Genomic DNA, 55521 nt, shown 5'->3' on the forward strand with positions numbered 1-55521 from the left:
CGGCCATTTGCGCGATGCGGAATTCGCCGAAGTGGTCGGCAGGCTCGGCGTCGATGCCGAACTGCGCGCCACCTGGCAGACCTACCACCTCGTGGGCGACGTGTTGCGTTCCGGTGGTCACGCGGTCTGCAGCGACACCTCGGCCTTCGTGGCGCGTTTCCAGAGCCGCCTGGCTGCCGAGCCCGTGCCGATGCCGGCTGCGATCCCGGTCGCGGTTTCCGCGCCGGAAGTCCGGCATGTGCCGCAGCGCGTCGAGGCCGCCAACGAACCGGTGTTCCGCTGGAAGCTCGTGGCCGGCGCCGCCTCGCTGGCCGCCGCCGCGGCCATCGGCTGGAACTGGGTCGGTGTCGCCGATTCGCGCGCAGCCGGCGCCCAGCTCGCGCAACAGCAGCAAACCGCACCGGCCGTGGTGGCCGCGGCCGATGCACCGAAGCCGGCCGCGCCCGCTCTGTCGGCCACGCGCGTGATCATCGGCAACGGCAATCCGCAGGTCATGCTGCGCGATCCGCGCCTCGACCAGCTGCTCGAGGCCCATCAGCAGGCCGGCGGCGCATCGCAGATGCCGTCGGGCTTCCTGCGCAACGCGACCTTCGACCGGCCGTCCCGCTGATCCGTTCGGGCAGCCGCAATGTCTTCCTCTTCTCCGATGCCGATCTCCGCGCGTGGCTTCCTGTTGCTGGCGGCCGCGATGTGCGTGGCGCCCATGGTCCTGGGCCAGACCCGCAGCGCTGCGCCGCAGCCCGCGGGCCCCGCGTCCGCAAGCGGCAATGAGACCATGGGGCTGGTGGAATGGCTGCAGCGCATGCATGCGGCAGCGCGCCAGCGCAGCTACGTGGGCACCTTCGTGGTGTCGGCGCCAGCGGGCAACCTGTCGAGCGCGCGCATCTGGCACGTGTGCGAAGGCGACCTGCAGATGGAGCGCATCGAGGCGCTCTCGGGTCCGCAGCGCTCGACCTTCCGGCGCAACGACCAGGTCGTGACCTTCCTGCCCGATTCGAAGGTCGTCAAGCACGAGACGCGCGAGAACCTCGAACTGTTTCCCAACCTGCTCGGCACGCCCGACTCCTCGATCGCCAATTCGTACGGGCTGCGCGTGATCGGCAAGGACCGCGTCGCGGGCTTCGATGCCGACGTGGTGCAGATCGAGCCGCACGATGCGCTTCGCTTCGGCTACCGGGCCTGGAGCGAGCGCCGCTCGGGACTGGTCATCAAGCTGCAGACCATCGATCGCGACAACAAGGTGATCGAGCAGTCGGCGTTTTCCGAGCTGCAACTCGACGCGCCCGTGAAGATGCATGCGCTCAAGCAGATGATGGGCAGCACCGCGGGCTACCGGGTCGAGAAGTCCGAGCTCGAGCGCACGACGGCGCAGCGCGAGGGCTGGCAGCTCAAGAAACCCGTGCCGGGCTTCCGCCCCGTGAGCTCGTTCCGCCGCCCGTCGGGCGTGGAAGGGCAGGGCCATACGATGCAGTGGACCTTCTCGGACGGCCTCGCGACGGTCTCGCTCTTCATCGAATCCTACGATGCGCAGCGCAAGCCCGAAGAAGTGCTGATGGCACTGGGCGCCACCCACACGCTGACCCGGCGTCTCACGGACAAGGACGGCGACTGGTGGCTGACCGCGGTCGGCGAGGTTCCCCCGCAGACCCTCGATGCCTTCGCGCAGAACCTGGTCCGTTCGCGCTAGTCGTTTTTGTCGCCACCGTCTCTCCAACGAAAGAAACCGATGATGCTCAAGATCAAGGGGAACACCGTTCGCTCGTCCCTGATGGCCTGCGCGATGGCGCTGGGCTCGACCGCGGCGATGCTGCCCGTCACGCCGGTGCATGCCCAGGCCCGCGTTCTGCCCGACTTCACCGACCTGGTCGACCAGGTCGGGCCGGCGGTGGTCAACATCCGCACCATCGAGAAGACGGCGCAGGCCGGCGGCGCCGCCGGGGAGCCCGACGAGGAGATGCAGGAATTCTTCCGCCGCTTCTTCGGCCAGCCGATGCCCGGCGCGCCGCGCCAGGGCCCGCGCGCCGCTCCGAACCGTCCACAGGCGCCCGACGAGGAGCGTCCGCGCGGCGTCGGCTCGGGCTTCATCCTTTCGCCCGACGGCTACGTCATGACCAATGCGCATGTGGTGGATGGCGCGTCCGAAGTGCTCGTGACGCTGCCCGACAAGCGCGAGTTCAAGGCCCGCATCGTCGGCGCCGACAAGCGCACCGACGTGGCGGTCGTGAAGATCGACGCCACGGGCCTGCCCTCGGTCAAGGTCGGTGACATCGGCAAGCTGCGCGTCGGCGAATGGGTGATGGCGATCGGCTCGCCGTTCGGGCTCGAGAACACGGTCACGGCCGGCATCGTGAGCGCCAAGCAGCGCGACACCGGCGACTACCTGCCCTTCATCCAGACCGACGTGGCGATCAATCCCGGCAATTCGGGCGGCCCGCTGATCAACATGCGCGGCGAGGTGGTGGGCATCAACAGCCAGATCTATTCGCGCTCGGGCGGCTTCATGGGCATCTCGTTCTCGATCCCGATCGACGAGGCGATCCGCGTCAGCGACCAGCTGCGCACCTCGGGCCGCGTCTCGCGCGGGCGCATCGGCGTGCAGATCGACCAGGTCACGAAGGACGTGGCCGAATCCATCGGACTCGGCAAGGCGCAGGGCGCCCTGGTGCGCGGTGTCGAATCGGGCTCGCCGGGCGACAAGGCCGGCATCGAGCCGGGCGACATCATCACCAAGTTCGACGGCAAGGCGATCGACAAGCCGAGCGACCTGCCGCGGCTGGTTGGCAACACCAAGCCCGGGACCAAGAGTTCGGTCACCGTCTTCCGCCGCGGCAGCACGCGCGACATCAACGTGATCATCGCGGAGATCGAGCCCGACAAGCCCACCAAGGTGGCGGAACGCGACGAACCCGCGGCCAAGCCGTCGGGCTCGGCGGCCGCGAAGTCGATGGGCCTCACGCTCAGCGATCTCACCGACGCGCAGAAGAAGGAGCTCAAGCTCAAGGGCGGCGTGCGGGTCGACACCGCCACCGACGCGGCGGCGCGTGCCGGCCTGCGCGAGGGCGACGTGGTGCTGGGCGTCAGCAATGTCGAGGTCTCGAACCTCAAGGAATTCGAGGCTGCGCTGGCCAAGGCCGACAAGTCCAAGTCGATCAGCCTGCTGTTCCGCCGTGGCGACTGGGCGCAATACGCGCTGCTGCGGCCGGCGCGCTGAAGTCGGCCGGCGCGTCAAGTGGCCCCACCCCGCAGTCGGGTTTGGGGCCCATTTTTCGTCCTTGTCGCGTCCGGGCCGCATCGCCCAGGAATTTTTTTTGGGGCGCCGGAAGCGGCTTTTTGGTTGGCATTCACTAACTTAAGGCGAGTCTAAGGACGAATTTCGGTAGAATAGAGGGCCTCCCGAGCCCAATCGATGCATAAGCGCTGACGCCGGCTTCACCATGCGAGATTCAAGTTGTTCGTCCACCGACGCTCCACAGTTCGCCCACAAGTTGTTAAGCGATTGCTCCACCGACCCTGTTGATAAGTTGTTTATAAGTAGCATGTTGCTGACCTGCAACGACCCCTCCCGGGCCTTGGCCCGGCTGTACGCGCCCCCCTTTTTGCCTACAATGAAGTTCCAACTACTGCAGTTGCCATTGCTTGTTGGTTCAGGGCGCGTCTCTAGAGGACGCGCCCTTTTTTCTTGCCTGTCGCGTTCTGCGTCCGAGCCAATTCAAGTACTTAAGCGTTCCCGTTGATGAATCACATCAGAAATTTTTCGATCATTGCGCACATCGATCACGGCAAGTCGACACTCGCCGATCGCTTGATCCAGCGCTGCGGCGGACTCGCGGAACGCGAGATGGAAGCACAGGTTCTCGACTCGATGGACATCGAGAAAGAGCGTGGGATAACCATCAAGGCGCAGACCGCCGCGCTGCACTACAAGGCCCTCGACGGCAAGGTCTACAACCTCAATCTGATCGACACGCCGGGCCATGTCGACTTCTCCTATGAAGTGAGTCGCTCGTTGTCGGCGTGCGAAGGCGCGCTGCTGGTCGTCGATGCATCGCAAGGCGTCGAAGCGCAGACGGTGGCCAACTGCTACACCGCGCTGGACCTCGGCGTCGAGGTGGTGCCGGTGCTCAACAAGATGGACCTGCCGAACGCAGACCCCGACAACGCGCGCTCGGAAATCGAAGACGTGATCGGCATCGACGCCACCGATGCGATCCCGTGCTCCGCGAAGACCGGCATGGGCATCGACGAGATCCTCGAGGCCGTCGTGAAGAAGATGCCGGCGCCGCGCGGCAATCCCGACGGCCCGCTGCGCGCGATGATCATCGACAGCTGGTTCGACCCCTACGTCGGCGTCGTGATGCTGGTGCGCGTGGTCGACGGCCGGCTGGCGAAGGGCGAGCGCATCAAGATGATGGCCTCGGGCGCCACCTACAACGCCGACAACATCGGCGTCTTCACGCCGGCCAACGAGCCGCGCGCCTCGCTCGAGGCCGGCGAGGTCGGCTACATCATCGCCGGCATCAAGGAACTGCAGGCTGCCAAGGTCGGCGACACCGTGACGCTGATCCGGCCCGGCACCGGCGGTGCGGCGGCCACGGCCACCGAGGCGCTGCCCGGCTTCAAGGAGATCCAGCCGCAGGTGTTCGCGGGCCTCTACCCGACCGAGGCCAGCGAATACGACTCGCTGCGCGACGCGCTCGAGAAGCTCAAGCTCAACGATTCCTCGCTGCGCTACGAGCCCGAGGTGAGCCAGGCGCTGGGCTTCGGCTTTCGCTGCGGCTTCCTGGGCCTGCTGCACATGGAGATCGTGCAGGAGCGCCTCGAGCGCGAGTTCGACCAGGACCTGATCACGACCGCGCCGAGCGTGGTCTACCAGGTCATGAAGAACGACGGCGAGGTGATCATGGTCGAGAACCCGTCGAAGATGCCCGATGTCGGCAAGATGGCCGAGATCCGCGAGCCCATCGTCACGGTCCATCTCTACATGCCCCAGGAGTACGTGGGCTCGGTCATGACGCTAGCCAACCAGAAGCGCGGCGTTCAGATGAACATGGCCTACCACGGCCGCCAGGTCATGCTGACCTACGAGATGCCGCTGGGCGAGATCGTGCTCGACTTCTTCGACAAGCTCAAATCGGTGAGCCGCGGCTACGCGTCGATGGACTACGAGTTCAAGGAGTACCGGGCCTCCGACGTGGTGAAGGTCGACATCCTGCTCAACGGCGAGAAGGTCGATGCGCTGTCCATCATCGTGCACCGCACCCAGTCGCAGTACCGTGGCCGGGCCGTGGTGTCCAAGATGCGCGAGATCATTTCGCGCCAGATGTTCGACGTCGCGATCCAGGCCGCGATCGGGGTCAACATCATCGCGCGTGAGACAATCAAGGCGCTGCGCAAGAACGTGCTCGCCAAGTGCTACGGCGGCGACATCACCCGCAAGAAGAAGCTTCTCGAGAAGCAGAAGGCGGGCAAGAAAAGAATGAAGCAGATCGGCTCGGTCGAGGTCCCGCAAGAGGCCTTCCTCGCCATCCTGCAAGTCGAAGACTAAGAAGCCCGAAGCGGCCCCCCAGATGGCATTCCTCACCTCCCTGATCCTCGCGGCCTTCGCCGGCTACATCGGTGCCTGGTACTTCGGCGCGGTCGAAGGCAACTTCGCGCTGCTCCTGTTCCTCGCTACCGTCGTCACTGGCGTGTACTGGCTGGCCGAGCGCTTCTATTTCCTGCCGCGGCGCCGGCGCGCGGCCGATGCGCTCGACGCATCCCTCGTGCAACGGCGCGAGGAACTCGCGCGCCAGGGCATCACACAGGTCGACACGGTCGACGCCAAGGCGCGCGAGCGCCTGATCATGCAGCCGTGGTGGCTCGACTGGACCGCCGGGCTGTTCCCCGTGATCCTGGCCGTGTTCCTGCTGCGCTCCTTCCTGTTCGAGCCGTTCAAGATCCCCTCCGGCTCGATGATGCCGACGCTGCTCACGGGCGACCTGATCCTCGTGAACAAGTTCGTCTACGGCCTGCGGCTGCCGGTGATCAACACGAAGATCACCGAGGGCAAGGCGCCCGAGCGCGGCGACGTCATGGTGTTCCGCTACCCGCCCAAGCCCAGCATGGACTACATCAAGCGGGTGGTCGGCGTGCCCGGCGACGAGGTCGCCTACCTGAACAAGAAGCTCACGATCAACGGCCAGCCGGTCAGCAAGACCGCGATTCCCGACTACTTCGACGAGGAGACGATGCGCTACCTCAAGCAGTACCAGGAAGACCTCGGCGGCAAGAGCCACAAGCTGCTCAACGACGAAACGCGCCGGGCCGGACTCTCGGAAGCCGAGATCATGCAGTTCCCGAATCAGGAAAATTGTCGTTACAGTGTCGAGGGCGTGGTGTGCAAGGTGCCCGCCGGTCACTATTTCGTGATGGGCGACAACCGCGACAACTCGCTCGATTCGCGCTATTGGGGCTTCGTTCCGGACCAGAACATCGTCGGCAAGGCGTTCCTGGTCTGGATGAACTTCGGCAATCTCAAGCGCATCGGCACATTCGAATAGAGCATCGTCATTGAGGGGAAGAGGGCATGAAGGTTAGTCAGACCAGAAGACAACAGCGCGGCATCTCGTTCATCGGCCTGCTGTTCGTGGCCGTCGTGCTGGCCTGCGTCGGCGTGGTGGTGGCGCAGGTCATTCCGACGCTGATCGAATACCAGGCGATCACCAAGGCCGCCAACAAGGCAGCCGAAGGCTCGACGGTGCCCGAAGTGCGCGCCATCTTCGATCGCGCACAGGCCATCGACGACTTCCATTCGGTCAGCGGCAAGGACCTGGACGTGCGCAAGGAGGGCGACAAGGTGGTCGTCTCCTTCGCCTACGAGCGCGAGATTCCCCTCTTCGGCCCGGCCTACCTGACGCTGAAGTACAAGGGCCAGTCCCGTTGACGACCTGCTCGTGACCGACGGCGGACTCGTCGCGCTCCAGGGGCGCCTTCAGCACCCGTTTGCCGACCCGCGGCTGTTGCAGCTCGCGCTGACCCACCGAAGCTTTTCCGCCGACCACAACGAGCGGCTCGAATTCCTCGGCGATTCGGTGCTGAACCTGGCGGTCTCGCACCTGCTCTACGAGCGCCTGGCCACGCTGCCCGAAGGCGATCTGTCGCGCGTGCGGGCCAACTTGGTCAAGCAGGACACGCTGCACCAGCTCGCGCTCAAGCTTTCCCTTTCCCCGCTGCTGCGGCTCGGCGAGGGCGAATCGCGTTCCGGGGGCCAGAACCGGCCGTCGATCCTGGCCGACGCGCTCGAGGCGGTGATCGGCGCCGTCTATCTCGACGCCGGCTATGCGGCAGCGCAGGCGCTGGTGCGCCGGCTCTACGAGGCGGTGGAGATCAGCCCCCGCATGGAGGCGGCCTCGAAGGACCCGAAGACCGAATTGCAGGAATGGCTGCAGGGTCACAAAATGAAGCTGCCCGCCTACCGCGTCGTCGGAACGCTGGGGGCGGCGCACAAGCAGACTTTCGATGTCGAATGCGAGGTGCCCGATCTGGACCTGCGCGAACGCGGCATCGGCGGCTCGCGCCGCGCCGGTGAGCAGGCCGCCGCGGCGGCCATGTTGATCCGGCTCAAGGCGCGAGGCGCAAAGGCAACCCCATGAACGAAGCGAACGAATCCATCCTCCCCGCCGACGACGAGGGCGCCGACGAGGTTGCCGGGACCGACGCGCCGCATCGCTGCGGCCTGGTGGCGATCGTCGGCAAGCCCAACGTGGGCAAGTCGACGCTGCTCAACGCCCTGGTGGGGCAGAAGATCAGCATCACCTCGCGCAAGGCCCAGACCACGCGCCACCGCATCACGGGCATGCGCACCCTGGGCCCGACCCAGTTCGTGTTCGTCGACACGCCGGGCTTCCAGACGCTGCATGCCAATGCGCTCAACAAGTCGCTCAACAAGACCGTGCAAGGCGCGGTCGGCGACGTCGACCTGATCCTGTTCGTGGTCGAGGCCGGCAGCTTCACGCCGGCCGACGAGCGCGTGCTCAAGCTGCTCGGCAAGGGCATCCCGACCGTGCTGCTGGCCAACAAGCTCGACAACGTGCACCGCCGTGGCGACATCGCGCCCTGGCTGCAGACGATGCAGGCAAAGCACAGCTTCGCCGAGTTCGTGCCGATGTCGGCCAAGAACCCGAAGGACGTCGAACGCCTGTTCGGCATCTGCGAGAAGTACCTGCCCGAGCAGGACTGGTTCTACGCCGAGGACGAGCTCACCGACCGCAGCGAGAAGTTCCTGGCCGGCGAACTGGTGCGCGAGAAGCTCTTCCGCCTGACCGGCGACGAGCTGCCCTACACCTCGACCGTCATCATCGACAAGTTCGAGGAAGAGCCGCCGCAGAAGAAGGGCCAGAAGCGCCTTTTGCGCATCGCCGCGACGATCGTGGTCGAGCGCGACGGCCACAAGGCGATGGTGATCGGCGACAAGGGCGAGCGCATCAAGCGCATCGGCATGGAGACGCGGGTCGAGCTCGAGAAGCTGGCCGATGCCAAGGTCTTCCTCGAGCTCTGGGTCAAGGTGCGCTCGGGCTGGGCCGACGACGAGGCCCGCGTGCGTTCCTTCGGCTATGAATAGGCTCGTGCGCGAGCGCTGAATGGCCACGCGCCGAACCTCGCACGAACCGGCCTATGTGCTCCATCGCTACGACTGGAGCGAGTCGAGCCTGATCCTCGAGACCTTCACTCGCCACCTGGGCCGCATTGCGCTGGTGGCCAAGGGGGCCAAGCGGCCGAGCTCCAACTTCCGTCCGGTGCTGCTGCCGCTGCAGCCGCTGCAGGTGAGCTTCAGCGGCGAAGCCGAGATCCGCACGCTCAAGGGCGCCGAGTGGATGGGCGGCCACGTGATGCCGACCGGCGAGGCGCTGCTGTCGGGCTACTACGTCAACGAGCTGCTGCTGCGGCTGCTCGCGCGCGACGATCCGCACGAGGCGCTGTTCGATGCCTACGCAGCCGTGGTGCAGGTGCTCGCGGGAGACCACGCCGGCGCCCAGGCCGCCACCCAGTCGGCCGCGCTGCGGACCTTCGAGCTGCTGCTGCTGCGCGAGGTCGGCCTGCTGCCCGCGCTCGATGCCGAGACGCTGACGCTCGCGCCGCTCTTGCCCACAGGCCGCTACACGCTGGTCGCCGAGGCCGGCCTGCGCCAGGCGGCCGACGAAGAGACGGCGCTTGCCGGTGCCGACTGGCGCGCGCTGCAGGCGGCGCTGGACGACCGGGCGCCGTTCGCGGCCACGCTGCGGGTCTGCGCGGGCCGCGACGGTGCCCTGCGCAACCAGTTGCGGGCGCTGCTCAACTACCATTGCGGCGTTGCAACCCTGCGCACGCGGCAGATGATGCGGGACCTCCAAGCGCTATGAGCACTTCCTATTTCACGGCCCTCTCGGTCAACCTCAACAAGGTCGCACTGGTGCGCAACACGCGCCCCCTCGGCATTCCCAGCGTGCTGTTCGCGGCCGCGCTGTGCCTGGATGCGGGCGCCCACGGCATCACGGTCCATCCGCGGCCCGACGAGCGCCACATCCGGCCGCAGGACGTGCGCGACCTGTCGCTGCTGCTGCACCGCGACTGGCCGGCCGCCGAGTTCAACATCGAGGGCAACCCCTTCCACAACCTGATGGACTTCGTGCGCGAGCTGCGCCCGCACCAGGCCACCTTCGTGCCCGACACCGAGACCCAGTCGACCAGCGACCACGGCTGGAGCTTTCCCGAGGATGCCGAGCGCCTGCGGCCGCTGATCGCGGAAGCCCATGCGCTCGGCGTGCGCGTGAGCCTGTTCATGGACCCCGATCCCGAGATGATGGCGGCGGCCAAGGCAGTCGGCGCCGACCGCGTGGAGCTCTACACCGAGGGCTACGCGGCCTCGCGCGACACCTCGCGCGCCCAGCAGGTGCTGGCGCTCTACGTCGAGGCGGCGCGTGCGGCGCAGGAAGCCGGCCTCGAGGTCAACGCCGGGCACGACCTGAGCCGCGAGAATCTCGGCGATTTCCTGCGCGCCGTGCCCGGCGTGCGCGAGGTCTCCATCGGCCATGCCTTCGTCTCGGACGCGCTCGAGCTGGGCTACGCGGCCGCCACGCGCGACTACCTGCAGCGCATCGAAGAAGCGCGTTGAAGACGGCGCCCACGTGATCTACGGCATCGGCACCGACATCTGCGATATCCGGCGCATCGCCGCCACCTTCGAGCGGCAGGGCGAGCGCTTCGCCCGCAAGGTGCTGAGCGATGCGGAATTCGCGGTCTGGCAGGCGCGCAGCGCGCGGTGGCCGAAGCGCGGCCTGCGCTATCTCGCGACCCGCTTCTCGGCCAAGGAAGCCTTCAGCAAGGCGGTCGGCATGGGCATGCGCATGCCCATGAGCTGGCGCCTGTGCGAGATCGCGAACCAGAAGAGCGGCAAGCCCGTGATCGTGCTGCACGGCCCGCTCAAGGAGTGGTTCGAGGCCCGGGGCCTCAGCGCCCACGTGAGCGTGACCGACGAGACCGACTACGCGGCGAGCTTCGTGGTGGTCGAACGCAAAGAAGAATGACCGAAAACTCCCTGCATGCCCCGCTGATCATCGACGTCGCGGGCGTCGAACTCACGGCCGCCGACCTGCGCCGGCTGGCCGATCCCCGGGTCGGCGGCGTGATCCATTTCGCCCGCAACTGGCAGGACCGCGATCGCATGTGCGCGCTCAATGCCGAGATCAAGGCGCTGCGGCCCGATCTGCTGATCTGCGTCGACCACGAAGGCGGCCGGGTGCAGCGATTCCGCACCGACGGCTTCACGCGGCTGCCGTCGATGCGCGCGCTCGGCACGCTGTGGATGAGCGATCCGCTGCGCGCCACCCAGGCCGCCGTGGGCTGCGGGCGGGTGCTGGCCGGCGAGTTGCGGGCCTGCGGTGTCGACTTCAGCTTCGCGCCGGTGCTCGACCTGGACTACGGCGAGAGCAGCGTGATCGGCGACCGCAGCTTCCACCGCGATCCGCGCGTGGTGGCGCTGCTGGCGCGCAGCGTCATGCACGGCCTGCTGCAGGCCGGCATGGCCAACTGCGGCAAGCACTTTCCGGGGCACGGCTTCGTCAAGGCCGATTCGCACGTGGCAGTTCCGGTCGACCGCCGCAGCCTCAAGGCCATCCTGGGCGAGGATGCCCGGCCCTACGACTGGCTCGACGGCACGCTGGCTGCCGTGATGCCCGCGCACGTGATCTACCCGAAGGTGGATGCGCGGCCGGCCGGCTTCTCGTCCAGGTGGCTGCAGGCGATCCTGCGCGGCCGGCTCGGCTTCGATGGCGCGGTGTTCAGCGACGACCTCAGCATGGAGGCGGCACGCCGGATCGACGGCCGGCTGCTGAGCTACACCGATGCGGCCCTGGCGGCCCTCGATGCGGGCTGCGACCTCGCGCTGCTGTGCAACCAGAGCGTGGGCGATGGCGCCGTGCTCGACGAGTTGCTGGCGGGCTTCGAGGATGCGCACCGCAGCGGCCGCTGGCAGCCCAGTGCCGATGGCGAGCGGCGGCGCCGCAGCCTGCTGCCGCGCGGACCGGCGCTCGACTGGACTGCGCTGCAGGCCTCGAATGCGCATCGCCGGGCGCTGGCGTTGCTCGAGCGCCTCTAGAAGACGCCGGACGCCCGGCGGGCGATCAGGTCGCCCCGGGCTCGACCTGCACCTGCGGCGCCCAGAGCCGCGCGCCGCCGGCATCGAGGTGCGTCAGGTACAGCCGCAGATCGAATTCGAGCTGGTGGTAGTCGGGCTCCATGTGGGCGCACAGCTGGTAGAAGGCCTTGTCATGGTCGCGCTCCTTCATGTGAGCCAGCTCGTGAACCACGATCATGCGCAGCCATTCGATCGGCACCTCCTTGAACAGGCTGGCGACGCGGATCTCGCGCTTGGCCTTGAGCTTGCCGCCCTGGACCCGCGAGATCGTCGTGTGCGTGCCCAGCGCATTGCGGATCACGTGCAGCTTGTTGTCGAAGGCCACTTTCGAGAGCGGCGCGGCATTGCGCAGGAAGTCGGCCTTGAGTTCGCTCACGTAGTCGTACAGGGCGCGGTCGGTGCGGATGTCGTGCGCCTTTGCGTAGCGCTTCTGCAGGAAGTCGCCGAGCCGGCCCGCCGAGACCAGCGGCTCGACCTGGGCGCGCAGCGCCGCGGGGTAGGCGGCGAGGTATTTCACGCCGGATCGGCGATGCGCGTGCCGGCGGCTGCGTAGGCCAGCCCGGCCGCGACGCCGCCGAACAGATCGCCTTCGACCAGCTCGACGCCCGGGAAGGCCTCGCGCAGCGCCTGCTGGAAGGGCTGCAGCGCCGAAGAACCGCCCGTGAGGTAGATGGCGTCGAGCGCGGTGGGGCGCAGGCCGGCCCGCTCGACGCATTCGCGCGCGCAGTCGACCACGCGCCCGAGCAGCGCCTGCAGGTGCTCGGCAAGCCCGGCGCCGGTCAGGACTGCCTGCAGGCCACGCTCCGCGCAGGAGAGATCGATCGCGACCTCGGCGTCGCCGCCCGAGCTGCGGATCTTGGCGGCCTCGACCTCGCTCGCGATCCGGTGCCCTTCGCGGTTGACCAGCACGTTCATGAGCCGGTCGTGCAACCGCGTGTCGAGATAGCTTCCGCGCAGATCCTGCACCTGGCGGATCGACTTCGGCGTCTGCAGCCAGTTGATCAGGTGCCAGGTCGAGAGATCGAAGAAGGTGCGGCTCGGCACCTCGCGGCCCTGGGGCCCGTGATGGCGGAAGCCCAGCTGCGGCATCGCGCAGGCCAGGCTCAGGCGCTGGTCGTAATCGGTGCCGCCGATGTGGACACCGGTGGTGGCGAGCACGTCGTCCGCGCGGTCGGGGTTGTCGACGCGGTCCGGGCCCAGGCGCACCACGGTGAAGTCGGAAGTACCGCCACCGATGTCGACGATCAGCACCAGCGACTCGCGCGAGACGCGGCGCTCGAAGTCGAAGGCGGCCGCGATCGGCTCGTACTGGAAGCTGACCTCGCCGAGGCCGGCGTTCGACGCCGCGCGGCGCAGCGAATCCTCGGCCTGGCTGTCGCGCTTCTCGTCGTCGTCGACGAAGCGGATCGGCCGCCCCAGCACGACGCGCCCGGGCCGGGTGCCGAGCTGCCGGCACGCACGCTCGCCGATCTCGGACAGGAACAGCGAGATGATGTCCTCGAAGCTGACGAGCCGGTTGTCGACCTCGGTCGGCTCCTGCATGAGGGCGCTGCCCAGGATGCTCTTGAGCGAACGCATCAGCCGGCCTTCGGTGCTGGCCAGGTAGAGGCCCATCGCCTCGCGGCCGAAATGGGTGCTGCGGTCTTCCGAGTTGAAGAAGATCGCGGTGGGCAGCGCGCTCGCCGGGCCCTCGAGCAGCAGCGCCCGCGCGCGGCCGTCCGGGCCCACGCAGGCGGCGGCGGAATTCGACGTGCCGAAGTCGATCCCGATCGCGGGCGCGCGCGTGCTCAAGATTCGCGCCTGAGCGCGGGGAACAGGATCACGTCGCGGATGCTCGGCGAATCGGTCAGCAGCATCATGAGGCGGTCGATGCCGATGCCGCAGCCGCCGGTCGGCGGCATGCCGTACTCGAGCGCGCGCACGAAGTCGTGGTCGTAGAACATGGCTTCGTCATCCCCGCTGTCCTTGGCGGCCACCTGGGCATTGAAGCGCGCGGCCTGGTCCTCGGCGTCGTTGAGCTCGCTGAAGCCGTTGCCGAATTCGCGGCCCGTGATGTAGAGCTCGAAGCGCTCGGTGACCTCGGGGCGCTCGTCGTTGGCGCGCGCCAGCGGCGAGATCTCGGTCGGGTGCTCCATGATGAAGGTCGGCTGCCAGAGCTTCTCTTCGACGGTCTCCTCGAAGTACATCACCTGCAGGCTGGCCAGGCTGCGCTGCGAGAGCTTGTCCTTTTCCTCGCTGAGGCCGATCTTGCGCAGCGCGTTGACCAGCCACGCCGGGTCGTCCACGCCGGCACCGGCCTCGGTGTGCTTGAGGATCGCCTCGCGGATCGTGAGCCGCTCGAAGGGCTGGGCGAGGTCGACCGGCTTGCCCTGGTAGCTGAGCTGCTGCGTGCCCACGGCCTTGTCGGCGATGGTGCGGATCAGCGTCTCGGTGAAGTCCATCAGGTCGCGGTAGTTCCAGTACGCCGCGTAGAACTCCATCATCGTGAACTCGGGGTTGTGCCGGACCGAGATGCCTTCGTTGCGGTAGCTGCGGTTGATCTCGAACACGCGCTCGAAGCCGCCCACGATCAGCCGCTTGAGGTAGAGCTCGGGCGCGATGCGCAGGAACATCTCCTGGTCGAGCGCGTTGTGGTGCGTCTTGAAGGGTTTGGCGTTGGCGCCGCCCGGGATCGGATGCAGCATCGGCGTCTCGACCTCGAGGAAGTCGTGGCCCACCATGAAATCGCGCAGCGCGCTCACGGCCTTGCTGCGCGCGGTGAAGCGCTCGCGTGCGGTGGCGTCGGTGATCAGGTCGACGTAGCGCTGGCGGTACTTCTGCTCCTGGTCGGCCATGCCGTGGAACTTGTCGGGCAGCGGCCGCAGGCTCTTGGTGAGCAGGCGCAGCTTCGTCACCTTGACCGACAGCTCGCCGGTCTTGGTCTTCATGAGCGAGCCCTCGGCGCCGACGATGTCGCCCAGGTCCCAGCGCTTGAAGTCGGCGTAGGCCTCTTCGCCGATGCCGTCGCGCGTGACGTAGAGCTGCAGGCGGCCGGTGGCGTCCTGCAGGGTGGCGAAGCTGGCCTTGCCCATCACGCGCTTGAGCATCATGCGGCCGGCCAGGCTGACTGCGACCGGCGCCGCATCGAGCGCTTCGGCTGCCGTCTCGCGATGGGCCGCGATCAGCGCAGCGGCGCGGTCGGCAGGCTTGAAGTCGTTAGGGAAGGCAACGCCCTTGCCCTCGGCCTGGGCCGTGCGCAGCCCCTTGAGCTTCTCGCGCCGTTCGGCGATCAGCTGGTTGTCGTCGACCGCAGGGGCGGCGGCGGGCGCGTCGGGCGCGGGAACGGAAGGAGTCAGGTGGTCGGACATGGGGGCTGGAGTAGGTGCGCGGCAAAAACGCGCGCAACCCGCCATTTTAACGGGCCGCGCTAGGTCGCGATGCCGGCGCGGGCCAGCAGGTCGCTGGCCAGCTCGAGGCGCATCAGCGGGCTGTCGAGCGCCATCAGCCGCTGCCGCAGCTCGAGCGGCATCGGCAGCAGCTCGCACCAGCGGTTGGCGACCCAGCCGCAGTCCTCGAAGCGATAGGGCGCGGTGATCGGCAGCCGCGTTCCGCCGCCTTCCGCGCGCTGGCGCTCCTCGAGCGTGCGCACCAGGCGCTGCAGCGCGTCGCTCGTGTGCTGCAGGTCGTCCGGTACCGCGACCGACTGGTCGTCGGCCACGGCATCGACCTCGGCGGTCCACAGGCCGTGCTTCTGCAGTTCGCTCGTGCGCACGTTGAAGCGCTGGGTGCCCACGCATTCGATCTGCATGAGGCCGGCCTGGGGCGAATCGAACTCGCGGATGACCGCGAGCGTGCCGGTGGCGGCGAAGGCCTCGGCGCCGGCGCCCGCGCGGCGCACCTCGGCGCCCTGCGTGAGCGTGACCACGCCGAAGGGTGCGCCGGCCTTGTGGCAGCGGCCGATCATGTCGAGGTAGCGGACCTCGAAGATGCGCAGTGGCAGCAGGCCGCCCGGGAACAGCACGGTGCCCAGCGGGAACAAAGGGAGCGATCGCAGCAGGGGAGGGGTCGTCATCGTTGAACCTTGCGTGGCTATCATGGCATTCCGCTCACGACCACGCGCCATGTTCTATCAGATTCCCTCGTTCCTGCTCGACGTGATCGTCGGCCTCCTGGGCGGCGCCTGCCTGCTGCGTCTGTACATGCAGTTCCACCGCGTGCCCTTCGGCAATCCGCTCGGACGCTTCGTGTTCGCGGTGAGCGACTGGATCGTGCTGCCGCTGCGCCGCATCGTGCCATCGGTCAAGCGCTGGGATCTCGCAAGCCTGGTGGCCGCCTGGCTGCTGGTGCTGGCCAAGTTCCTGCTGCTCTGGCTGCTGATGGGCGGCGCCGGCCGCTGGGAGGTGCTGCCGCTGGTGTCGTTCATCGGCCTGCTGCAGCTGGCCGTCTCGGGGCTCACGGCGCTGCTGGTGGTCTACGCGGTGCTGTCGTGGGTGCCGAACGCGTCGTCGATGCTGCAGGACCTGATCGAGCGGCTCGCCCTGCCGCTGGTGCGGCCGTTTCGGCGTTTCATTCCGCTCGTGGGCGGCGTCGACCTTTCGGCGCTGGCCGCGATCGTGCTGCTGCAGGTGGTGGCGATCGTGCTCGGCAACGTGATGGCAGGCGCCTTCACGCTCGGGCGCTGAGGCTCAGTCCACTGCGTCGGCGGGCTGGCGCAGCAGCATGGCGAGCGTGCTCGCGACGGTCTTGCGCAGCTCGCGGCGGTCGCAGATGAAGTCGATCGCGCCCTTGGTCTGCAGGAACTCGGCGCGCTGGAAGCCTTCGGGCAGCGTGACGCGCACGGTGGATTCGATCACGCGCGGGCCGGCAAAGCCGATCAGCGCCTTGGGTTCGGCGATGACCACGTCGCCCACGAAGGCAAAGCCGGCGCTCACGCCGCCCATGGTCGGATCGGTCAGCACGCTGATGTAGGGCAGGCCCTTCTTGGCCAGCCGGGTCAGCGAGGCATTGGTCTTGGCCATTTGCATCAGCGACAGCAGGCCCTCCTGCATGCGCGCGCCGCCGGTGGCCGTGAAGCAGATGAAGGGCACCTTCTGCTCGATGGCGGTCTCGACCCCGCGCACGAAGCGTTCGCCGACCACGCTGCCCATGCTGCCGCCCATGAAATCGAACTCGAAGCAGGCGACGACCACGTTGATGCTGTGCACCGAGCCGCCGACCACCACCAGGGCATCGGTCTCGCCGGTGTTCTCGAGCGCTTCCTTGAGCCGCTCCGGGTACTTGCGGCTGTCCTTGAATTTCAGCGCGTCGACCGGCAGCACCTCCTGGCCGATCTCGTAGCGGCCTTCGGCGTCGAGAAAGGTGTCCAGGCGCGCACGGGCACCGATGCGGTGATGGTGGCCGCAGCTCGGGCAGACGTTCTGGTTGTGCTCGAGATCGGTCTTGTAGAGCACCGTCTCGCAGCTCGGGCATTTGATCCAGAGGCCTTCGGGCATCTGGCGCCGCTCGCTCGGGTCGGACGGCGTGATCTTCGATGGCAGCAGTTTTTCAAGCCAGCTCATGGTGCTCCTTGTTTGGCGGTGGATTATCCGCCAGCCGCGGACCGGGCCGTGGCGGGCGGGAGCGCGTCGAGCGCCTGGCGGATGCCGGCCAGGAATTCGCGCACCAGCGGCACCACGGCGTCGCGCGGCTGGCCCTCGATCAGCTGGATGATGCGGGTGCCGATCACGACGGCATCGGCCGCGGCGCCGACCGCCTGCGCGGTGGCGGCGTCGCGGATGCCGAAGCCGACGCCGACCGGCACGCTCACGTGCCGGCGGATGCGCGGGATCATGCGGCCGACCGCCTCGGTGTCGAGGTGGCCGGCGCCGGTCACGCCCTTGAGCGAGACGTAGTAGACGTAGCCGGTCGCCACGCGGCCGACCTGCGCCATGCGCTCGTCGGTGCTCGTCGGCGCGAGCAGGAAGATCAGGTCGATGTTCTTGGCTTTCAGCGCGGCGGCGAAGTCCTCGCATTCCTCGGGCGGGTAGTCGACCACCAGCAGGCCGTCGACACCGGCGGCGGCGGCGTCGCGGATGAACGCGCCCTTGCCGTGCACGCCGTCGTAGCGTTCCACGGGGTTGGCGTAGCCCATCAGCACGACCGGCGTGCGGTCGTCATTCCGGCGGAACTCGGCCACGATCGCGAGCACCTGCTTCATGCCGACGCCGAGCGCGAGCGCTGCCTCGCCGGCGCGCTGGATCACCGGGCCGTCGGCCATCGGGTCGGAGAAGGGCACGCCCAGCTCGATCACGTCGGCGCCGGCCTCGACCATGCCGTGCATCAGCGCGGGCGTGATGTCGGCGTAGGGAAAGCCGGCCGTGACGTAGGGCACCAGCGCGCGGCGGCCTGCCTGTTGCAGGGCCTCGAATGCGGCAGCGATCCGGCTCATCACTTGCCTCCCTTCACGCTCAGGCCGCGCATCGACGGCCGGTCGTAGAAGTCGACGCCCGAGAGATCGGCCACGGTGCCGATGTCCTTGTCGCCGCGACCCGAGAGGTTCACGAGGATGGACTGATCGGGACGCATGGTCTTCGCGAGCTTCATCGCATAGGCGAAGGCATGGCTCGATTCGAGCGCCGGGATGATGCCTTCGGTGCGGCACAGGTAGTGGAAGGCCTCCAGCGCCTCGGCGTCGGTGATGCCGACGTATTCGGCGCGGCCGATGTCGGCCAGGTAGGAATGCTCGGGTCCGACGCCGGGGTAGTCGAGGCCGGCGCTGATGCTGTGGGTCTCGGTCACCTGGCCGTCCTCGTTCTGCAGCAGGTAGGTGCGGTTGCCGTGCAGCACGCCCGGACTGCCGCGCAGGATCGAGGCCGAATGCTTGCCGCTGTCGAGGCCTTCGCCCGCGGCCTCGACGCCGACCAGCCGGGTGCGCTCGAACGGAATGTAGGGATGGAAGATGCCCATCGCATTGCTGCCGCCGCCCACGCAGGCGACCACCACGTCGGGCTGTCGGCCCTCGGCCTCGCCCGTGATGCCCTGGGCCGCGAGCATGGCCGGCATCTGCGCGATGCATTCGGTGCCGATCACGCTCTGGAAGTCGCGCACCATCGTCGGGTAGGGGTGCGGGCCGGCCACCGTGCCGATGATGTAGAAGGTGCTCTCGACGTTAGTGACCCAGTCGCGCATCGCTTCGTTGAGCGCATCCTTCAGCGTCTTGCTGCCCGATTCGACCGGCACCACGGTGGCGCCCAGCAGGTTCATGCGGTAGACGTTGGGGCTCTGGCGCTGCACGTCCTGGCTGCCCATGTAGACCACGCATTCGAGTCCGTAGCGCGCGCAGATGGTGGCGGTGGCCACGCCGTGCTGGCCGGCGCCGGTCTCGGCGATGACGCGCGGCTTGCCCATGCGCCTGGCGAGCATGGCCTGGCCGATGGTGTTGTTGACCTTGTGGGCGCCGGTGTGGTTCAGGTCCTCGCGCTTGAGGTAGATCTGGGCGCCGCCCATCTCCCGGCTGGTGCGCGCGGCGTGGTAGATCGGCGAGGGCCGGCCCACGAAGTGCGCGAGCTCGTAGTGGAATTCGGCCAGGAATTCCGGGTCGTCCTTGTAGCGGGCGTAGGCGTCGCGCAGTTCGCTGATCGCGTGCGTGAGGGTCTCGCTCGCGAAACTGCCGCCGTAGATGCCGAAGTGGCCGCTGGCGTCGGGTTGCTGATAGGTGTTCATGGTCTCGATTCGTTGGGCCGCCTGCGCCCGCGGATCGAGGCGGACAGGCGGTTAGGAAGCTGGGTTCGCAGCATCGGCGGCCCGCACGGCGGCCACGAATGCGCGGATCTTGTCGGCGTCCTTGATGCCCTTGGAGGCCTCGACGCCGGAGCTCACGTCAACGGACAGCGATTTGCAGCGTGTCCGCAACCGGCGAATGCCATCGCCCACGTTTGCAGGTGCGAGTCCACCACTCAAGACGAGGTGAGCGTCGACGGCGGGAGGAAGTAGTGACCAATCGAATGCCTTGCCGCCACCGCCATAGGCCTCGACATGGGCGTCGAGCAGGATGGCGTGGGCGCGGGAGTAATCGGACGCGTATTTTACGAGGTCGAAGGAGGCCCCGGCGGCGCCCAGCGGAATCCGGGCCGCGCGCAGCCAGCGATGGCGCCCCTGGCCGCTGGCGAGCCAGCAGTCCTCGGGTGTCTCGTCGCCATGGAACTGGGCCATCGCGCCGGGCACCTGCGCCAGCGCGTCCTGCACCGCGGCGGCGGATTCATTGACGAACAGCAGCACCGGCGTGACGAAGGGCGGCAGCCGGGCCGCCAGTTCCGCGGCGCGCGCGGCGCTTACGGCGCGAGGGCTGGCCGCATAGAGCACGAAGCCGATGGCGTCGGCGCCCGCCTCGACGGCCTCATCGACGTCCCTTTCGCGCGTCAGGCCGCAGATCTTGATGCGGGTGCGCGCTGGCAGGGTCGGGGAATTCATGGCGGGCCATCATACGCAGCGCCGCCGTCCTGCAGCGTCGCCTCGGGTGGAAGGCCCCAGCCGGCAGCGTAGAGCGGCCCGAGGAAGTAGAGGCCGGCCGGCGAGAAGGTCGGCGCAGCCGCGACACGACTGCGCGCGGCCAGCACCTCGGCCATCCAGCCGGGCGGCGCGTCGCCGCGTCCGATGCGCACCAGGCAACCCATGATGTTGCGGATCATGTGGTGCAGGAAGGCATCGGCCTCGAACTCGAAATGCCAGCGGCAGCGGTCGCCTTCGCCGTGGCGGGTGATCTCGATGCGGCGCAGCTCCTTGACCGGCGAGCGCGCCTGGCAGGCCGAGGCGCGGAACGAGCTGAAATCGTGCTGCCCGATCAGCACTGCGGCGGCGGCGCGCATGGCATCGCCGTCGAGGGCGTACATGGTCCAGCCGACCCGGCCGGCATCGAGGCTCGGGCGTACGGGCGACTGCGAGAGCACGTAGAGGTAGCGCCGCGTGAGCGCGCTGGCACGGCAGTGGAACTGGTCGGGCACCGGCTGCGCCCATTGCACCGCGATGTCGGGCGGCAGGTAGCGGTTGGTGCCGCGCACCCAGGCGTGGGGGGCACGCTCCACGGCAGTGTCGAAATGCACCACCTGCATGAGGCCGTGGACGCCGGTGTCGGTGCGGCCGGCGCAGAGTGTGGAGATGGGCTGGTCGGCGAAGCGCGCCAGCGCAGCCTCGAGCTTGTCCTGCACCGTGCGGCCCGAGCGCTGGCTCTGCCAGCCCTCGTAGGCCTGGCCGTTGTAGCGGATGCCGAGCGCCAGCCTCACCGTGCGTTCGGCGGCCGCATCGCGGCTCAGCGCAGCTGACCGAGCAACTGCTTGGCTTCGGCCTTGATGTCGCCGGCGCTCTCGGCGGCCACTTCCTCGACCAGCGAGCGGGCGCCTTCGACGTCGCCGAGTGCTTTCAGCTCGCGCGCCAGCGACAGCTTGATGGCGTGCGGGCTCTCGCTGCTGTCGTCGATCGATTCGAGACGACCGCGCTCGGTGTCCGGCGCGGCGCGGCCCGACAGCCCGGCCAGCGAGCTCATGTCGAACTCGATGAAGCCGGAATCGGCGGGCAGACCGGCGCGCAGCGGGGCCGGCTGGGTGCGTTCGTCGTCGTTCCGGGGCGAGGGACGTGCGAGCGGTTCGAGCGCGCCGGGCGCGGTGTCGAAGTCGTTTTCGAGGTTCGGATGGGCCGGTGCGAAGCTCGGCGCCGGCGCCGGTCTGGCTTCGAACGGGGCCGAAGCCGTCGCCTCGATGTCGGTGGCCTGGAAATCGGTGTTGCGCGCCGGGGACGGGGTCAGCGGCAGGCTCGCCGTCACGGTGGACGGAATGGTGTCGATCGGTGCCGGCCGGCTGATCTCGAGGTCGAAGTCCAGCGGTGCGACCGAGGGCACGAAGGCCGGCGGGGCGGCCTCGGCGAGCGGTGCAGGTGCCGTGGCCGGGGCCACGGGCGAAGGGGCCACCACGGCACTGGCAGCGGCCAGCGAACCGGCAAAGGCCGCTGCCTCGGCGGCGGAGACGCCACCGCGGCTGCTGCCGCTCTCGTACAGCGGGTTGCCCGGATCGAGGTCCTTGCCGAGTTCGACGACGCGGTTCCAGTCGCTGCCGGTGCCGCCGGTCAGCTTGTGGACGTCGGCGGCCAGCGCTTCATACGCGCGCAGGTCGCGGCGCTTGGCGTGGATCTCGAGCAGCTTCAGGTGGATGGCAGTGCGCTCGGGGTTGACGCGCAGCGCCTCGCGCAGGATTTCCTCGGCCTGCAGGTCGCGGCCGTAGGCCAGGTACACATCGGCTTCCGCGACCGGATCGACGTCGCCGGCATCGAGCTGGCTCGGCGAGTAGGACAGCGAGGACACCACGGAGTTGCCGCGGGCCTTGGTGTCGACCGATTCGCCGCCGCTGGCGCCGAAGAAGGAATCCTTGGGGATGCGGCTCTCGATGAAGACGCTGTCGCCCGCATCGCGGCGCTTGCGGCCCAGGACGCGGTAGAGCAGGAAGGCGATCAGCAGCGCGATCAGCGCGGCCAGGCCCGCCATCAGGGGGTTGTCCAGCAACTCGGCGAAGAAGCCGGGTTGTGGCGGCGGCGGTGGCGGTGCCTTGGCTGCCGGCTTCGGTGCGGCGACGGGCGGGGTGACAGCGGGTGCCGCGGCTGCTGGCGTGCCGGCAGCCGGGGCGGGCGCGGCGACCGGCGCGGTGGCGGCCGCGGGGGAGCCCGATGCGGCTGCTGCAGGCACCGATGCGGCCGGTGCGGTCGTTGCCGGCGTTGCGGCCGGCGGAGTGGCCGGCGGGGTGAGGGCGGGCGCTGCTGGCGCGGAGGCCGTCGCCGGGGTGGTCGGGGCGGGTGCAGCCGCGGTGCCAGCCGGCGTGGCGGCAGGGGTCGCCGGAGTGGCCGGTGCGGTCGGCGCTGGTGCGGGCGTTGCCGCCGCGGGCGCAGTTGGCGGGGTGGAGGTGGCCGGTGCCGGCGCGGCGCCGCTGGCGGCCTGGAGCCTGTTCAGCTCGGAGATGTTCTTGCTGAGCTCGGCGACCCGCGCGTTGCTGGCCTGCGCCTGGCGTGCCAGGGCGATCTGCTCCTCGGTGGCCTTGCCGGGCGCGAGGCCCTGCGAGATCTTGAGCTTGTCGGTCGCGGCGTTGGCCGCGTTGCGATCCTCGACGTTGGCCTGCAGCTTGCCCGAGGTCTGCCGATCGGCGTCGGCGAGGCGCGAGGTCGGGGCGTTCTCGGCCAGCTTGCGGCGGTATTCGCCGAAGTCCTGGCTTTGGGCCGTGACGGTGCGGCGCGCCTCGGCCGCGGGAATCGCCTCGGCCTGCGGTGCGCCCGGCAGTTCGAGGACGGCGCCGGCCTTGATGCGGTTCACGTTGCCGCCGATGAAGGCGTTCGGATTGGCGCGCAGCAGGGCGACCAGCATCTGGTCGAGCGAGACATCGGCCGGCTTGTGGGCCGCGGCGATCTTGCCGGCGGTGTCGCCGGCCTGGACCCTGACCTGCTCGCCATTGCTGCCGGTGCCACCGGTGCGCACCGGGGCTTCGACCGGTGCGGCGGGCGCTGCAGCGGCGGGGCGTTCGCGCCGGGCCGCCGGGGCGGCCGGGACCACGGCCGGCGCCACGCGCTGCGGCGCAGCCTGGGAGATCTGCGGAGCGACCGGTGCCACCGGCGCGGCGGCCTGGCGGCTGGTGGGCGGATCGAGCAGCACGGTGTAGTCGCGCACGATGCGGCCCGCGCCCCAGTTGGCTTCGAGCAGCAGGTCGATGAAGGGTTCGCTGACGAGCCGGTTGCTCGTGAGGCGCACAACGTAGCGGCCGTCGGTGCGCTTCTGGACGCCGACGCGGACGTCCGACAAGGCGGCGTTGTAGGGCACGCCGGCAGCGCGGAAGGCCTCGGCCGACGCGATGTTGACCTTGAGGCCGTCGGCTTCGGCGGCCGTGATCTCGGTGATGTCGATCTCGGCGCGCAGCGGCTCGCCGAGGGCGGACTGCACGTTGAGGCGGCCCAGCGCGAGCGCACTGGCGTCGACGGCGAAGACCGTCAGCGCCAGACCCACCGCCGCGCTCAGAACCGTGAGGCGGCCGCGGCCGATCAGGGTGTGATCCGGAGAGATGGCCGAGGGGCGGGCCGCAGGCAACGGGAGTCGTGTCATGCTGGTAGGGGGCAGCTCGGCCCAAAAGTGTAAGGGGACGTTAACATCAACACCTTGCACTGACAAGGCGACAGGCCTTATCTACCCAGTGCGTGCAAACTTCGTCATGCATTCGCCGTTGCGGGCGAGCAACGCCGCGAGCCCCGCGAAGGACTCGCGGGCCCGTTTCAGGCTTCGAGCAGGATGCGAAGCATGCGGCGCAGCGGCTCGGCGGCGCCCCACAGCAGCTGGTCGCCGATCGTGAAGGCGCCCACGTATTCCGGGCCCATGGCGAGCTTGCGCACGCGGCCGACGGGGATCGACATGGTGCCCGTCACCGCCACCGGCGTCAGGTCGCGCACCGTCGCCTCGCGCGTGTTGGGCACCACCTTCACCCATTCGTTGTCGGCGGCGATCAGTGCCTCGATGTCCGCCAGCGGCACGTTCTTCCTGAGCTTGAAGGTCAGTGCCTGGCTGTGGCAGCGCATGGCGCCGACGCGCACGCAGAAGCCATCGACCGGCGTCGCGGCGGTGCCGAATCCCGCGCCCTGACCCAGGATCTTGTTGGTCTCGGCGCCGCCCTTCCACTCTTCCTTGCTCATGCCCCATTCGGCGTCGTCCTGGGACTTGCCGAGGCCGAGGTCCTTGTCGATCCAGGGGATCAGGCTGCCGCCCAGCGGGGCACCGAAGTTGGCGGTCTCGGCGGCCGACAGGGACTGCTGCTTGGCCAGCACCTTGCGATCGATCTCGAGAATGGCCGACTTGGGGTCGTCGAGCAGGGCGCGCACTTCGGCGTTGAGGGTGCCGAACTGGGTCAGCAGTTCGCGCATGTGCTGGGCGCCGCCGCCCGAGGCTGCCTGGTAGGTCATGCTGGTCATCCACTCGACCAGGCCGGCCTTGTAGAGCGCGCCCACGCCCATCAGCATGCAGCTCACGGTGCAGTTGCCGCCGATCCAGTTCTTGCCGCCCTTGGCGAGTGCGTTCTGGATCACCGGCAGGTTGACCGGGTCGAGCACGATGATCGCGTCGTCCTTCATGCGCAGGGTCGAGGCGGCGTCGATCCAGTGGCCCTTCCAGCCCGTGGCGCGCAGCTTGGGAAACACCTCGGACGTGTAATCGCCGCCTTGGGCGGTGATGACGATGTCGCACTTGGCGAGCGCGGCGATGTCGTGGGCGTCCTTGAGCGTGGTCTCGTTCTTGGCCATCGCGGGGGCCTTGCCGCCCGCGTTGGAAGTCGAGAAGAAGACCGGCTCGATCAGTCCGAAGTCGCCTTCGGCCTGCATGCGGTCCATCAGGACCGAGCCGACCATGCCGCGCCAGCCCACGAGGCCGACCAGAGGTTGATTTGCGTTCGCCATAACAAAGTGCCCTTGTGAAAAAAGAAACTGTTTTCTCTTTGCGCCCGGCTCGTCAGAGCCGGGGGAGGGCGTGACGAAGCGGGCTGCGGTTAGCCGGTAATCGTCTTTTTGGTGATCGAAGCGGAGAGTGCGGCCACCACCGCGTCGCCCATTTCGCGGGTGCCGACCCGGGTCGTGCCCGCGGACCAGATGTCACCCGTGCGCAGGCCCTGCGCCAGCACGGATTGGACCGCCGACTCGATACGGTCGGCAGCCTCGGGCTGGTTGAGGGAGAAACGGAGCATCATGGCAGCAGACAGTATTGTAGCCAAAGGGTTGGCAACCCCCTTGCCGGCAATGTCGGGCGCACTGCCGTGGCTGGGCTCGTAGAGGCCCTGGTTGCTGCTGTTGAGCGAGGCCGAGGGCAGCATGCCGATCGAACCCGTGAGCATCGCGGCCTCGTCCGAGAGGATGTCGCCGAACATGTTGCCGGTGACCACGACGTCGAATTTCTTCGGCGCCTTGACCAGTTGCATCGCGGCGTTGTCGACATACATGTGGTCGAGCTCGACGTCCGGGTATTCCTTTCCCACCTCGGTCACGACGTCCTTCCAGAACTGGAAGGTCTCCAGCACGTTGGCCTTGTCGACGCTGGTCACGCGCTTGCTGCGCTTGCGCGCGGCCTGGAAGGCCACGTGGGCGATGCGCTCGATCTCGGGGCGCGAATAGCGCATGGTGTCGAAGGCTTCCTCGGCGCCGGGGAAGTGGCCGTCGACCGCGGTGCGGCGGCCGCGCGGGGCGCCGAAGTAGATGTCGCCGGTGAGCTCGCGGATGATGAGGATGTCGAGGCCCGAGATCAGCTCGGGCTTGAGGCTGGAGGCGCCGACCAGCTGTTCGTAACAGATGGCGGGCCGGAAGTTGGCGAACAGGCCCAGGTTCTTGCGCAGGCCGAGGATGGCCTGCTCGGGCCGCAGCGAACGCTCGAGCTTGTCGTACTTCCAGTCGCCGACCGCGCCGAACAGCACGGCGTCGGCCTCCTTGGCCAGCTTGAGCGTGGATTCGGGCAGCGGATGGCCGTGGGCCTCGTAGGCGGCGCCGCCGACCAGGGCGGTTTCCATCTCGAACTTCAGGTCGAGGGTGTCGAGCACGCGGACGGCTTCGGCGACGATTTCGGTGCCGATGCCATCACCGGGGAGGACTGCGATTTTCATGAGCTTCAGAGCATTGAGTTGAGAGATGGGAACAGGCCGGCGCCGGGCCGCCCCAAGGCGGCCTGCGGCCCCCTCGGGGGGCAGCGACTACACGAAGTGAAAGAGCGTGGGGGGCATGACCTTCAGGCGATGAGCTGGTGCGAGAGCCAGGGCTTGGCCGCCAGCCGCTCGGCCTCGAAGGCCTTGATCTTGTCCTTGTGGCGAAGCGTCAGGCCGATGTCGTCGAGACCGTTCATGAGGCAGTACTTGCGGAAGGCCTGGACCTCGAACGGCAGCTCGCCGCCGTCGGGCTTGACCACCACCTGCCGCTCGAGGTCGATCGTGAGCTGGTAGCCCGGAAAGGCCAGCGCCTCGTCGAACAGCTGCGCCACCTGTGCCTCGGACAGCACGATCGGCAGCAGGCCGTTCTTGAAGCTGTTGTTGAAGAAGATGTCGGCGTAGCTCGGCGCGATGATGGCGCGAAAGCCGTACTGGTCGAGCGCCCACGGCGCATGCTCGCGCGACGAGCCGCAGCCGAAGTTCTTGCGCGCCAGCAGCACCGAGGCGCCTGCGTAGCGCGGCTGGTTCAGCACGAAGTCGGGGTTGGGCTTGCGCGATGCCGGGTCCTGGCCGGGCTCGCCCGGATCGAGGTAGCGCCAGGCGTCGAACAGGTTGGGGCCGAAGCCGGTCTTGCGGATCGACTTGAGGAACTGCTTCGGGATGATCGCGTCGGTGTCGACGTTCTCGCGGTCCATCGGTGCCACGAGGCCCTTGTGCACGGTGAATTTCTGCATGGTTGTCTTTCTCTGGGCAAGGTCTCAGGCAAATTGGCGCACGTCGACGAAGTGGCCGTGCACGGCAGCCGCCGCGGCCATCGCCGGGCTCACGAGGTGCGTGCGGCCGCCGGCGCCCTGGCGTCCTTCGAAGTTGCGATTGCTGGTCGAGGCGCAGCGCTCGCCGGGCTCGAGCCGGTCGGCGTTCATCGCGAGGCACATCGAGCAGCCCGGTTCGCGCCATTCGAAGCCCGCGGCCTTGAAGATCACGTCGAGCCCTTCGCGCTCGGCCTGCTCCTTCACGAGCCCCGAGCCCGGAACCACCATCGCGAGCTTGACGTTCTTGGCCACCTTCTGGCCCAGGCGCTTGACCATGGCCGCAGCCTCGCGCATGTCCTCGATGCGGCTGTTGGTGCACGAGCCGATGAACACCTTGTCGATCAGGATGTCGTTCATGGGCTTATTCGGCTCGAGCCCCATGTAGGTCAGCGCGCGTTCGATCGCACCGCGCTTGTTGGCGTCCTTCTCGCGGTCCGGATCGGGCACCCGGCCATCGATCGGCACCACCATCTCGGGGGAGGTGCCCCAGGTGACCTGCGGCTTGATCTGGGCGGCGTCGAGCTCGACGACGAGGTCGAAGTGCGCGCCGGGGTCGGACTGCAGCGTCTTCCAGTAGGCAACCGCCTGGTCCCATTCGACGCCGGTGGGCGCCAGCGCGCGGCCCTTCACGTAGGCGATGGTCTTGTCGTCGACCGCCACCAGGCCGGCCCGGGCGCCGGCCTCGATCGCCATGTTGCAGACCGTCATGCGGCCTTCCATCGAGAGATCGCGGATCGCCGAGCCCGCGAACTCGATCGTGTACCCGGTGCCGCCCGCGGTGCCGATGCGGCCGATCACGGCCAGCACGATGTCCTTGGCGGTGCAGCCCAGCGGGAGCTTGCCCTCGACCTTCACGAGCAGGTTCCTGGCCTTCTTGGCGAGCAGGGTCTGCGTGGCCATCACGTGCTCGACCTCGCTGGTGCCGATGCCATGCGCGAGCGCGCCGAAGGCGCCATGGGTGGAGGTGTGCGAATCGCCGCAGACCACGGTCATGCCGGGCAGCGTGGCGCCCGATTCGGGGCCGATCACGTGCACGATGCCCTGGCGCTTGCTCAGGAACGGGAAGAAGGCCGCGGCGCCGAATTCCTTGATGTTGGTGTCGAGCGTGGTGATCTGCTCCTTGCTGATCGGGTCGGTGATGCCGTCGTAGCCCAGCTCCCAGTGGGTGGTCGGCGTGTTGTGGTCGGCCGTTGCCACCACCGAGCTGATGCGCCACAGCTTGCGGCCCGCCTCGCGCAGGCCCTCGAAGGCCTGCGGGCTGGTCACCTCATGCACCAGGTGGCGGTCGATGTAGAGGATGGAGGTGCCGTCTTCCTCGGTGTGGACGACGTGTTCGTCCCAGAGCTTGTCGTAGAGCGTGCGTGCCATGGAGGTCTTCTCTTTCGTGGGGAATGGTGTTCTTGCGGCTTCAGGCGGCCAGGCGATCGGGGTTCGCGTCCGATGCCTGCAAATGGGTGACGAGCAGGCGCGCAGCCACCGGCAGGGTCGAGAAGTCGCGCGCGATGAGCCGGATCTGACGCCGGGCCCAGGCATCCTCGAGCGCGACGCTTTTCAGGCGCCGGCCGATGCCGCCCTGCATGAGTTCGAAGGCGCGCAGCGGCATCACGCCGATGCCAAGGCCGTTCTCGATCATGCGGCACATGGCATCGAGGCCCGTGACGTGGATGCGCAGCCGGATGCTGCGGTTGGCCGCCAGCGCCGCCTCGTGCATGGCGACGTAGATCGAGCTGTTGGTGTGCAGGCCGACGTGGTCGAAGTCGAGCGAATCGGCAAAGGCGATGCTGCGCTGGCGGGCGAGCGCGTGGGTGGCCGGAACGATCAGCGCGAGCTGGTCGTCGCGGTAGGGCAGGCTCTGCAGGTCGATGCCGTTGTCGGCCAGGTGGCAGACGCCGAGGTCGGCCGCGCCTTCCTGCACGGCGCGCACCACCTCGCTGCTCAGGTGTTCCTCGAGGTCGATCTTGATCGCATCGTGCGCCTGGGTGAAGGCGCCGAGGTCCTCGGGCAGGAACTGCACGATCGCCGAGATGTTGGCGTGCACCCGGACGTGGCCGCGCACGCCATCGGCGTACTCGCTGAGTTCGCCCTGCATCTTCTCGAGGCTGTAGAGGACGGAGCGCGCGTGGTGCAGCAGGCTTTCGCCAGCCGGCGTCAGGTCGACGCCGCGCGCGTGCCGATAGAGCAGAGGGGTTCCGAGCGTGCCTTCGAGGTCGGAAAGGCGCTTGCTGATGGCCGAGGCGGCGATGAATTCGCGCTCCGCGGCACGCCCGATGCTGCCCAGTTCGCAGACGGCCACGAACAACTGCAGCGATGTGAGGTCGATGCGTCGGGCAAAGCTGCGTTCGGAGGAGGTCATGGGCTTGGGCATCTCGTTCAGAGATGGAGCCCGCTATTTTCTCTCCGATTTGGCCGTTAAGCCATCGCCATCCGCGATGACTTCACTGCCGCAGCGCGATGAGCGCCACGGCAGCGCCTTCGATCACTGCTTCTTCTGTGCAGCGTCTTCCACCTTCTGGCCACCCTTCTGGATGTCCTGGCCCGCACCCTTCATGGTGTTGCAACCGGCCAGCGGGACGGCAAAGGCAAAGACGACGGCGATCATTGCGGCAAGCTTCTTCATGATGGAACTCCTTCGTTGAAATGGTCGAGAAAGGCGAATGGATTCATTCCCCCCGACAACGAAGTTATTCGGCACGGCTCCCGTTCCGTGTCAGCCAAGACGCAAAAAAGCTGCCCGTGGGCAGCTTTCCTGGATGCGCGCTCAGCGGAAATCAGCGCTGGGCGATCGGCTTCACGTCGCGCTTGACCGAACCTTCGAACAGCTGGCGCGGACGGCCGATCTTGTAGTCGGGGTCGCCGATCATCTCGTTGAGCTGGGCAATCCAGCCGACCGTGCGGGCCAGCGCGAAGACGGCCGTGAACAGCGGCACCGGGATGCCGATCGCGCGTTGCACGATGCCCGAGTAGAAGTCGACGTTCGGGTAGAGCTTGCGCGAGACGAAGTATTCGTCTTCCAGCGCGATCTTCTCGAGCGCCATCGCGAGCTTGAACAGCGGATCGTTCTCGAGGCCCAGTTCGCCGAGCACTTCCTTGCAGGTTTCCTGCATGAGCTTGGCGCGCGGGTCGTAGTTCTTGTAGACGCGGTGCCCGAAGCCCATCAGCTTGACGCTCGAGTTCTTGTCCTTGACCTGCTTGATGAACTCGCCGATCTTCTCGACGCCGCCAGCCTTCTGGATGTCATAGAGCATGTTGAGCGCCGCCTCGTTGGCGCCGCCGTGGGCCGGGCCCCAGAGGCAGGCCACGCCGGCCGCGATCGCCGCGAACGGGTTGGTGCCCGACGAGCCGCACAGGCGCACGGTCGAGGTCGAGGCGTTCTGCTCGTGGTCGGCATGCAGGATGAAGATGCGGTCCAGCGCGCGCTCGAGCACCGGGCTGACCTTGTACTCCTCGCAGGGCGTGGCGAACATCATGTGCAGGAAGTTGCCCGCATAGCTCAGGTCGTTGCGCGGGTACATGTAGGGCTGGCCCACGGTGTACTTGTAGGCCATGGCGACCAGCGTCGGCATCTTCGCGATCAGGCGGATGGCGGCGATCTCGCGGTGCTTCGGATTGTTGATGTCCGTGGAGTCGTGATAGAAGGCCGACAGCGCGCCGACCAGGCCGGTCATGATGGCCATCGGATGCGCGTCGCGGCGGAATCCGCGCAGGAAGAACTGCATCTGCTCGTTGACCATCGTGTGGTTGGTCACGAGCTTGGTGAAGTTGGTCTTCTTGGCTTCGTCGGGCAGTTCGCCGTAGAGCAGCAGGTGGCAGGTCTCGAGGAAGTCGCAGTTGGTGGCCAGCTGCTCGATCGGGTAGCCGCGATACAGGAGCTCGCCCTTGTCGCCGTCGATGTAGGTGATGGCCGATTCGCACGAAGCCGTCGACATGAAGCCCGGGTCATAGGTGAACATCCCCGTCTGGGCGTAGAGCTTGCGGATGTCGATCACGTCGGGGCCGAGCGTGCCCTTGTAGATCGGCAACTCGACGTTCTGGCCGCCGTTGCTGAACGAAAGGGTGGCCTTGGTCTCGGATGCTTTCATTTCGAGGTTCTTTCAAAAGGGATTGATCAGAAATTAACGGATTGCGCGCCGTCGGTGCGCATCAATTGCAACAAGCGGACCACTTCGGCCCCGGCCCATGCGGGCTCGGGCTCCTTCCGGGCGAGCAGCAGGTCGAGCAGGTCGTTGTCCGACAGGTCCATCAATGTCTCCAGTGCCTGTGCCTGCCCGCAGGTCAGGTCCGCTTCATGGCGTTCGAAGAAACGCGCGATGAACAGGTCGTTCTCGAGCAATCCGCGCCGGCAACGCCACTTGAGCTTGCTCAGCGCGCGAACGCTGATGGGCTGGGCGAGGTCGTCGGCAGTTTGCATGGTGCTTCTCTCTAGATGGCGCGGCGCACCATCAGTTCCTTGATCTTGCCGATCGCCCGGGTCGGATTGAGGTTCTTCGGGCAGACGTCGACGCAGTTCATGATCGAGTGGCAGCGGAACAGGCGGTACGGGTCCTCGAGGTTGTCGAGGCGCTCGCCGGTGGCTTCGTCGCGGCTGTCGGCGATGAAGCGGTAGGCCTGCAGCAGGCCGGCCGGGCCGACGAACTTGTCGGGATTCCACCAGAAGCTCGGGCAGCTGGTCGAGCAGCTCGCGCACAGGATGCACTCGTACAGGCCGTTGAGCTCGTCGCGCTCCTCGGGCGACTGCAGGCGTTCCTTCTCGGGCGGCACGCTGTCGTTCTGCAGGTACGGCTTGATCGAGTTGTACTGCTTGAAGAACTGCGTCATGTCGACGATCAGGTCGCGGATGACCGGCAGGCCCGGCAGCGGCTTGAGCACGATCGTGCCCTTGAGCGTGAGCATGTTCGTCAGGCAGGCCAGGCCGTTCTTGCCGTTGATGTTCATCGCGTCGGAGCCGCAGACGCCTTCGCGGCAGGAGCGGCGGAACGACAGCGTCGGGTCCTGCGCCTTGAGCTTCATGAGGGCGTCGAGCAGCATGCGTTCGTGGCCGTCGAGTTCAATCTCGACCGTCTGCATGTAGGGCTTGGCGTCCTTGTCCGGGTCATAGCGGTAGATCTGGAATGTGCGCTTCATCGTGGATTCCTTTTTAATCAGTTGGGGACAGAGCTTGCGGCGCTTCGCGCCGCTGCGGTCTGTCCCACAAAGCCTTCAGAACGTCCGAACCTTGGGCGGCACCGATGCCACCGTGAGCGGCTGCATCTTGACCGGCTTGTAGGACAGGCGGTTGTCCTGGCTGTACCAGAGCGTGTGCTTCATCCATTCGGCGTCGTTGCGGCCCAGCGGTGCGACCGGATCGTCGGCCGGGCGTTCGTAGTCTTCGACCGTGTGGGCACCGCGGCATTCGCGGCGGGCCGCGGCCGAGACCATCGTGGCCTGCGCCACCTCGATCAGGTTGTCGACCTCGAGCGCCTCGATGCGGGCGGTGTTGAAGACCCGCGACTTGTCCTTGAGCGTGACCGCGGCGACGCGCTCGCGCACTGCCGCGATCTTCTTCACGCCTTCGTCCATCGAGGCCTGCTTGCGGAACACGGCCGCGTGCTGCTGCATGACGGCGCGGATCTCGTTGGCGACGTCCTGCGCGTATTCGCCGGAGGTCGACGACTCGAGCTGGTTCAGGCGCTCGAGCGTGCGGTCGGCGGCGTCGGCCGGCAGTTCCTTGTGTTCCTTCAGCTTGTCGTTGAACTCGACGATGTGGTTGCCGGCCGCGCGGCCGAACACCAGCAGGTCGAGCAGCGAGTTGGTGCCCAGGCGGTTGGCGCCGTGCACGCTCACGCAGGAGCATTCGCCCACCGCGTAGAGGCCGTTGACCACGGCGCTGTTCTCTTCGCCCTTCTGGATCACGACCTGGCCGTTGATGTTGGTCGGGATGCCGCCCATCTGGTAGTGGATGGTCGGCACCACGGGGATCGGCTCCTTCGTGATGTCGACGTTGGCGAAGTTGACGCCGATCTCGTACACCGAAGGCAGGCGCTTGTGGATGGTCTCGGCACCGAGGTGGTCGAGCTTCAGCAGCACGTAGTCCTTGTTCGGGCCGCAGCCGCGGCCTTCCTTGATCTCCTGGTCCATCGAGCGCGAGACGAAGTCGCGCGGCGCCAGGTCCTTCAGCGTGGGCGCGTAGCGCTCCATGAAGCGCTCGCCGTTGCTGTTGAGCAGGATCGCGCCCTCGCCGCGGCAGCCTTCGGTCAGCAGCACGCCGGCACCGGCCACGCCGGTCGGGTGGAACTGCCAGAACTCCATGTCCTGCAGCGGAATGCCCGAGCGTGCCGCCATGCCGAGGCCGTCGCCGGTGTTGATGAAGGCGTTGGTCGAAGCCGCGAAGATGCGGCCCGCGCCGCCGGTGGCAAGCAGCACGGTCTTGGCCTGCAGGATGTGCAGGTCGCCGGTTTCCATCTCGAGCGCGGTGACGCCGACCACGTCGCCTTCGGCGTCGCGGATCAGGTCGAGCGCCATCCACTCGACGAAGAACTGGGTGCGTGCCTCGACGTTCTTCTGGTAGAGCGTGTGCAGCATGGCGTGGCCGGTGCGGTCGGCCGCGGCGCAGGCGCGCTGGACCGGCTTCTCGCCGTAGTTGGCCGTGTGGCCGCCGAAGGGGCGCTGGTAGATGGTGCCGTCCGGATTGCGGTCGAAGGGCATGCCGAAGTGCTCGAGCTCGTACACGACCTTGGGCGCTTCACGGCACATGAACTCGATCGCGTCCTGGTCACCGAGCCAGTCGGAGCCCTTGATCGTGTCGTAGAAGTGGTAGTGCCAGTTGTCCTCGCTCATGTTGCCGAGCGAGGCGCCGACGCCGCCCTGGGCAGCGACCGTGTGCGAGCGGGTCGGGAACACCTTGGAGAGCACGGCGACGTTGAGGCCGGCGCGCGCGAGCTGCAGCGAGGCACGCATGCCGGAGCCGCCGGCGCCGACGATGACGACGTCGAACTTGCGCTTGGTGATTTGGTCTTTGGTATATGCGGTCATAGCGAGTTCAGAGCCTCCAGAGCACTTGAATGGCCCAACCCGCGCAACCGACAAGCCAGACGATCGTGAAAACCTGGCACAGCAGGCGAATGCCCACCGGCTGGACGTAGTCCATCCAGACATCGCGCATGCCGACCCAGACGTGATAGAGCAGCGAGGCGATGACGACGAAGGTCAGCACCTTCATCCACTGGGCGGCGAAGATGCCGGCCCACAGGTCGTAGCCGATCGGACCGCTCTTGAAGATGAGTTGCGCCAGCACGATGATCGTGAACAGCGCCATGAGGGCGGCCGTGATGCGCTGGCTGAGCCAGTCGCGCAGGCCGTAGTGGGCACCGACGACGATGCGCTTGGAACCGTAGTTGACGGACATGTTCTGTTTCTCCTGCGCGGTTCAGTAGAGGCCGAACAGCTTGGCGCCGAGCACGACCGTCATCAGCACGCTCAGGGCCAGCGTCGCGAGAGCGGTGCTGTTGCCGGATTTCTTGTCCACGGCGTGGTGGTTGACATCCATGTAGAGGTGACGCAGGCCGGCGATGAAGTGATGCAGATACGCCCAGATCAGCGCCAGTGCCACCAGCTTGATGAGCCAGCCGGGCAGGAAGCCGATGCCGCTGTTGAATGCGGCCTTGAAGCGCGCGAACGAGATCTCGGAGGACAACGAGGTGTCGAACATCCAGATGATGAAGGGAAGCAGCAGGAACATCAGCACACCGCTGATGCGATGCAGGATCGAGACGATGCCGGCGGGCGGCAGCCGATAGGTGCTGAGGTCGGAGAGGGGGTTGATGTTGCGGAACTCTCGCCGCGGTTGTCGGGGTGGGGTGGCCAGCTCTGTCATGGGGGCTTTCGGTTTTTACGAGGGGCTACTTGTTCTTCGGCGAAAAGCAAACAACTCAAAATTCTATTGCAATGCAACAACATGCGACTTCGCGCGCCCGTACGTCGCACTGGCATGCAGGGATGCTGCCGCCGTGCGAGAGGCCGGTGCCGCCTCAGCCCAGCTCGTTGCGATAGTGGTGCGTGTCCGTGCGATAGAGGCCGCGGCGCAGCTCCATGGGCGTGTCATGGTACGTGTGCGCGACCCGTTCCACGCTCAGCAGCGGTGTCGCGCACGAGACCGCCAGCAGCGCGGCCTGCGCAGCATCGGGCAGCACGGCGCGGATCTTTTCCTCGGCGCGCACCATGCGCACGCCGAATTCCGTTTCGAAAAGTGCGTACATCGGACCGCGCCAGGCCCGCAGCCGTTCCGCGGTCAGGCCCTTGAACGGCAGGCCCGGAAGCCACAGGTCCTCGAGGATGGTCGGCGTGCCCCGATAGGCCAGCACGCGCCGCACCTGCAGAACCGCGTCGCCGGTGCGCAGTGCCAGCGCCCGCGCGACGTCGGCGCTCGCGCGCTGGCGCCGGCAATCGACGATCTCGCGATCGGCCGGGCCTTCGCTGTCGACGTCGCCGCTGTCGGGGACCAGCTTGAGGAAGCGGTACTGCACATGCTGCTCGGCGTGGGTGGCGACGAAGGTGCCCTTGCCCTGGCGCCGCACCACGAGGTTCTCGGCCGCCAGTTCGTCGATCGCCTTGCGCACCGTGCCCTGGCTGACGCGGAAGCGCGCAGCGAGGTCGATCTCGCTCGGGATCGGCTCGCCCGGCTTCCATTCGCCGGTGTGCAGCCCCTGCAGGATCAGGGACTTGATCTGCTGGTAGAGCGGGCTGAACGAGGGCGTCGAGAGCTCCGCGACGGGGCTGGCAGGGGTGGTCATGGGCGTGGGCGGGGTGCACCGAGTCGGTGCTTTGGCCCACATCTTATATAAGACATAAGACACGCGCCACCGAAACCTCAAATCGGCATAAAATCGAAGACGGCCCCGTTGGCCCCCCGGTGTTTGCGCCGGACCCGACTTCCCGGCCGCACGCTGCGGCCTTGCACAGTTTCATCACTTCCTGGAGTTTTCCCATGAGCAAAAAGCCTGTTCGCGTTGCCGTCACCGGCGCTGCCGGCCAAATCGGTTACGCCCTGCTGTTCCGCATCGCCTCCGGCGAAATGCTCGGCAAGGACCAGCCGGTCATCCTGCAACTGCTCGAGATCCCCGACGAAAAGGCCCAGAAGGCGCTCAAGGGCGTGATGATGGAGCTCGACGACTGCGCCTTCCCGCTGCTGGCCGGCATGGAAGCCCACGGCGACCCGATGACCGCCTTCAAGGATGCCGACTACGCGCTGCTGGTCGGTTCGCGCCCGCGCGGCCCCGGCATGGAACGCGCCGAGCTGCTGGCTGTCAATGGCGCCATCTTCACCGCGCAAGGCAAGGCGCTCAACGCCGTCGCCAGCCGCAACGTCAAGGTGCTGGTGGTCGGCAATCCCGCGAACACCAACGCCTACATCGCGATGAAGAGCGCGCCGGACCTGCCGCGCAAGAACTTCACCGCCATGCTGCGCCTCGACCACAACCGCGCCGCCAGCCAGCTCGCCGCCAAGACCGGCAAGGCCGTGGCCGACATCGAGAAGCTCACGGTCTGGGGCAACCACTCCCCCACCATGTACGCCGACTACCGCTTCGCCACCATCAACGGCGAAAGCGTGGCCAAGCTGATCAACGACCAGGAATGGAACGCCAACACCTTCCTGCCGACCGTCGGCAAGCGCGGCGCCGCCATCATCGAGGCGCGCGGACTGTCGTCGGCTGCATCGGCTGCCAATGCCGCCATCGACCACATGCGCGACTGGGCCCTCGGCACCAACGGCAAGTGGGTCACGATGGGCATTCCTTCGGACGGCCAGTACGGCATTCCCAAGGACACCATGTTCGGCTTCCCGGTCACCTGCGAGAACGGTGAATACAAGCTGGTCGAGGGCCTCGAGATCGACGCCTTCAGCCAGGAACGCATCGACAAGACCCTGAAGGAACTGCAGGACGAGCAGGCCGGCGTCGCCCACCTGCTGTAATTCGTGACCGGCATGCTCGACTGGAATCCCGCGCTCTACAGCCGTTTCGAGGATCAGCGCACGCGCCCGGCCAGGGACCTGCTCGCACGCGTGCCGCTGGCCGCTGCGAGCCGCGTGATCGATCTCGGCTGCGGCCCGGGCAATTCCACCGAGCTGCTGGTGCAGCGTTTTCCTGCTGCCGACGTGGTCGGCACCGACAATTCCGAGCCGATGCTCGAAAGCGCGCGCCAGCGACTGCCGCAGGCACGCTTCGAGTTCGGCGACATCGGCACCTGGGCGCCCGATGCCGCTCGCGGCAATGCGCCCGACCTGATCTATGCCAATGCCTCGCTGCAGTGGGTGCCCGACCACGAGGCGCTGATTCCGCGCCTGTTCGCGGCACTTGCCCCCGGCGGGGTTCTGGCTGTCCAGATGCCCGACAACCGCCAGGAACCCACCCATCGCCTGATGCGCGAAGTGGCCGGCGAGGCGCCCTGGGCGCAGGCCATCGGCAACCCCGAACGGCTGCGTACCGAGCTGCTGGGCATCGAGGGCTACTACGACCTGCTGGCGGCCGAAGCGGCGACGGTCGATGTGTGGCGCACCGCCTACCAGCATCCGATGGCTTCGGCGGCGGCGATCGTCGAATGGGTGAGCGGTACCGGGCTCAAGCCCTTCGTCGACCCGCTGCCAGGCGAGCTGAGGACCAGCTACCTGGCCGAGTACGAGCGCCGCATCGCGCTTGCCTATCCGGCGCGTGCCGACGGGCAGTTGCTGCTGGCCTTTCCGCGCATGTTCATCGTGGCGCAGAAGAAGGCCTGACACCGTGCTGAATCCGAATCCGTCCGCCAGCCATCCGCGCGAGGTACTGCTCGGTGCGCAGGCCGGCGGCGTCGTGCTCCCGGTCTGCGATCACTACAGCGGCGTCGAGGCGCGCATGCGCAAGAGCCTCGCGCTGCAGGCCGAGCTGGCCGAGGAATTCGGCGCCTGCGTTTTTGACGTCACGCTCGACTGCGAGGATGGCGCTCCGGTGGGCGGCGAGGCCGAACATGCGTCGCTGGTCACCGAGCTGGCGCTGGCGGCGGCCCAAGGGATGCGCGTCGGCGCGCGAGTGCACCCGGTCGACCATCCGGCCTTCGCGGGCGACGTGCTCACCATCGCGGCGCGTGCCGGCCACCGCCTGAGCCACCTGATGGTGCCCAAGGTCGAATCGGTCGACGACGTGCGCGAGGCGGCGCTGGCGCTCGACGCAGCCGGTGCCGAGGCGCTGCCGCTGCACGTCCTGATCGAATCGCCCTTGGCGGTGCACCACGCCTTCGAGATCGCGGCCCATCCGCGTGTGCAGTCGCTGAGCTTCGGGCTCATGGATTTCGTCTCCGCCCATGGCGGCGCCATTCCGGCTGACGGCATGGGCGCCGCGGGCCAGTTCACCCATCCGCTGGTGGTGCGCGCCAAGCTCGAGATCGCCTCGGCCGCGCATGCCCATGGCAAGGTGCCCTCGCACTGCGTCGTGACTGAATTTCGGGATGTCGGCGCCTTGCGCGCCGCGGCACGCCGCGCGGCGACCGAATTCGGCTACACGCGCATGTGGAGCATCCACCCGGACCAGATCCGGCCCATCCTCGAGGCCTTCGCGCCCGACGAGCGCCAGATTCAACTCGCTACAAAAATCATGTCCGCGGCCGTACGGGCGGCATGGGCGCCGGTCAGCATCGATGGCACATTGCATGACCGCGCCAGCTACCGTCATTTCTGGCAGGTACTCGAACGTGCGCATGCCACCGGCCGCAGCCTGCCTCCCGAGGCGCAACAGTGGTTCGCGCCCTCACTTCCCTGATTGAACCCCCAGCCCCCGAAAGAAGACACACCATGAAGTCGATTGCCCTGATCGCCGCCGCCGCGCTCGCACTGCCGTTCGCCGCCGTGGCCCAGACCAGTTCATCGGGCACCGCGCCCAAGCAGGCCGCGCCCAGCAAGCAGCCGGCGGCCAACACGACCGGCAAGAAGGTCGTGCAGAAGGTCGTGCCCAAGCGCGTCATCAAGAAGGTCGAGGAGGCCAAGCCCATCGCCACCGGCGACGAAGCGGACGTCGTGCTCTCCGAGCAGGACCTGAAGGTCGCCGAGACCATCCTCACCGGCACCATCAAGTGCGAACTCGGCGCCAGCGTCAACATCGAGGCCGATCCCAAGAAGCCCGGCTACTTCGTCCTCACGCACGCCAACGTGCGCTATCGGCTGCACCCGGTTTCCAGCCGCACCGGCGCGGTTCGCCTCGAGGACCCGGTGCGCGAAGCCATGTGGCTGCAGCTCGGGAACAAGTCGATGCTCATGAGCCAGAAGCAGGGCATCCGACTGGCCGACGAATGCCAGGCCTCCAAGCAGCTCGAGGTGGCCGAGGACATGAAGAAGAACCCGCCGCAGGGCCTGTTCGACACGAGCGACAGCTCGGCGACCGGCGCCAAGAAACCCTAATCCATCCAGGGCGCGGCTCTTGCTTGCAGGTTCGAGACGCTCGCCCATTTCGTGTTTCCGGAGAAAAGAAGATGTTGCAAGCCTACGTTGAACACGTTGCCGAACGCGCCGCGCTCGGCATCCCACCCCTGCCGCTGACCGCCAAGCAGACCGCCGAGCTGATCGAGCTCATGAAGACGCCGACGGTGGCCCAGGCCGATTTCCTGCTCGACCTGCTGACGCACCGCGTGCCGGCCGGCGTCGACGACGCCGCCAAGGTCAAGGCCAGCTACCTCGCGGCGGTCGCCCACGGCACCGAGAAGAGCCTGCTGCTGACGCGCGCCCGCGCGACCGAGCTGCTGGGCACCATGCTGGGTGGCTACAACATCGGCCCGCTGGTCGACCTGCTGGACGACGCCGAAGTCGGCGCCGTGGCGGCCGAGGGGCTCAAGAAGACGCTGCTCATGTTCGACCAGTTCCACGACGTCAAGGAAAAGGCCGACGCCGGGAATGCCAACGCCCAGGCCGTGCTGCAGAGCTGGGCCGATGCCGAGTGGTTCACGAGCCGCCCCGAAGTGCCCGAGAGCATCACCGTGAGCATCTTCAAGGTGGCCGGCGAGATCAACACCGACGACCTGTCGCCCGCACCCGACGCGACCACGCGTCCGGACATCCCGATGCACGCCCTGGCGATGCACAAGAACGCGCGCCCGGGCATCGTGCCCGAGGAAGACGGCAAGCGCGGCCCGGTGAAGTTCATCGAGGACCTGCGCGCCCGCGGCCACCTGGTGGCCTACGCCGGCGACGTCGTCGGCACGGGCTCGTCGCGCAAGAGCGCGACCAACTCGGTGCTGTGGTTCACCGGCGAGGACATCCCCTACGTGCCGAACAAGCGCTTCGGCGGCGTCTGCCTCGGCGGCAAGATCGCGCCGATCTTCTACAACACCATGGAAGACTCGGGCGCGCTGCCGATCGAGCTCGACGTCAGCCAGATGAACATGGGCGACGTGGTCGAGCTGCGTCCCTATGACGGCAAGGCGCTCAAGGACGGCAAGGTGATCGCCGAGTTTTCGGTCAAGAGCGACGTGCTGTTCGACGAAGTCCGCGCCGGCGGCCGCATTCCGCTGATCATCGGCCGCGGCCTCACGGCCAAGGCGCGCGAGGCGCTGGGCCTGCCCGCCTCCACGCTGTTCCGCCTGCCGGTCAGCCCGGTCGACACCAAGAAGGGCTTCTCGCTGGCGCAGAAGATGGTCGGCCGTGCCTGCGGCCTGCCGGAAGGCCAGGGCGTGCGCCCCGGCACCTACTGCGAACCGAAGATGACCTCGGTCGGCAGCCAGGACACCACCGGACCGATGACCCGCGACGAGCTCAAGGACCTGGCCTGCCTCGGCTTCAGCGCCGACCTGGTCATGCAGTCCTTCTGCCACACGGCGGCCTATCCCAAGAAGGTCGACGTCAAGATGCACCACGAGCTGCCGGACTTCATGGCCACGCGCGGCGGCGTCTCGCTGCGTCCCGGCGATGGCGTGATCCACAGCTGGCTCAACCGCCTGCTGACGCCCGACACGGTCGGCACCGGCGGCGACAGCCACACCCGCTTCCCGATCGGCATCAGCTTTCCGGCCGGCTCCGGCCTGGTGGCCTTCGCGGCCGCCACCGGCGTGATGCCGCTGGACATGCCCGAGTCCGTGCTGGTGCGCTTCAAGGGCCAGATGCAGCCCGGCGTCACGCTGCGCGACCTGGTCAACGCGATCCCGCTGTACGCGATCAAGGCCGGCCACCTGACGGTCGAGAAGAAGGGCAAGAAGAACATCTTCTCGGGCCGCATCCTCGAGATCGAGGGCCTGCCCGATCTGAAGGTCGAACAGGCCTTCGAGCTCAGCGACGCGTCGGCCGAACGCTCGGCCGCGGGCTGCACGGTGCACCTCAACAAGGAACCGATCATCGAGTACATCAACAGCAACATCACGCTGATGCGCTGGATGATCGCCGAAGGCTATGCCGACGGCCGCACGCTGGCGCGCCGCATCGCGGCGCAGGAAGCCTGGCTCAAGAACCCGCAGCTGCTCAAGGGCGACGACGATGCCGACTACGCGGCCGTGATCGAGATCGACCTGGCCGACATCCACGAGCCGATCGTGGCCTGCCCGAACGACCCCGACGACGTCAAGACGCTGTCGGACGTGGCCGGCGCCGCCATCGACGAAGTGTTCATCGGCTCCTGCATGACCAACATCGGCCACTTCCGCGCGGCATCGAAGTTGCTCGAAGGCAAGCGCGACATCCCGGTCAAGCTGTGGATCGCCCCGCCGACCAAGATGGACGCTCAGCAACTCACCGAGGAAGGCCACTACGGTGTCTTCGGCAACGCCGGTGCGCGCACCGAGATGCCGGGCTGCTCGCTCTGCATGGGCAATCAGGCGCAGGTGCGCGAAGGCGCGACCGTGATGTCGACCAGCACGCGCAACTTCCCCAACCGGCTCGGCAAGAACACCAACGTGTACCTCGGCAGTGCGGAACTGGCAGCCATCTGCTCGCGCCTCGGCCGCATCCCGACGCGGGAAGAGTACATGGCGAGCGTCGGTGTTCTCGATGCGTCGAGCGATCAGATCTACCAGTATCTGAACTTCGACCGCATCGACGAATACAAGGACATCGCGGCCGGCGTCGCGGCCTGACGAAGTGTCAGGGCGCCGTCGATCGGCGTCCGTTCTCGAAAGTCGAAAGCCCCGCAGCCGCGGGGCTTTTTCATTTGGCCTGCTGGGTGCTCAGCCCACGTCGACCTTGCGGTGCTCCCCCATGTCGGTCGGCGGCTTGCCGGTGATCGCGGCCTTGGCCATCTTGTAGAGCTGCACCATCTTGCTGTCGTCGACGTCCCAGTACTCGGCCTCGAGGATGCGCACGCCGAGCAGGCCGAGGTTCGGATCGCCGGCGCCCTTCGGAAACCAGCTCTTGGCCATGGTGGTGAAGAGCGACTCCTTCAGCGCGGCGTCCTCGATCAGGCCGGCCTGGCCCGAGACGGAGACGTAGCTGTCGGCATCGGTATCCGCATAGGCCACGTTGACGCTGGAATCGGTCGCGACGTGTCGCGCGATCTCGCCGTCCTTGGGAATGAAGAAATAGAGCGTCGCGCCTTCGTCGAAGCTCTTGTTCTGCGTGGTCAGCGGATGGCTGTGCAGCTGGCCATCGCCGTGGCGGTGGGTCAGCATGCCGAAGCGGGTGTCCTTGATCAGATCCCACAGCTTGGCGTGTTCGTCGGGGGTGCTCATTGGCGGTTCTCCGGTGGTGGTTGGCTGGTTGACAGCGAGAGCCTCCAAGCTAGGCCGGCAGCCGTGCAGGCCACGCGCTGCCATGACGCATTCGCGTGTCGTCCATTGCCGACGCGCCAGGGCCGCCCAGCGGGGCGAGGGCGCGACTCAGCGCGCGCCCGCTGCGCCGCGTGCCAGCGCTGCGAGCGCCTCTGCAGTGCGCGCATCGGCCGGGAAGAATGATTCCACCGCCAGTTCCTGCAGGGTGACGTCCACCGGTGTGCCGAAGATGGTCGTGGTGCTGATGAAGCTCAGCACCCCCTCGGGCGTGACGAGCTGGAACGGCATCACGACGTTCGAGAGCTCGCCGCCGACGGCTGGCGCATCGTGCCCGACCTGCGGCTGCGGCAGGCCGGCCAGCTCCTCGTGCAGCGCCACCAGGCCGGCGTCGCCGGTGGCGGCAATCTGTTGCTGCAGCCGTTCGAGCAGGTGCTGGCGCCACTGCGCCAGGTTCGCGATGCGTGGCGCGAGGCCTTCGGGGTGCAGGCTGAGACGCAGCACGTTGACCGGTGCCTCGAGCAGGTGGGGGGCGGCGCCGGCCATCAGCAGCGGCACCATCGCGTTGTGCGCCACCAGGTTCCAGTGGCGATCGACGGCCAGCGCCGGAAAGGGTTCGTGGCCCTTGAGCACCAGGTCGACCGCCTGCCGCGCCGAGGCCAGGGCCGGATCGTCGAGCGAGCGCTGGCGGTACATCGGCGCGTAGCCGGCTGCCACCAGCAGCGCATTGCGCTCGCGCAGCGGCACCTCCAGGCGCTCGGCCAGCCGCAGCACCATCTCGCGGCTCGGTTCGGCCCGGCCGGTCTCGACGTAGCTCAGGTGCCGCGTCGACACCCTTGCCTCGTGGGCGAGGTCGAGCTGGCTCAGCCGGCGATGCTGGCGCCAGTGGCGCAGGTGGGCGCCGAAGGGATCGGTCGCGGTCGGCGGCGGGGCGCTCGGTGTGTTCATGGCGCCATCCTAGTGAAACGGTGCAGCGCGGCCATGACCTTTGAGGTCATCGACCCGCGCACGGTCCCGGTCATCGAAGCCTGCTATCTTCGAGAGGCTTCCACGAACAAAGGAGTTTCCCCATGCCCAAAGATGCGGCCCACGCCTTCGCCCCCCTGCTCAAGACCTTCAAGACGGCGTCGGGCAAGGCCGGCAAATACTGGTCGCTCAAGGAACTCGCGAAGCAATACCCCAACGTCGCGAAGCTGCCGGTCTCGATCCGCATCGTGCTCGAATCGGTGCTGCGCAACTGCGACGGGCAGAAGGTCACGTCAGAGCACGTCGAGCAGCTCTCGAACTGGTCGCCGAACGCCGAGCGCACCGAGGAGATCCCCTTTGTCGTCACGCGCGTGGTGCTGCAGGACTTCACGGGCGTGCCGCTGCTGGCCGACCTGGCGGCGATGCGCAGCGTCGCGCAGTCGCTCGGCAAGTCGCCCAAGACCATCGAGCCGCTGGTGCCGGTCGACCTGGTGGTCGACCACTCGGTGATGGTCGACTACTACGGCACGCCGAAGGCACTCGACCTCAACATGAAGCTCGAGTTCCAGCGCAACAACGAGCGCTACCAGTTCATGAAGTGGGGCATGCAGGCCTTCGACACCTTCGGCGTGGTGCCGCCGGGCTTCGGCATCGTCCACCAGGTGAACCTCGAGTACTTTGCACGCGGCGTCTACAAGAGCCCGAACGACAAGGGCGAGGTGCCGACTTGGTATCCCGATTCGCTGGTCGGCACCGACAGCCACACCACCATGATCAACGGCATCGGCGTGGTCGGCTGGGGCGTCGGGGGCATCGAGGCCGAGGCCGCGATGCTGGGCCAGCCGGTCTACATGCTGACGCCCGACGTGGTCGGCTTCGAACTGACGGGCAAGCTGCGCGAAGGCGTCACGGCCACCGACCTCGTGCTCTACGTCACGGCGATCCTGCGCGGCGAGAAGGTGGTGGGCAAGTTCGTCGAGTTCTTCGGCCCCGGCGCGGCTTCGATCGCGGTGCCCGACCGCGCCACCATCGGCAACATGGCACCCGAATACGGCGCCACGATGGGCTTCTTTCCGGTCGACGAGATGACGGTCGCCTACTTCAAGGGCACCGGCCGCACCGATGCCGAGGTCGAGCGCTTCGAGGCCTACTACAGGGCGCAGGGCCTGTTCGGCATGCCCGCGCCCGGCGAGCTCGAATACACCAAGGTCGTGAAGCTCGACCTCGGCACCGTGTCGCCGAGCCTCGCGGGGCCGAAGCGGCCGCAGGACCGCATCGACCTCGGGCATCTGTCGACCAAGTTCTCGGAGCTCTACAGCAAGCCGAACGAGGCCAACGGCTTCAACCAGCCGGCCGACACGCTGAAGCTGCGCTATCCGCTGCCGCAGGAGGCCACCAAGGGCCCGGTCACGATCGGCAACGGCGATGTGCTGATCGCCGCCATCACCTCGTGCACCAACACCTCCAACCCCAGCGTGATGCTGGCGGCCGGCCTGCTGGCCAAGAAGGCAGTGGAGGCGGGCCTCACGGTCAAGCCGCACGTGAAGACCTCGCTCGCCCCGGGCTCGCGCATCGTGACCGAGTACCTCGAGAAGGCCGGCCTCCTGCCCTACCTCGAGAAGCTGGGCTTCTACCTGGCGGGCTACGGCTGCACCACCTGCATCGGCAACGCCGGCGACCTCACGCCCGAGATCAACGAGGTCATCACGAAGAACAACCTGATCGGCGCGGCCGTGTTGTCGGGCAACCGCAATTTCGAGGCCCGCATCCATCCGAACCTGAAGGCCAACTTCCTGGCCTCGCCGCCGCTGGTGGTGGCCTTCGCGATCGCCGGCAACGTGATGGTCGACCTCATGACCCAGCCGGTGGGCAAGAACAGGAAGGGCCAGGACGTCTTCCTCGGGGACATCTGGCCGTCGACGCAGGAGATCGACGAGAACCTGCGCTTCGCCATGAATGCCAAGGCCTTCCGCCAGAACTACGAGCAGATCAAGGACAACCCGGGCAAGCTCTGGAGCAGCATCAAGGGCACGCAGGGTCAGGTCTACGACTGGCCCAAGTCGACCTACATCGCCGAGCCGCCGTTCTTCGAGGGCTTCAAGATGAAGCCGCATGCGAGCGACGCAGGCTTCACCGGCGCGCGCATCATGGCCCTGTTCGGCGACTCGATCACCACCGACCACATCTCGCCGGCCGGCTCGATCAAGGAAAGCTCGCCCGCGGGCATCTGGCTCAAGGCGCACGGCGTCCCGAAGGCCGACTTCAACAGCTACGGCTCGCGCCGCGGCAACCACGACGTCATGGTGCGCGGCACCTTCGCCAACGTGCGCATCAAGAACCTCATGATCCCGGCCGATGCCGAGGGCTCGCGCGAGGAGGGCGGCCTGACGCTGTTCCAGCCCGGCAACGAGAAGATGTTCATCTACGACGCCGCCATGAAGTACATGGCGCAGGGCGTGCCGACCGTGATCTTCGGCGGCGAGGAATACGGCACCGGCTCCTCGCGCGACTGGGCCGCCAAGGGCACGCAGCTGCTGGGCATCAAGGCCGTGGTGGCGCGCAGCTTCGAGCGCATCCACCGCGCCAACCTGGTCGGGATGGGCGTGCTGCCGCTGCAGTTCCGCGGCGCCGATTCGTGGGAAAGCCTCGGCCTCACGGGCGACGAGAAGATCGATGTCGTGATCGGCGGCGAGCTCAAGCCGCAGATGGACGTGAAGATCGTGGTGCACCGGCCCGACGGCACCCATCAGGAGGTCACGGTGCGCCTGCGCATCGACACCCCGATCGAGGTCGACTACTACAAGCACGGCGGCATCCTGCCCTTCGTGCTGCGGCAGTTGCTTGCCAACTAGCTCCTGACGGGAGCCTGAGCCGTCGAGTGGCACAGAGGCCCATGGATTCTTCGGCCTTTGCGCACCAAAGCCGGGAGTTTTCGAGAATAATTCTCATTTTGCATTCTCTGGACTCCCCGGGTGACCACAATGAACGAGGCGGCCTCTGCCGTCATCAGCCTCGATGAACTTCCCAGCCACCAATGGGCCACAGTGCTCGATGTCCTGCGCCCCGAGGAGGCCGAGGGCAAGGAACTGGTCCTGCGCCTGACCGAGATCGGCTTCGTGCCCGGCGAGGCTGTCCGCATCGTCGCCACCGGCGTGCCCGGCCGGGAGCCGCTGGCCGTGCGCCTGGGCCACACCACCTTCGCATTGCGTCGTCACGAAGCGGCGATGGTCCGCGTCACCGCCGGAGCGGTCGGCCATGGTTGAGGCGACGCTCCAGTTCCAGCCCGGCGCTGCGGTGTCCAGCAGCCCGCCCGAACGCATCGCGCTGCTCGGCAACCCCAACTGCGGCAAGACCGCGCTGTTCAACCTGCTGACCGGCAGCCGCCAGAAGGTGGCCAACTACGCAGGCGTCACGGTCGAGCGCAAGGAAGGCGTCCTGCGCACCGCGGGCGGCCGTCGTGTCTTCGTGCTCGACCTGCCGGGCGCCTACAGCCTCAACGCGCTGTCGGCCGACGAGGCCGTGACGCGCGACGTGATCACCGGCAAGAGCAACGAATCCCTGCCGGACCTGCTGGTCTGCGTCACCGACGCCACCAACCTGCGGCTCAACCTTCGGCTGGTGCTGGAAGCCAAGAAGCTCGGCCTGCCGATGGTGGTGGCGCTCAACATGACCGACATGGCCAAGAAGCAGGGCATCGCGGTCGATACCGCGGTGCTCTCGCGCGAACTCGGCCTGCCCGTGATCGAGACCGTCGGCGTGCACTCGGGTGGGGCCAAGGGGCTGCTCGAGGCGCTCGACGCGCCGGTGGCGGTGGCCGTTCCGCAACCCTGGCATGCCTCGAACCTCGACGAGGTGCTCGACACCCAGCGCGAAGTGCGCCGCATCCTGGGCCTCGCAGTGCGCGAGCCGGCCGGCAGCCTCGGTACCAGCGACCGCATCGACCGGGTCGTGATGCATCCGCTGTGGGGCATGGTGGTGCTGGCCGTCACCATGTTCCTGATGTTCCAGGCGGTGTTCAGCTGGGCCGAGGTGCCGATGGGCCTGATCGAAGGCGCGACCGCCGCCCTGGGCGAGTTCATCAAGACCTATCTGCCCGAAGGCATGCTGCAGAGCCTGCTGGTGGACGGCATCATCGCGGGCGTCGGCGGCGTCATCGTCTTCCTGCCGCAGATCCTGATCCTGTTCCTGTTCATCCTGGCGCTGGAAGATTCGGGCTACCTGCCGCGTGCGGCGTTCCTGCTCGACCGCGTGATGGGCACGGTCGGCCTGTCCGGGCGCTCGTTCATTCCGCTGCTGTCGAGCTTCGCCTGTGCGATCCCCGGCGTGATGGCCACGCGCACGATCAGCAACTGGCGCGATCGCATCACGACCATCATGATCGCGCCGCTCATGACCTGCTCGGCACGGCTGCCGGTCTACGCGCTGCTGATCGCGGCCTTCATTCCGTCGCGCACCGTGGGCGGCATCTTCAACCTGCAGGGCGTGGTGCTGTTCGCGCTGTATGTCTTCGGCATCGTCTCGGCGATGGCGGTGGCCTGGGTCATGAAGCGCTTCCGCGACAGCAGGCAGCGCTCGCCGCTCATGATGGAGCTGCCGGCATACCGCTGGCCCAACCTGCGCAACCTGGCGCTGGGCCTCTACGAGCGGGCCTGGATCTTCATCCAGCGCGTGGGCACGATCATCCTCACGCTGACGATCCTGCTCTGGTTCCTGTCGACCTTCCCGTCGCCGCCCGAGGGCGCGACCGGGCCCGCGATCCAGTACAGCCTGGCCGGCATGATCGGCCGCGCGCTCGAGCACGTCTTCGCGCCGATCGGCTTCAACTGGCAGATCTCGATCGCGCTGGTGCCGGGCCTGGCGGCGCGCGAGGTCGCGGTCGGCGCGCTCGGTACGGTCTATGCGCTGTCGGCCACCGGCGACGAGGTGGCGGGCCAGCTCGAGCCGCTGATCGCGGCCAGCTGGTCGATGGCGACCGCGCTGTCGCTGCTGGTCTGGTACGTTTTCGCACCGCAATGTCTCGCCACCTTGGCCGCGGTCAAGCGCGAGACCGGCTCCTGGCGTTATGTTCTGATCATGGCCGGGTACCTGTTCGGACTCGCCTACATCGCGTGCTGGATCACCTACCGGGTGGCGCTCGCGTTGACGGGAGGATGAGATGACGCAGCAGATCGTGGTGGCATTGATCGTCGGCCTGGCAGCGATCTACGCCGTCTGGCGCTGGATGCCGGCGCGCTGGCGCCGCGGTGCGGCCGGCCGGCTGGCGGCGGGCTCGCAGCGCGCGGGCCTGGTCGACGCCGAGCGCGCCGAGCGCCTGGCGGCGACGCTCGGCAAGGCGTCGGGCTGCGGTTCGTGCGACAGCTGCGGCAGCTGCGCACCCTCGGCCAGGCCGGGCCAGCAGGACGCCACCGACACCAGCCGCACCGTGCATCCGCACTGAGTGGGCGCCATGCCGGCCCACATCCTGATCGCGGGCGGCGGCATCGCGGGCCTCGCGAGCGCGCTGGCGCTGGCGCGGCGATGTCACCGGATCGATCTGTTCGAGCAGGCGGTCGCCTTTGCCGAAGTCGGCGCCGGCATCCAGCTCGGTCCCAATGTCACGCGTCGGCTGCAGGCCCTTGGCGTGTACGAGGCATTGACGCGGGTCGCCGCCCGTCCCGACGCCCTGGTGGTGCGCAGCGCCTTCGACGACCGCGAACTCGCCCGACTGCCGCTCGGCAACGCGATGCTGCGCAGCTACGCGGCACCCTACCTCTGCGTGCATCGCGCCGACCTGCATGCGCTGCTGCTCGCGGCAGTGCGCGGCAGCGGCGCGGTCACGCTGACCACCGCGGCACGCATCGGCCAGGTGGCGGCCCGCTCGCAAGCCGTCAGCGTGTCGAGCACCGACGACCGGGTCTGGGAGGGCGATGCGCTGGTCGGCGCCGACGGGCTCTGGAGCACGGTGCGCGCCAAGGTGCTCGCGCAGGACGCGCCACCGCAGGCCACCGGCCACACGGCCTGGCGCGCGCTGGTCGACATGGCGGCGCTGCCGCCCGCGCTGCGCAGCACGCAGGTGCGGGTCTGGCTCGGGCCGCGGCTGCACGCGGTGGCCTACCCGGTGCGGCGTGGCGAGGCACTCAATGTCGTGGTGCTGGCCGAGGCGGCGCCGGTCGGCGATGCGCGCGACTGGGATCAGGCGGCGAGCCTGTCGTCGCTGCAGGCCGCCACGGGCCGCACGGCCGCCGGGCTGCAGGCCTTGCTGGAGGCCGTGCCTGCATGGCGCGCCTGGACGCTCAACGACCGCGACCCGCTGCAGGGGCCGGCTCAGATGGCCGACGAGCGCATCGCGCTGGTGGGCGATGCGGCGCATCCGATGCTGCCCTACCTGGCGCAGGGCGCAGGCATGGCGATCGAGGACGCGGTGGCGCTGGCCGAGGCGCTCGATGGCGGCGATGCGGCCGCGGTGCCGGCCGCCTGGGCGCGCTTTGCCGAACTGCGCTGGCAGCGCAATGCCCAGGTGCAGGCCAGGGCGCGGCGCAATGGCGAGATCTTCCATGCCACGGGGCCGCTGCGCTGGGGCCGCGATGCTGCGCTGCGACTTCTCGGTGCGCGGTTGCTCGATGTGCCCTGGCTCTACGAGGGTTGAGAGACGCTCAGAGGCTGAAGCTGCGCAGGTGATCGATGCGCCTGGCGAGCCCGGCGGCACCGAGGTAGTGGCTCAGCCGGCCCGCCTGCACCTCGACCCAGGCCGGTTCCAGCTCGGCAAGCATTCCGTCGCGGGCTGCGGCATAGGCCGCGGCCAGGTCGGCGTGGTTGCGGCCGTAGGCTTCGGCCACCAGGCGGGCCGCCGCGGGGGCGCCGCAGGCGACGCACTCCGCGACCGCCGTGGGGCTCGGCTCGGCGCCGTGCGCGAGCAGCAGCGAAACCAGCTCCGGCGACAGGGCGCTGTCGATGAAATCGAGCGCATCGGGCGCCACGGGTGCGCCGGCCTCCACCAGCGCCCGGGCTGCCTCGTGGGCGCCATGGCTCAGCGCGAGATCGGTGGCGATCGCGCTGCCGTGCAGCGGTCCGGCCAGCGATACGCCGGCCGCCGCCAGCCGCGCGATCAGCGCCGGGTCGTCGGTGGCGATCGCATGGCGCAGCGCCACCCGCGCGCGGGGCGCGTCCTCGCCCAGCGTGCCGGCCGCGAGCGGCGTGCGCCAGTCGACCATGGCTCGGCGGTAGAAGGCGACCAGGCGGTCGACCAGCCCGAGCTCCAGCCCATGAGCCTGATGCCGGTCGTCGAGGTATTCGAGCAGCGCCTGGCCGGTGAAGTAGTCGCCCGCCGGCGCCAGCGGATCGGCGTCGAGCTGCAGGCTTTCGAGGGCCGCGCAGAGGTCGTGCGCCACGGTGGTCATGCCGTCCTCGTGCAGTTCGTGCGGCCAGGGTGAGGGCAGCCCCTGCTTCCAGGCCAGCACATGGCCGTCGTCGGGCCCGGGCTCGACCACGACGTAGATCCGGTCGGCATCGTCGCAGCCGCCGATCGGCAACAGGGTCAGCCGGCCGTCCCAGGCTTCGCCGGTTTCCACCGCTGCCTCGCGAGCGGCCTCGCGCTCGTGCGCGATCCAGCCCTGGAGGTCGTGGCGGCCCTCGCCCGGCAGCCCGAAGAGCTCGCTCCAGGCCACCGATTCCTCGTTGCCGTTGATGCGCAGGTGCAGGTCGTAGTCGAGGCGCCCGCCCGCGGCCTCCCGCCACAGCGCGACCAGCTCGGCCGGCAACGGACCCGCGCAGGCGGTGCGGACCGCCTCGATCTGCGGCTCGGTCAGCGGCGGCTGGGCGTCGAAGATGACGCGCCGCGCGAACAGCACGATGCCGTGCGTGCGCAGCAGCGCGAGTTCTTCGGTGTCGAAGAAGTCCTTGTCGTCCATGCCCGTCTCCTCGTCGTTCGCCCGCGAGCGAACAGCTCCGGGCAGCTCACAGGTCGGTGCGCAGCTTCCAGATCTCGGGAAACAGCACCACGTCCAGCATCTTGCGCAGGTAGCTTACGCCGCCGGTGCCGCCGGTGCCACGCTTGAACCCGATGACACGCTCGACCGTGGTCACGTGGCGGAAGCGCCAGAGGCGGAAGGCGTCTTCGAGGTCGGTCAGTTCCTCGCCGAGCTGATAAAGGTCCCAGTGCTGCTTCGGATCGCGGTAGACCACGAGCCAGGCCTGCTCCACCGCATCGCTCTCGGGGTAGGGCTGGGTCCAGTCGCGCTCGAGGTGGTCGACCGGCACGGCGAGGCCGCGGCGCGCGAGCAGGCGCAGCGCCTCGTCGTAGAGCGAGGGCGCGCGCCAGGCGGCCTCGACCTCGGCCAGCAGCTCGGGCCGGTGCGAGTGCGGCTTGAGCATCGCGGCGTTCTTGTTGCCGAGCGCGAATTCGATGCAGCGGTATTGCCAGCTCTGGAAGCCGCTCGAGGCGCCGAGGTAGGGCCGCATCGCGCTGTACTCGGGTGGCGTCATGGTGGCCAGCACGTCCCAGGCGTGGACCAGCTGCTCCATGATGCGCGAGACCCGCGCCAGCATCTTGAAGGCGCTTTGCAGGTCGTCCGTGGCGATGCCGCGGATCGCGGCGCGCAGCTCGTGCAGCATGAGCTTCATCCACAGCTCGCTGGTCTGGTGCTGAACGATGAACAGCAGCTCGTCGTGGGCCGGCGAACGCAGGTGCTGGGCGTTGAGTATCTGGTCGAGGCTCAGGTAGTCGCTGTAGCTCATCGAGGCGCTGAAGTCGAGCTGCGCCTTTTCCTCGTGGACGATCTTCTCGGTGCTCATGGGTTTCCGCTCCGGGCGCTCAGGTGACCGCGAGCTTCTGGTTGAATTCGGGCCGCTTCCATTCGTCGGTCTCCATCACCTGCACCAGGTGCTCGACCGCGCCCCACACGTCCTCGAAGCCCAGGTAGAGCGGCGTGAAGCCGAAGCGCAGGATGTCGGGCATCTGCGAATCGCCGGCGCGGAAGTCGCCGATCACGCCGCGTGCGATCAGCGCCTGCACGATCGCGTAGGCGCCCGGGCCGCCATCCTGCAGTGCCAGGCAGACCTGCGAGCCGCGCCGCGCCGGGTCGCGCGGCGTCACGAGCTGGAAGCGGCCCGGCAGGCGCTGCTCGACCAGCGCGATGAAGGCATCGGTCAGGGCCAGCGACTTCTGACGCAACGCGGCCATCGCGCCGCGCTCGCCGTCGAAATCGGCGGCCGCGAGCACGGTGTCGAGGCCGCATTCGAGCGCCGCCAGCGCGATGATCGGCTGCGTGCCGCAGAGGTAGCGGGCCACGCCCGGCGCGGGCCGGTAGTGCGGCGTGAACTCGAACGGCGCCGCGTGGCCCCACCAGCCCGACAGCGGCTGCATGAACTGCCCCGCATGGCGCGTGTGGACCCAGGCGAAGGCCGGCGCACCCGGGCCGCCGTTGAGGTACTTGTAGCCGCAGCCGATCGCGAAGTCGGCCTGGCTGTCGTTCAGCGCCACCGGCACCGCGCCCGCGCTGTGCGCGAGATCCCACACCGTGAGCGCACCCACCGCGTGGGCCGCGGCGGTCACGGCCTTCATGTCGTGCATCGCGCCGGTTCGGTAGTTGACGTGGGTCAGCATCAGCACGGCGACCTCGTCGTTCAGCGCTGCAGGCAGTTCGTCGGCCTCGATCAGCCGCAGCGTGAAGCCACGCTCGCGGCACAGCGATTCGGCGATGTAGAGATCGGTCGGGAAGTTGCTGCGCTCGCTGAGCACCACGCGGCGCGCGGGGCTGGCCTGCAGCACCTGGCTCAGCGCCGCGAACAGCACCTTGTAAAGGTTGATCGAGGTGCTGTCGGTGCACACCACCTCGCCGGGCGCGGCGCCGATCAGGCGCGCGAGCTTGTCGCCCAGGCGTTGCGGCAGGTCGAACCAGCCGGCCGTGTTCCACGAGCGGATCAGGCCGTCGCCCCATTCCCTGGCGACCACCTCGGCGATGCGCGCGGGCGCGGCCCGGGGCAGCACGCCGAGCGAATTGCCGTCGAGGTAGATGACGCCCTCGGGCAGATGGAACTGGGCGCGCAGGGCGGCCAGCGGGTCCTCGGCATCGAGGCGGCGGCAGTCGTCGAGATTCATGGGGTTCCTGGTGGGAGTTCGCGCAGCACGGCGCGCACGGGAGAGGCGTCGGCGCTCACGAGCTTGAGCGGCAGCGCGATGAGTTCGTAGTCGCCCTCGGGAACGTCGTCGAGCACCAGGTTCTCGAGCACGCGCAGGTCGAGCCGGCGGATCACCTGGTGGCTGTCGAGGGTCTTGCTGTCGGCCGGATCGATGCTCGCGGTGTCGATGCCCACCAGCCTGACGCCGAGGCCCGCGAGGCGCTCGATGGTGGCGGGCGCGTAGGCGGCGAGGGCGCCGTCCCAGCGGTCGACGGGCGCCTGCCGGTAGGTGCGGACCAGCACGCGTGGCGGCAGGTCGGCCAGCGCGTGCGCGATGTGCGCCCATTCGATCAGCGGGCCGCGTTCGATCGCGTGGATCACCCGGCAGCGGCCCAGGAAGGGCGCGAGATCGACGTTGCCGATGGTCGCGCCGGCCGGGTCGTAGTGCAGCGGCGCGTCGGCATGGGCGCCGACGTGCGGCGAGAGCGTGATCTCGCTGACGTTGACCGGGCAGCCAGGCGCGATGGTCGCGGCCCAGCGCTGGCGGTAGGGCGTGTCGCCGGGGAACACCGGCGCGCCTTCATGGACGGGGGGAGAGATATCCCAGAGACGTGGCATGGCGCAAAGGTAGCGCCGCGCCATGGGTCGTGGTGTCGGTTATTTCCAACAGCGCCTGAAACGGCGCGTACGCGATCCGTGTCTCAGGCGACCTTGCCGAGCAGCAGGAACTCCATCAGCGCCTTCTGCACATGCATGCGATTCTCGGCCTCGTCCCAGACCACGGACTGCGGGCCGTCGATCACGTCGGCCTCGACTTCCTCGCCGCGGTGGGCGGGCAGGCAGTGCATGAAGAGGGCGTCGGGCTGGGCGGCACGCATCATCTCGGTGTCGACGCACCAGTCGGCGAAGGCGGTGCGACGGGTCTCGTTCTCGGCCTCGTAGCCCATGCTGGTCCAGACGTCGGTGGTCACCAGGTCGGCACCGCGGCAGGCTTCCATCGGGTCCCTGAAGACCTCGTAGCTGTCGCCCGAGCGCAGGCCGGCGATCGACTGGTCGACCTCGTAGCCGCTCGGCGTGCTCACATGCACCTTGAAGCCGAGGATCTCGCTGGCCTGCAGCCAGGTGTTGGCCATGTTGTTGCCGTCGCCGACCCAGGCCACGGTCTTGCCCGCGATCGAGCCGCGGTGCTCGATGTAGGTGAAGATGTCGGCCAGGATCTGGCACGGATGGAACTCGTTGGTCAGGCCGTTGATGACCGGCACCCGCGAATGGGCAGCGAAGGCCTCGATCTTGGTCTGCTCGAAGGTGCGGATCATCACCAGGTCGACCATCCGGCTGATGACCTTGGCGCTGTCCTCGATCGGCTCGGCGCGGCCGAGCTGGCTGTCGCCGGTGGTCAGGTGCACCACGCTGCCGCCGAGCTGGTACATGCCGGCCTCGAAGCTCACGCGGGTGCGGGTCGAGGCCTTCTCGAAGATCATCGCCAGCGTGCGGTCGACCAGCGGCTGGTGCCGCTCGTAGGCCTTGAACTTCTTCTTGATCAGCGCCGCGCGCGCGAACAGGTGGGCGTAGTCGGCGGCATCGAAATCCGAGAACTGCAGGTAGTGCCGGATCGGCTGCGGGCTGCCGGCGCTCATGGGAAAACCTCCGTGCTGCGCACTGCGATGCG

General features: G+C 68.0%; 53 protein-coding genes (1 of these 53 only partly in view). 23 read left to right on the plus strand and 30 right to left on the minus strand.

Annotated features, from left to right (window positions below; translation table 11 throughout):
• The 12 genes from QTH87_RS09430 to nagZ form a co-directional block, all read left to right on the plus strand.
• Positions 1–610: the 3' portion of a sigma-E factor negative regulatory protein gene (locus tag QTH87_RS09430; protein WP_286608651.1), read on the plus strand. The gene continues 47 nt to the left of window position 1, outside the view; only the last 610 of its 657 coding nucleotides appear in the window; the start codon falls outside the window, past its left edge; the stop codon is at positions 608–610.
• 18 nt (positions 611–628) lie between these two features.
• Positions 629–1687: a MucB/RseB C-terminal domain-containing protein gene (locus QTH87_RS09435; protein ID WP_286608652.1), complete on the plus strand. Its 1059-nt coding sequence runs from the start codon at positions 629–631 to the stop codon at positions 1685–1687.
• 39 nt (positions 1688–1726) lie between these two features.
• A complete protein-coding gene (locus tag QTH87_RS09440) occupies positions 1727–3211 on the plus strand; it encodes a DegQ family serine endoprotease (protein WP_286608653.1) in 1485 nt (494 codons plus the stop codon).
• A 522-nt stretch (positions 3212–3733) separates the two neighbouring features.
• The gene (gene lepA / locus QTH87_RS09445; RefSeq protein WP_286608654.1) at positions 3734–5545 is read left to right on the plus strand and encodes a translation elongation factor 4; all 1812 of its coding nucleotides are present in this window, start codon (positions 3734–3736) and stop codon (positions 5543–5545) included.
• 22 nt (positions 5546–5567) lie between these two features.
• Entirely contained in the window at positions 5568–6539 is a 972-nt protein-coding gene (gene lepB, locus QTH87_RS09450) for a signal peptidase I (RefSeq protein WP_286608655.1), read from the plus strand.
• 26 nt (positions 6540–6565) lie between these two features.
• Entirely contained in the window at positions 6566–6922 is a 357-nt protein-coding gene (locus QTH87_RS09455) for a DUF4845 domain-containing protein (protein ID WP_286608656.1), read from the plus strand.
• A 10-nt stretch (positions 6923–6932) separates the two neighbouring features.
• Positions 6933–7631 carry a ribonuclease III gene (rnc, locus tag QTH87_RS09460; RefSeq protein ID WP_286608657.1) on the plus strand — a complete coding sequence of 233 codons (699 nt, stop codon included), beginning with the start codon at positions 6933–6935 and terminating at the stop codon, positions 7629–7631.
• A complete protein-coding gene (era, locus tag QTH87_RS09465; protein ID WP_286608658.1) occupies positions 7628–8599 on the plus strand; it encodes a GTPase Era in 972 nt (323 codons plus the stop codon). Before rnc ends, era begins: the two co-directional genes overlap by 4 nt.
• A gap of 19 nt (positions 8600–8618) precedes the next feature.
• Positions 8619–9377, plus strand: coding sequence for a DNA repair protein RecO (gene recO, locus QTH87_RS09470; protein WP_286608659.1), 759 nt, complete (start codon positions 8619–8621; stop codon positions 9375–9377).
• Entirely contained in the window at positions 9374–10129 is a 756-nt protein-coding gene (locus tag QTH87_RS09475) for a pyridoxine 5'-phosphate synthase (protein WP_286608660.1), read from the plus strand. The genes recO and QTH87_RS09475 overlap by 4 nt, the downstream gene beginning before the upstream one ends.
• Positions 10130–10142: 13 nt before the next feature.
• The gene (gene acpS / locus QTH87_RS09480; protein WP_286608661.1) at positions 10143–10541 is read left to right on the plus strand and encodes a holo-ACP synthase; all 399 of its coding nucleotides are present in this window, start codon (positions 10143–10145) and stop codon (positions 10539–10541) included.
• Positions 10538–11611: a beta-N-acetylhexosaminidase gene (gene nagZ / locus QTH87_RS09485; protein ID WP_286608662.1), complete on the plus strand. Its 1074-nt coding sequence runs from the start codon at positions 10538–10540 to the stop codon at positions 11609–11611. The genes acpS and nagZ overlap by 4 nt, the downstream gene beginning before the upstream one ends.
• A gap of 25 nt (positions 11612–11636) precedes the next feature.
• On the opposite strand, the gene QTH87_RS09490 is transcribed toward nagZ, so the two are convergent.
• From QTH87_RS09490 to QTH87_RS09505, 4 genes are read right to left on the minus strand one after another with little or no spacing between them, the layout of a single operon-like run.
• Positions 11637–12167, minus strand: coding sequence for a M48 metallopeptidase family protein (locus QTH87_RS09490; RefSeq protein WP_286608663.1), 531 nt, complete (start codon positions 12165–12167; stop codon positions 11637–11639).
• Complete coding sequence (locus QTH87_RS09495; RefSeq protein ID WP_444812774.1) at positions 12164–13444, minus strand: Hsp70 family protein; 1281 nt, start codon at positions 13442–13444, stop codon at positions 12164–12166. The genes QTH87_RS09490 and QTH87_RS09495 overlap by 4 nt, the downstream gene beginning before the upstream one ends.
• Entirely contained in the window at positions 13438–14997 is a 1560-nt protein-coding gene (gene lysS, locus QTH87_RS09500; protein WP_286608665.1) for a lysine--tRNA ligase, read from the minus strand. The genes QTH87_RS09495 and lysS overlap by 7 nt, the downstream gene beginning before the upstream one ends.
• Before the next feature lie 59 nt (positions 14998–15056).
• Positions 15057–15701, minus strand: a complete 645-nt coding sequence (locus QTH87_RS09505) for an LON peptidase substrate-binding domain-containing protein (RefSeq protein WP_286608666.1) — start codon at positions 15699–15701, stop codon at positions 15057–15059.
• Between the two features lie 49 nt (positions 15702–15750).
• Here QTH87_RS09505 and QTH87_RS09510 point away from each other — a divergent pair, with 49 nt between their 5' ends.
• Positions 15751–16311 carry a YggT family protein gene (locus QTH87_RS09510; RefSeq protein ID WP_286608667.1) on the plus strand — a complete coding sequence of 187 codons (561 nt, stop codon included), beginning with the start codon at positions 15751–15753 and terminating at the stop codon, positions 16309–16311.
• A gap of 3 nt (positions 16312–16314) precedes the next feature.
• Here the strand turns inward: QTH87_RS09510 and accD are convergent, their stop codons facing one another.
• The 19 genes from accD to QTH87_RS09605 all read right to left on the minus strand — a co-directional run bounded on the left by accD (position 16315) and on the right by QTH87_RS09605 (position 35875).
• On the minus strand, positions 16315–17187 hold the full coding sequence (gene accD / locus QTH87_RS09515) for an acetyl-CoA carboxylase, carboxyltransferase subunit beta (protein ID WP_286608668.1): 873 nt from the start codon (positions 17185–17187) through the stop codon (positions 16315–16317).
• Between the two features lie 23 nt (positions 17188–17210).
• Positions 17211–18056, minus strand: a complete 846-nt coding sequence (gene trpA, locus QTH87_RS09520; RefSeq protein WP_286608669.1) for a tryptophan synthase subunit alpha — start codon at positions 18054–18056, stop codon at positions 17211–17213.
• Positions 18056–19330, minus strand: a complete 1275-nt coding sequence (gene trpB, locus QTH87_RS09525) for a tryptophan synthase subunit beta (RefSeq protein WP_286608670.1) — start codon at positions 19328–19330, stop codon at positions 18056–18058. Before trpB ends, trpA begins: the two co-directional genes overlap by 1 nt.
• 51 nt (positions 19331–19381) lie before the next feature.
• Complete coding sequence (locus QTH87_RS09530; RefSeq protein ID WP_286608671.1) at positions 19382–20077, minus strand: phosphoribosylanthranilate isomerase; 696 nt, start codon at positions 20075–20077, stop codon at positions 19382–19384.
• Positions 20074–20886, minus strand: coding sequence for a tRNA pseudouridine(38-40) synthase TruA (gene truA / locus QTH87_RS09535; protein WP_286608672.1), 813 nt, complete (start codon positions 20884–20886; stop codon positions 20074–20076). Before truA ends, QTH87_RS09530 begins: the two co-directional genes overlap by 4 nt.
• A gap of 26 nt (positions 20887–20912) precedes the next feature.
• A complete protein-coding gene (locus QTH87_RS09540; RefSeq protein WP_286608673.1) occupies positions 20913–23732 on the minus strand; it encodes a FimV/HubP family polar landmark protein in 2820 nt (939 codons plus the stop codon).
• A 167-nt stretch (positions 23733–23899) separates the two neighbouring features.
• On the minus strand, positions 23900–25069 hold the full coding sequence (gene asd / locus QTH87_RS09545; RefSeq protein ID WP_286608674.1) for an aspartate-semialdehyde dehydrogenase: 1170 nt from the start codon (positions 25067–25069) through the stop codon (positions 23900–23902).
• Positions 25070–25158: 89 nt separating this feature from the next.
• The gene (leuB, locus tag QTH87_RS09550; RefSeq protein ID WP_286608675.1) at positions 25159–26259 is read right to left on the minus strand and encodes a 3-isopropylmalate dehydrogenase; all 1101 of its coding nucleotides are present in this window, start codon (positions 26257–26259) and stop codon (positions 25159–25161) included.
• 122 nt (positions 26260–26381) lie between these two features.
• Positions 26382–27032 (minus strand): 3-isopropylmalate dehydratase small subunit, encoded by a 651-nt coding sequence (leuD, locus tag QTH87_RS09555; protein WP_286608676.1) that lies wholly within the window; start codon positions 27030–27032, stop codon positions 26382–26384.
• A gap of 24 nt (positions 27033–27056) precedes the next feature.
• Positions 27057–28478, minus strand: a complete 1422-nt coding sequence (gene leuC, locus QTH87_RS09560) for a 3-isopropylmalate dehydratase large subunit (RefSeq protein ID WP_286608677.1) — start codon at positions 28476–28478, stop codon at positions 27057–27059.
• A 40-nt stretch (positions 28479–28518) separates the two neighbouring features.
• Complete coding sequence (locus QTH87_RS09565; protein ID WP_286608678.1) at positions 28519–29463, minus strand: LysR family transcriptional regulator; 945 nt, start codon at positions 29461–29463, stop codon at positions 28519–28521.
• A 123-nt stretch (positions 29464–29586) separates the two neighbouring features.
• The gene (locus QTH87_RS09570; protein WP_444812775.1) at positions 29587–29709 is read right to left on the minus strand and encodes an entericidin A/B family lipoprotein; all 123 of its coding nucleotides are present in this window, start codon (positions 29707–29709) and stop codon (positions 29587–29589) included.
• A 169-nt stretch (positions 29710–29878) separates the two neighbouring features.
• Complete coding sequence (gltA, locus tag QTH87_RS09575) at positions 29879–31189, minus strand: citrate synthase (RefSeq protein WP_286608680.1); 1311 nt, start codon at positions 31187–31189, stop codon at positions 29879–29881.
• Positions 31190–31215: 26 nt separating this feature from the next.
• The gene (locus QTH87_RS09580) at positions 31216–31518 is read right to left on the minus strand and encodes an FAD assembly factor SdhE (protein ID WP_286608681.1); all 303 of its coding nucleotides are present in this window, start codon (positions 31516–31518) and stop codon (positions 31216–31218) included.
• An 11-nt stretch (positions 31519–31529) separates the two neighbouring features.
• Positions 31530–32231: a succinate dehydrogenase iron-sulfur subunit gene (locus QTH87_RS09585; RefSeq protein ID WP_286608682.1), complete on the minus strand. Its 702-nt coding sequence runs from the start codon at positions 32229–32231 to the stop codon at positions 31530–31532.
• 75 nt (positions 32232–32306) lie between these two features.
• Positions 32307–34118, minus strand: coding sequence for a succinate dehydrogenase flavoprotein subunit (sdhA, locus tag QTH87_RS09590; protein WP_286608683.1), 1812 nt, complete (start codon positions 34116–34118; stop codon positions 32307–32309).
• Positions 34119–34125: 7 nt separating this feature from the next.
• Positions 34126–34491: a succinate dehydrogenase, hydrophobic membrane anchor protein gene (gene sdhD, locus QTH87_RS09595; RefSeq protein ID WP_286608684.1), complete on the minus strand. Its 366-nt coding sequence runs from the start codon at positions 34489–34491 to the stop codon at positions 34126–34128.
• Positions 34492–34512: 21 nt separating this feature from the next.
• Positions 34513–34959: a succinate dehydrogenase, cytochrome b556 subunit gene (gene sdhC, locus QTH87_RS09600; protein ID WP_286608685.1), complete on the minus strand. Its 447-nt coding sequence runs from the start codon at positions 34957–34959 to the stop codon at positions 34513–34515.
• A 154-nt stretch (positions 34960–35113) separates the two neighbouring features.
• Positions 35114–35875 (minus strand): GntR family transcriptional regulator, encoded by a 762-nt coding sequence (locus tag QTH87_RS09605; protein ID WP_286608686.1) that lies wholly within the window; start codon positions 35873–35875, stop codon positions 35114–35116.
• 194 nt (positions 35876–36069) lie between these two features.
• Here QTH87_RS09605 and QTH87_RS09610 point away from each other — a divergent pair, with 194 nt between their 5' ends.
• From QTH87_RS09610 to QTH87_RS09630, 5 genes are all read left to right on the plus strand, one after another.
• Positions 36070–37056, plus strand: coding sequence for a malate dehydrogenase (locus QTH87_RS09610; RefSeq protein ID WP_286608687.1), 987 nt, complete (start codon positions 36070–36072; stop codon positions 37054–37056).
• A 12-nt stretch (positions 37057–37068) separates the two neighbouring features.
• The gene (tam, locus tag QTH87_RS09615; protein WP_286609059.1) at positions 37069–37857 is read left to right on the plus strand and encodes a trans-aconitate 2-methyltransferase; all 789 of its coding nucleotides are present in this window, start codon (positions 37069–37071) and stop codon (positions 37855–37857) included.
• A 4-nt stretch (positions 37858–37861) separates the two neighbouring features.
• Entirely contained in the window at positions 37862–38872 is a 1011-nt protein-coding gene (locus QTH87_RS09620; protein ID WP_444812763.1) for an HpcH/HpaI aldolase/citrate lyase family protein, read from the plus strand.
• Positions 38873–38904: 32 nt separating this feature from the next.
• Positions 38905–39507: a hypothetical protein gene (locus QTH87_RS09625; protein WP_286608688.1), complete on the plus strand. Its 603-nt coding sequence runs from the start codon at positions 38905–38907 to the stop codon at positions 39505–39507.
• 71 nt (positions 39508–39578) lie between these two features.
• Entirely contained in the window at positions 39579–42164 is a 2586-nt protein-coding gene (locus QTH87_RS09630) for a bifunctional aconitate hydratase 2/2-methylisocitrate dehydratase (protein WP_286608689.1), read from the plus strand.
• Between the two features lie 90 nt (positions 42165–42254).
• Here QTH87_RS09630 and QTH87_RS09635 read toward each other — a convergent pair whose 3' ends face one another.
• Together QTH87_RS09635 and QTH87_RS09640 are read right to left on the minus strand one after the other, a co-directional pair.
• Positions 42255–42755, minus strand: a complete 501-nt coding sequence (locus QTH87_RS09635) for a pyridoxamine 5'-phosphate oxidase family protein (protein WP_286608690.1) — start codon at positions 42753–42755, stop codon at positions 42255–42257.
• A gap of 147 nt (positions 42756–42902) precedes the next feature.
• Positions 42903–43739 carry a helix-turn-helix domain-containing protein gene (locus tag QTH87_RS09640; RefSeq protein ID WP_286608691.1) on the minus strand — a complete coding sequence of 279 codons (837 nt, stop codon included), beginning with the start codon at positions 43737–43739 and terminating at the stop codon, positions 42903–42905.
• Positions 43740–43861: 122 nt separating this feature from the next.
• Here QTH87_RS09640 and acnA point away from each other — a divergent pair, with 122 nt between their 5' ends.
• The 5 genes from acnA (at position 43862) to QTH87_RS09665 (ending at position 50382) form a co-directional block, all read left to right on the plus strand.
• On the plus strand, positions 43862–46609 hold the full coding sequence (gene acnA / locus QTH87_RS09645; RefSeq protein WP_286608692.1) for an aconitate hydratase AcnA: 2748 nt from the start codon (positions 43862–43864) through the stop codon (positions 46607–46609).
• A 129-nt stretch (positions 46610–46738) separates the two neighbouring features.
• Positions 46739–47020 (plus strand): FeoA family protein, encoded by a 282-nt coding sequence (locus QTH87_RS09650; RefSeq protein ID WP_286608693.1) that lies wholly within the window; start codon positions 46739–46741, stop codon positions 47018–47020.
• Entirely contained in the window at positions 47013–48911 is a 1899-nt protein-coding gene (gene feoB / locus QTH87_RS09655) for a ferrous iron transporter B (protein WP_286608694.1), read from the plus strand. Before QTH87_RS09650 ends, feoB begins: the two co-directional genes overlap by 8 nt.
• A gap of 1 nt (position 48912) precedes the next feature.
• Entirely contained in the window at positions 48913–49194 is a 282-nt protein-coding gene (locus QTH87_RS09660) for a DUF6587 family protein (protein ID WP_286608695.1), read from the plus strand.
• 9 nt (positions 49195–49203) lie between these two features.
• Positions 49204–50382, plus strand: coding sequence for an FAD-dependent monooxygenase (locus QTH87_RS09665; protein WP_286608696.1), 1179 nt, complete (start codon positions 49204–49206; stop codon positions 50380–50382).
• A 7-nt stretch (positions 50383–50389) separates the two neighbouring features.
• Here the strand turns inward: QTH87_RS09665 and QTH87_RS09670 are convergent, their stop codons facing one another.
• The 5 genes from QTH87_RS09670 to argF all read right to left on the minus strand — a co-directional run bounded on the left by QTH87_RS09670 (position 50390) and on the right by argF (position 55489).
• Positions 50390–51643, minus strand: a complete 1254-nt coding sequence (locus tag QTH87_RS09670; protein WP_286608697.1) for an SMI1/KNR4 family protein — start codon at positions 51641–51643, stop codon at positions 50390–50392.
• A 46-nt stretch (positions 51644–51689) separates the two neighbouring features.
• Entirely contained in the window at positions 51690–52526 is an 837-nt protein-coding gene (gene kynA, locus QTH87_RS09675) for a tryptophan 2,3-dioxygenase (protein WP_286608698.1), read from the minus strand.
• Positions 52527–52545: 19 nt separating this feature from the next.
• Entirely contained in the window at positions 52546–53832 is a 1287-nt protein-coding gene (gene kynU, locus QTH87_RS09680) for a kynureninase (protein ID WP_286608699.1), read from the minus strand.
• On the minus strand, positions 53829–54470 hold the full coding sequence (kynB, locus tag QTH87_RS09685) for an arylformamidase (RefSeq protein WP_286608700.1): 642 nt from the start codon (positions 54468–54470) through the stop codon (positions 53829–53831). Before kynB ends, kynU begins: the two co-directional genes overlap by 4 nt.
• An 83-nt stretch (positions 54471–54553) precedes the next feature.
• A complete protein-coding gene (argF, locus tag QTH87_RS09690; protein WP_286608701.1) occupies positions 54554–55489 on the minus strand; it encodes an ornithine carbamoyltransferase in 936 nt (311 codons plus the stop codon).
• Positions 55490–55521 lie beyond the last annotated feature (32 nt).

Source organism: Variovorax jilinensis (assembly GCF_030316885.1).
Classification (GTDB): Bacteria; Pseudomonadota; Gammaproteobacteria; order Burkholderiales; family Burkholderiaceae_C; genus Variovorax; species Variovorax jilinensis.

What these genes read in the sequence shown, in the direction of transcription:
- lepA (WP_286608654.1), top strand. Translation starts at nt 3,734, where the DNA reads ATGAATCACATCAGAAATTTTTCGATCATTGCGCACATCGATCACGGC.
- QTH87_RS09650 (WP_286608693.1), top strand. Translation starts at nt 46,739, where the DNA reads ATGAACGAGGCGGCCTCTGCCGTCATCAGCCTCGATGAACTTCCCAGC.
- QTH87_RS09440 (WP_286608653.1), top strand. Translation starts at nt 1,727, where the DNA reads ATGATGCTCAAGATCAAGGGGAACACCGTTCGCTCGTCCCTGATGGCC.
- QTH87_RS09505 (WP_286608666.1), bottom strand. Translation starts at nt 15,701, where the DNA reads ATGACGACCCCTCCCCTGCTGCGATCGCTCCCTTTGTTCCCGCTGGGC.
- leuD (WP_286608676.1), bottom strand. Translation starts at nt 27,032, where the DNA reads ATGCAGAAATTCACCGTGCACAAGGGCCTCGTGGCACCGATGGACCGC.
- QTH87_RS09610 (WP_286608687.1), top strand. Translation starts at nt 36,070, where the DNA reads ATGAGCAAAAAGCCTGTTCGCGTTGCCGTCACCGGCGCTGCCGGCCAA.
- asd (WP_286608674.1), bottom strand. Translation starts at nt 25,069, where the DNA reads ATGGCGAACGCAAATCAACCTCTGGTCGGCCTCGTGGGCTGGCGCGGC.
- QTH87_RS09660 (WP_286608695.1), top strand. Translation starts at nt 48,913, where the DNA reads ATGACGCAGCAGATCGTGGTGGCATTGATCGTCGGCCTGGCAGCGATC.
- QTH87_RS09625 (WP_286608688.1), top strand. Translation starts at nt 38,905, where the DNA reads ATGAAGTCGATTGCCCTGATCGCCGCCGCCGCGCTCGCACTGCCGTTC.
- kynB (WP_286608700.1), bottom strand. Translation starts at nt 54,470, where the DNA reads ATGCCACGTCTCTGGGATATCTCTCCCCCCGTCCATGAAGGCGCGCCG.
- sdhC (WP_286608685.1), bottom strand. Translation starts at nt 34,959, where the DNA reads ATGACAGAGCTGGCCACCCCACCCCGACAACCGCGGCGAGAGTTCCGC.
- accD (WP_286608668.1), bottom strand. Translation starts at nt 17,187, where the DNA reads ATGAGCTGGCTTGAAAAACTGCTGCCATCGAAGATCACGCCGTCCGAC.
- QTH87_RS09530 (WP_286608671.1), bottom strand. Translation starts at nt 20,077, where the DNA reads ATGAATTCCCCGACCCTGCCAGCGCGCACCCGCATCAAGATCTGCGGC.
- sdhD (WP_286608684.1), bottom strand. Translation starts at nt 34,491, where the DNA reads ATGTCCGTCAACTACGGTTCCAAGCGCATCGTCGTCGGTGCCCACTAC.
- feoB (WP_286608694.1), top strand. Translation starts at nt 47,013, where the DNA reads ATGGTTGAGGCGACGCTCCAGTTCCAGCCCGGCGCTGCGGTGTCCAGC.
- argF (WP_286608701.1), bottom strand. Translation starts at nt 55,489, where the DNA reads ATGAGCGCCGGCAGCCCGCAGCCGATCCGGCACTACCTGCAGTTCTCG.
- QTH87_RS09565 (WP_286608678.1), bottom strand. Translation starts at nt 29,463, where the DNA reads ATGACCTCCTCCGAACGCAGCTTTGCCCGACGCATCGACCTCACATCG.
- gltA (WP_286608680.1), bottom strand. Translation starts at nt 31,189, where the DNA reads ATGAAAGCATCCGAGACCAAGGCCACCCTTTCGTTCAGCAACGGCGGC.
- recO (WP_286608659.1), top strand. Translation starts at nt 8,619, where the DNA reads ATGGCCACGCGCCGAACCTCGCACGAACCGGCCTATGTGCTCCATCGC.
- QTH87_RS09510 (WP_286608667.1), top strand. Translation starts at nt 15,751, where the DNA reads ATGTTCTATCAGATTCCCTCGTTCCTGCTCGACGTGATCGTCGGCCTC.
- QTH87_RS09435 (WP_286608652.1), top strand. Translation starts at nt 629, where the DNA reads ATGTCTTCCTCTTCTCCGATGCCGATCTCCGCGCGTGGCTTCCTGTTG.
- QTH87_RS09475 (WP_286608660.1), top strand. Translation starts at nt 9,374, where the DNA reads ATGAGCACTTCCTATTTCACGGCCCTCTCGGTCAACCTCAACAAGGTC.
- trpA (WP_286608669.1), bottom strand. Translation starts at nt 18,056, where the DNA reads ATGAGCCGGATCGCTGCCGCATTCGAGGCCCTGCAACAGGCAGGCCGC.
- QTH87_RS09640 (WP_286608691.1), bottom strand. Translation starts at nt 43,739, where the DNA reads ATGAACACACCGAGCGCCCCGCCGCCGACCGCGACCGATCCCTTCGGC.
- lepB (WP_286608655.1), top strand. Translation starts at nt 5,568, where the DNA reads ATGGCATTCCTCACCTCCCTGATCCTCGCGGCCTTCGCCGGCTACATC.
- kynU (WP_286608699.1), bottom strand. Translation starts at nt 53,832, where the DNA reads ATGAATCTCGACGACTGCCGCCGCCTCGATGCCGAGGACCCGCTGGCC.
- leuC (WP_286608677.1), bottom strand. Translation starts at nt 28,478, where the DNA reads ATGGCACGCACGCTCTACGACAAGCTCTGGGACGAACACGTCGTCCAC.
- lysS (WP_286608665.1), bottom strand. Translation starts at nt 14,997, where the DNA reads ATGTCCGACCACCTGACTCCTTCCGTTCCCGCGCCCGACGCGCCCGCC.
- era (WP_286608658.1), top strand. Translation starts at nt 7,628, where the DNA reads ATGAACGAAGCGAACGAATCCATCCTCCCCGCCGACGACGAGGGCGCC.
- acnA (WP_286608692.1), top strand. Translation starts at nt 43,862, where the DNA reads ATGCCCAAAGATGCGGCCCACGCCTTCGCCCCCCTGCTCAAGACCTTC.
- leuB (WP_286608675.1), bottom strand. Translation starts at nt 26,259, where the DNA reads ATGAAAATCGCAGTCCTCCCCGGTGATGGCATCGGCACCGAAATCGTC.
- trpB (WP_286608670.1), bottom strand. Translation starts at nt 19,330, where the DNA reads ATGAACACCTATCAGCAACCCGACGCCAGCGGCCACTTCGGCATCTAC.
- QTH87_RS09665 (WP_286608696.1), top strand. Translation starts at nt 49,204, where the DNA reads ATGCCGGCCCACATCCTGATCGCGGGCGGCGGCATCGCGGGCCTCGCG.
- QTH87_RS09540 (WP_286608673.1), bottom strand. Translation starts at nt 23,732, where the DNA reads ATGACACGACTCCCGTTGCCTGCGGCCCGCCCCTCGGCCATCTCTCCG.
- sdhA (WP_286608683.1), bottom strand. Translation starts at nt 34,118, where the DNA reads ATGACCGCATATACCAAAGACCAAATCACCAAGCGCAAGTTCGACGTC.
- QTH87_RS09630 (WP_286608689.1), top strand. Translation starts at nt 39,579, where the DNA reads ATGTTGCAAGCCTACGTTGAACACGTTGCCGAACGCGCCGCGCTCGGC.
- QTH87_RS09605 (WP_286608686.1), bottom strand. Translation starts at nt 35,875, where the DNA reads ATGACCACCCCTGCCAGCCCCGTCGCGGAGCTCTCGACGCCCTCGTTC.
- QTH87_RS09580 (WP_286608681.1), bottom strand. Translation starts at nt 31,518, where the DNA reads ATGCAAACTGCCGACGACCTCGCCCAGCCCATCAGCGTTCGCGCGCTG.
- QTH87_RS09585 (WP_286608682.1), bottom strand. Translation starts at nt 32,231, where the DNA reads ATGAAGCGCACATTCCAGATCTACCGCTATGACCCGGACAAGGACGCC.
- QTH87_RS09670 (WP_286608697.1), bottom strand. Translation starts at nt 51,643, where the DNA reads ATGGACGACAAGGACTTCTTCGACACCGAAGAACTCGCGCTGCTGCGC.
- tam (WP_286609059.1), top strand. Translation starts at nt 37,069, where the DNA reads ATGCTCGACTGGAATCCCGCGCTCTACAGCCGTTTCGAGGATCAGCGC.
- QTH87_RS09570 (WP_444812775.1), bottom strand. Translation starts at nt 29,709, where the DNA reads ATGATCGCCGTCGTCTTTGCCTTTGCCGTCCCGCTGGCCGGTTGCAAC.
- QTH87_RS09455 (WP_286608656.1), top strand. Translation starts at nt 6,566, where the DNA reads ATGAAGGTTAGTCAGACCAGAAGACAACAGCGCGGCATCTCGTTCATC.
- QTH87_RS09635 (WP_286608690.1), bottom strand. Translation starts at nt 42,755, where the DNA reads ATGAGCACCCCCGACGAACACGCCAAGCTGTGGGATCTGATCAAGGAC.
- nagZ (WP_286608662.1), top strand. Translation starts at nt 10,538, where the DNA reads ATGACCGAAAACTCCCTGCATGCCCCGCTGATCATCGACGTCGCGGGC.
- kynA (WP_286608698.1), bottom strand. Translation starts at nt 52,526, where the DNA reads ATGAGCACCGAGAAGATCGTCCACGAGGAAAAGGCGCAGCTCGACTTC.